Below are 56,688 nucleotides of genomic sequence, written 5' to 3'. Positions count from 1 at the left end.
CTCAAGCGTGAAAAGAAGTAACGAGACACTCTGACTGGACCCCTTTCATCCTGTCCCGGCCGGGTTGAAATGGGCTGGTCAAGTGTGGTGACGTGACGAAACCTCTCGTCGTTGGTGTGTTGATTTCATGCAACACACCATCGACCGAGGCTTCGTTGGTTCCGTATCCTTCCATGCGCGACCGCATACCAGAGCATCCAAATGCTGCTGACCCTGGGACAGGAGAACCTGGTCGGCACCATTCCCCGGCCCACCGTCAACGACCTCAACACCGTTCATATCCGCGCCGCCGACCAGTAGGTCTACATGCACCCTCGGAGCACGAGGCTGGAGACGTTCGCGAGGGAGACAGCGAGACGATGGCGCACAGAACCGCACGGACCGCTGAGCCCCATCCGAGCCCAGAGCCCACCACGCGGGTGATCACGCACGGTGCGTCTGGCACGTGATCGCACCCGGCCCTCCCTCGGTCTCCAACGCCACGCCTTTGTGAAGGTTGTGCAGGCTGATGATCTCGCCGCAGACGATGTAGGTGTTCAACGCGCAGAGGTGTGTTCGAGGACGAGCTGATCGAGGCGGCGTGGCCGATCCTGCGCGCGGCATGCTCCGCGCGGGCACGCTCGCCCGGATCGCGCTGAAGTGGTGCACGGAGCGCGGTCTGCTCTTCTGGATCGACCCCGACAACTACGCCCTGCTGCGCTCCGACCCGGAGGCCCGTGGCGAGATCCTCGTCGGCGTGGTGTTGCGGGCGCTGACCTCGTTCCGGCTCAAGGACCTGGTCGAGGGCGGATGGAACCCCAACTACATGAAGGGGCGGGGAGCCACAGTGCCTGACCACGTGCTTCGTGGGCCAGTGCATCTGGGAGTTCCGCCGGGTGTACACGATGTGGGCGAAGAACCGCCAGGAGTACGGACGTGCACACGCTGTACGACGTTCGGAGGATGCCGCACTCGCGAACCCAACGCTCTTCGGCCCGCTCCTGGAGGCCGGCTACCTCTCCGAGCCCGAGGCCGCCGTCCTCAGCACCAACTTCGAGGACATACCGCCCGAGCAGCCTGACCTCACCCAGGCCGTCATCGGCATGGTCATCGAGGGGTTCGTGGACACCGACATCTCGGACCGGCTGCGCCTGAACCCACGCGGCGGTCCGGATGCGCAAGACCCGCTTCAGCACAGCGCTGTACGACACGGCCCGCGAGGGACGCATCTGGATCCCCGAGCGGCTCCACACCCACCACCGACACCAGCAGCGAGGTGTCGCGTGGCCGTCCAGCAGCTGACGTTGCTGATGCTCTTGCTGGGCATGTGCATCCTCATGACGCTGTGCGTCGCGCTGTGCTGCCGATCCTCGTGCCGATGGTGACGTGACCGGCCCTCATATGCGCGAGCGCGGACGGGCTGCACAGCCGAACTGTGCGGCCGGTCGCTCTCCGGTAGGACGGCCTCGCGTCCCGCGCGCAGGACGTCCTCGCCCTCAGGACACGCGGGTCACCGCACCGGAGGTGAACCACTGCACCAGTGTCGCCGCAGCATGGACGCCAGCACGAGCGACTTCCAGGGTTTCCGGCACGGTGCCGACCGGTCCGCCGTGCCGGGAGGTCTGCCTCTCCCACAGCGCTGCGCATCATCGCCTCGGCCGGGGCAGTCGATCCCGTCCCCAGCGTGGTGGTGAACTTGGGTGCCGCATCGCGGATCACGCCCGGCATGGTGCCGAGCGTCGCCTTGCAGCACAACTCCAAGTAGCCGCCGTTCCCTACACCACAAGCCACCCTCCAAGCGTCAACGCGGTCAGCGGTCGCCCGACCTCGTTTGCAGCAGGGCGGCTCCGAGTGGGGTCAGGGTGTGCAGAACCGTGTTGGCGTGGCGGTGGCTGGTGATCAGGCCGGCGTCGCGCAGTACGGCGGTGTGATGGCTGGCCGTCGTGGGGGTCACGCCGGCCCGGCGGGCGGCCTCGGTGGTGGTGGAGCCGGTCGCGCTGGCTCTCAGGATGGCGGCGCGGGTGGGGCCGAGCAGCACGTTCAGCGGTGGGGAGTCCGCGTGCGGGGTCGTCGTCGGCAGGTGATGGAGGGGGTAGAGGAGAACGGACGGGAGCCCGGGGTCGGCCAGAGCGATAGGCGCCTGCCAGCAGAAGTAGGAAGGAATCAGGAGCAGCCCCCGCCCGTCGAGGTGGACGTCGCGGTGATCCGGGTACGGATCGATTTCCAGGACCGGTGGCCGCCACTGAATCGTGGGGCCCAGTCCGGCGAGCAGGCCTTCGGTCCCCTCGTGGAAAAGGGTGTGGGCGTGCCGGGCCCGTTCGGCGTGCAGACGTTCCTGGATGCACTCCTCGTGCGGGGCGATCGCGGCACGGTGGTAGGCGCGCAGGGTGCCTACGAGTTGCTCGCGCAGGTCCGGCTCGGTGAGCCGGCGTGTCCAGGCCGGGGCTCCGACGGCTCGGTTGAGCGCGTCGACCTCGCGCGCGACCCGCTCGCGCGGCGTCGCCAGAATTGCCTCCAGCCCGGCGTCCAGTCCTTGGGTGCCCTCCGGTGGTGTCAGGAAGTCGGGGAAGTAGCTAGCGCGAGGGAAGAGCGGCAACAGGAAGGTCTTCACCGTCCGTTCGAGCCCGGCCAGGCGCAACGCGTCACGTGCGGTGCGGAACCAGGGCGCGTAGGCCCAGCGGCCTTCGCGGGTCTGGAGCCGGTGCAGACTGACCGCGATCTCCCAGAGCGCGTGCGGTTCGGTCGCCACTCTGACCCTGGTGAGGTCCTCGGACGTGAAGTGAAAGCGGAGCATCCGTTTCCCCGTGGGGTACTGGTGCCGACCTGCGAAGTGTCAGTGGACTCGCATGAGCATGACAGCGACGCGTCGGGCCGGGAAGCATGAATTCCCGCCAGCCGTAGGCCCGTTGGCGCAGTCCACCAGAAAGGCATGAAATGTTCTCGTACGAGCAGGAGCACGACCGAAAGTCCAGCCGCGCCCGCCGTCGGGGCCGCCGGGGTCTCGTCGCCGCGGCGCTCACCCTCGCCACGGCCGCCCTGGGCCTGATCGCACCGAGTTCCGCGAGTGCCACGGCGCAGGCGTGGGAGTGCAACAGCGGCAGCGTGTGCGTCTACAGCGGCAACAACGGCACGGGCAGCCGATGTTCATGGAGCAACGCGGACCCGGACTGGTACAGCGGTGAAGTCCAGTGTTCATGGGCCGACAACCAGGTAGTCAGGTCGATCTACAACCGCGGCACGTCCTCCTCGTACAACTGGGTCGTCCTCTACACCGGCGCCAACTACACCGGCGACCACTACTGCTGGGCGCAGAACGGTGGCTTCGGCTCAGAGTTCAACACCAAGATCCGCTCCCACCGCTGGCGCGCTTCCTGCTCATGACCGGATGACAGGTCGGCGGGCCCCGGAGTGCCGGGACCCGCCGATACGTGGGGCTCGCCTCGTGGCGGGAACCATCGGCGAACAGCCCGCCCTGTCCTACGCACACGTCGCCCGCACCGGCCTCCTGCCCGAGCAGTTCCTCGCCCCACTCGCCGACCGCGTCCGCATGAACGACAACGGCACCCTGAACGTCGACGCCTTCACACCGCACTGAATTCCGACAGCAGTCGTTCACGAGTTTCAGCAGCGCCCCACTGACGGCCTGTTCGATTTCGTCAACCTCGGGCTTCTGGTGTCACTGCGCGGCGGCCCCTCCGACGCGCAACCGGCTGAGCGCGCCCCGATCCCCGCTCGCGTCTGCGGCGTCCAGCCTGCCCTCCCTCCCTCATCCTCAACTCAGCTAGGGCATGGGCGAAAGCGGTCGCGAAGGGGATGTCAGACCCCAGCACGCCTACTCAGCAGTTGGGCAGCGGGTTCGTCTCGCTGGAGATCGTTGTGTCCTTCATCCAGCCCCACTGCGCGTTGTCCGAGAGCCGAACCCGTCGCCCCGATGAAGGACACCCTGCCGCCTGAGAACACCGCGCCGCCAAAAGACTGCCGGGTGCCGGAAGGGATCCACACGCATCGCCATCGCCAACACCGGTGGCCGGCAGTCCTGGAGAACGGTGCCGGCGAGGCGGACCCCTTCGGGCGGGACCGCCTACGGTGTCGCGGCGGGAAGCCGCGTCGGCACCACCGGGAGCATCATGCCGTCACCGAGCGGCGCCGTGTGCGGTACGAGGGCGCCCTCCCTGGCGATCTGGAGCAGGTTCGGCAGTGTGTAGGGTTCGGCCCCCTCGAGGTCGACCTGGTAGCCGAGGTCGCCGAGGCTCGCCGCGGTCATCCGGCTCAGCGGGTTCCCGGCTCCGGAGATGAACGGCGACATGAGTTCGGTGACGAAGACCGCCTCACGCCAGTGGCTGTCCTGGGTACCGGGCCCGCCGAAGTTGGCAACCGGTACCGGCACCGGGTCCTCCTCACCGAGGAGCGCGGCGAACTCGGCCATCGCGCCGGCACCGACGAAGGTGGGGTTCTGGGTGCCGGCGCCCTTGAGGAGGTCGAAGGCCGTCCACAGGGTGCCGACACCCAGGACGTGGCCCATCTCGTGCGTGATCACGTCGACGAGCGTGCCGTCCGTTTCCATCCGGGCGAGATCGGCGGAGTCGAACCGCATCACGCCCTTCGCCGGCAGGAACGCACCGAACTGCGCGGATTCGTCGCGGAAGTCCGTGGGACCGGCCATCCCCAGTACTCGGCCGGGACCGTCGATGGTGACCCCTTCGGCTTCGATGAGCAGGTCGTCGATGACGTCGCCGTTGACGAGCGCGGTGTCCAGGTCCCCGACGATGATCCTCGCCCAGCGGTCGGCCGCCGCGGCGAACGCGTCCTGCTGAGTGGCCGTCAGTCCGCCGAGGAAGCGGATCTCGATGGTGAACGGTGACGTCGTGCGGGCCAGCTCCCTGGCCCGCTCGAAACTGGCGACCGCCCGATACGTCTGGAAGGTGTTGGTGGCGACCTTGCTCATCACGGTTCTCCTCCATGTCGGTCCGGACGAAGAGTCACCCCTCTTCCCACACTAGGCCGACAGGGTGAGGGGATGCGCGTGGACAGCCCGTGCCGACCTCGAGTGATCGAGTTGCCCGCCCTCGAGGGACATCGGACAATTGACAGTGCCGCCGCCTTCCGTCGCGGGTCCTTCCACTCCTCCTGGTCGGGAACTCCCCTGCGAAGGAGTAAGGCAATGACAGACAGGCAACAAGTCCCCACCACTGACGAGTTGGGTCTCGCGGACATGCTCGGCGGGCTACGACGGGAACTGGAAGACGCACAACGGCGAGCCGCGGGGGAAAAGCTGCGATTCGGCATCGCCGATGTCGAGGTGGAGGCCACGGTCCAGATCACCCGGAACGCCACGGGCCGGGCGGGCATCCAGTTCTGGGTGGTCCAGGCCGGTGGCGACTACGCGCACGGCAACGCCACCACGCACCGGATCAAGCTGAACCTCACGCTGCCGGGCACCACGCTCGTCTCCGATGAGGGAGCCGTCGCCGAATGACCGGGCTCGACGCCGAGCGGCTGGTCTCGCTCACCGCGAACGGCAGACGAGGCTCGGGGTATCTGCTGACACCGGAGCTCATCCTCACCGCAGGTCACTGCGTCGGGCCGAAGGGCTCCGCGGTCACTGCCCGCGCCTACGCGCGCCACGAGGGAAGTTACGACCTCTCGGAGGAGCGGTACACCTTCCGGGTGGCGGTCCGGGGAGACGAGGAGCCTGACTACGCGCTGCTGGAATCCAGCGCCGACAATCCGTTCCGGACGGCGCGGGACGGCCCGTCGGGTGAGGTGCGCCTGGGCCGGCTCATCGGCGAGGGCGCCGTCGCCGCCCAGGCGCTGGGCTTTCCGAAGTCAGGGGTGCAGCAGGCCGGGACGAGACAGTTGATGAACCCGGAGGACGTGCGGGGGCGCGTCCTTCCGCTCACCGGGTCGAGGCGCGAGGTGCGTCGTCTGAACCTGCAGATCAGGACAGGCTCGTCGCCGCTCGCCCGGGGCGCGTCGCTCTGGAGCGGCATGTCGGGTGCGGCCCTGTTCAGCGGGGATCACCTCATCGGCGTGATCACGGAGGACCGCGCCACGATCGAGGGACGGCTGATCGCGCTGCCCGTCAGCGCGGTCTTCGGCGACGACGGGCCGGCCGAGGCGAACGCCTGCCTGCTGGCGGCCCGCGGCAGGACGGCACCCGAGGAACGCGTCACGCTGGACCCCGTCTGGGCGGGTGGCGAAATCCTGAAGCCCGCGTACAGCCCCCTGCCGCCACGCGATCAGTGGTCCGAGGCGGACCTGCTCGAATCCCGCCACGGTGTCGTGCCCTTCCGTGGGCGCGCGCAGGAGCTCCGAGCGCTGGTCGACTGGTGTGAGCACGAGGACGACCGGGGCGGCGGACAACGCATACGTCTGCTCACGGGCGGCAGCACGGTCGGCAAGACCCGTCTCGCCCGTGAGCTGTGCCGCACGATGGCCGGGAGGGGGTGGGTCGCCGGTGTCGTCGACCCGCTGCACGTGGACTTCTCCGGTGTCTGCGCCCTGCCCGAGGGCCGGCTGCTCGTCATCGACGACGCCGACGCCCACGCCGGACAGCTGCACGTCCTGCTCGCCGAGGCCACCGAGCGCGGAGGCCACCATCCGCTGCGCGTCCTGGCGGTCGCCCACCGCGGCGGTCCATGGTGGGACGCGGTCAAGCGGCGCTACGAGGCACTGGTCGACGCAGAGGATCCTGCCCCGCTTCCGCCGCTCCCGGAAGCCGACCGTGAGGACGTCTACCGGGCGGCCTACGCCGCGTTCCGAGGCTGGTACGAGGAGAGCGAGAGCAAGGCCGACGCCGCTGTGCGAGCGGGTGCCGTGCCGGAGGGTGAGACCTCGACGGACGTCGCCGCGCCCGCCGGAATGGGCGTCCCGGGCCTCGAGGAGCCCGACTTCGGTAGCTATCTGCTCATCCTCATCCAGGCGCTGGTGGACGCCCGCACCCTGCTGCACAAGACGCACTCGGCCACCGCGGGACCGCCCACACGCTCACGCGCCAACGCCTTGCTTGACTACGCCCTCGACGTGGAACGCCAGCGGTGGCAGGCGTCCGCCGAGCGTCAGAGGTTGCCGCACGACCCGGTCCTGCTCGAACGGATCGTGGCCGTCGCCAGTCTGGCGGTGGCCGACGGCGAGACGGACGGGGAGCGAGAGACCGAGGCGGCGCGCCGGCTGCGGCTCGTGCCCGACCTCGCTGACGAACCGGAGTGGCTCACGCGTGCCTTCGCCCGCTGGCAGCACGCGGAACTTGCCGGAGAGGGCTACCTGCGGTCGCTTCAGCCGCTGAGGCTCGCCGAGCGGCTCGGCGCGAAGGTCATCGCCGCGTTTCCCGACATCGCCCCGCGACTGCTCGACGTCGGCGGTGACGGCCCGGGGATCCCCCAGGCCGCGACGGACCAGGCGCGCCAGATACTGAATGTGCTGCACGTCCTTCAGCTCACCGCCGGTTCCGACGGCTGCCGGGCCGACGGGACGGGTGTGCCATCGGCCCAGCAGCGGGCCCGCGAGGCGCTGGACGCCGCGCTGCGCAGTCACGCCCGCCCCCTCGTCAGGCTGGTCAAACAAGTCGCGGCCACCGATCAGGACCAGTTCGCGAGTGCCATCGGCACCTCGCTGGCCTGCGCGCTGAACTCCACGCTGCGCAAGGACTCGGCGCAGGAAGTCGCCGCCCAGGTCCTCGGGGAACTCGACCTCGCCTGCCCGGACGTCCTGTTGGAGCTGGCGACGGCCGTCGCGGAACACGCGGTGCAGCACTACCGGCAGGGCGGCGGAACGCCCGCCCAGGACAACCGGGGAGAGCTGGCCCGGGCCCTTCAGCGCTGGTCGCTGTACCTGGCCAGTTCGGGGCTCCGCATCCAGGCGCACGAGGTCGCCGGGCAGGCGGTGGACATGTACCACGCGCTGCACCAGCTCAGTCCGTCCGAGGAGCACGAGTTCGCCCTGGCGGAGGCCCTCAAGGACCTGGCCGACCGGCTCGTCGACGTGGGGCGGTTCGAGGACGCGGACCTCTGTGCCCGGGACTCCATACGGCGTCTGGAACCGCTGTTCCAGCGCAACCCCAGCCGCAGGAACGCCTTCGGTCTGGTGAAGTCCCTGTGCACGCTGGCCACGGCCACCCACCGCATCGGCCGCCAGCGCGAGGCCCTGCAGGCGGCGACCGAGGCGTGCGAGCTGATCGAGCGGTTGCCGCAGGCCCAGGAGAGCGACGAGCACGGGCCGGACGAGATCCAGGGCGTGCGGGCGTTCGCGCTGCGCGGTCTGGCGTGGCAGCTCGGTGCGAGCGGACGCGTCGACGATGCGGTGGCCAGGGCCTCGCAGAGCGTCGAGATCTACGAGGAGCTGCGCGAGAGGTGTCCGGGCCTGTGGAAACGGGACATCGCCGAGGCCCTGTCCATCCTGGGCGTCCAGCATGCCGCCCGGCAGGAGTGGGACGAGAGCGTCCACCGGCACACCGAAGCCCTGAACCGTCATTACGACGCCCTGGAGCGGGAGTACCGCGAGGCCGTACGGCCGCAGCACGCTCTGGCGCTGGGCCGGCTGGCGGAGGCGCACCTGGGCAGGGCGCGCGCCCGTCCGGCGGGGAGCCGGCAGGACCTGCTCAAGGCGCTGGAACACGTCGAGCAGGCCCTGGAACAGTACGAGGGGATGCGCAAGGAGGACCGGTGGGCCAATCGCGTCCACGAGGCCTGGACGAGCTGTCTGGAGGCGGAGGTTCTGCTCGCGCTGGACGCGACAGGCCGGCCGCAGCGCGCCGCGCCCGCGATCCGGCAGACCTGCGGACGGGCCGAGGCCGCGGCCCGCCGGGCACTGACGCTGTACGACGAGTTGGACGTACGTGCCTGGCGGCTCAGGTTCAACAGGGCCCGGGCGCAGGCGGTGCTGGCCCAGTCGTACGGAGGCCGGGGCCGCCCCCGGGCCAAGGTGCTGCGCGCGCACGAGCAGGCGCGTAACGCGTTCGCCCGGCTCGACGCGGAGGAACCGGGGCGTGCCGAGGCGGAGTTGCACGCGATCGAGGACACGATCGAGAGCCTGCGGAAAGCCGGTCCGCCCGTCCAGGCGCGTGCGCAGACGGCCGTGAACCCGTCGGGCAAGCGACGCAAGCGGCACCAGCCGAAGCCCCGCCTCCGCGGCCGTCAAGGCCGTCAGGGTGCGGCCGGGCGCAGAAGACACCGGTGACACGGCACCGGTCCGGGTCCCTGAGGTGCGGCCGAGCGGCAGCTCTCATAGCATGGTATTGGGAGTGTTTTGAGGGTATTTGCGCGCCGGTACCGCAGGCGGATTCGGCGCGCACGCCGTCGGCGGCCCTCACCGAACCCGACCCATCGGCCAGGGCGAGCGCTTGACTCAGGCTTCGACTTGCACGCTTCCTCGCTCCTTCGCGCATGGCCGTTGTCCACGAGGTGGTGCGCCGGATTCGTGCAGGACAGGAGCATCGTGATGAGCGAGAGACGACGCGCCGCGCGGCGCCCGACGGCGGGAGACCGTACGTCCCTGCCCTGGCGGGTCGTCACCGGCTGCGCCCGGTACGTCGACCGGCACGCCGAGTGGGACAGGCTGCCCGTCCCGCCGGGTCTGCTGACGCTTCTCGGGCTGCGCGTCAGGCTCCGGCAGGAGAACCTCCACGACACCGGCCGGCTGCCCTCGGCCGAACTCCCCGAGCCGGCGCCCCCGTCCGAGAGCCACAAGGTCAACCGGCCCGCCGACGGCAGCCACTACGACCTCGGCGAGCCCCGGACGGGCATGGCGGGCACCCGCTTCGGCCGCAACATCCCGCGCGAGCGGCTCTACGACGGAGACGTCGAGAAGGTCGACCTCATGGTCGGGCCGTACGCGGAACCACTGCCGGCCGGATTCGCCTTCAGCGACACCGCGTTCCGCATCTTCGTGCCGATGGCCTCGCGCCGGCTGAACAGCGATCGCTTCTGCACCGAGTACTGCACGCCCGAGGTGTACTCCACAGCGGGTATGGCCTGGATCGACGACAACAGCATGATCACGGTGCTGCCGCGCACCACCCGGAACTGCGTACGGCGCTCGCTGGCCTGACCAACGCGTTCGTGCCGTGGCACACCGCCGGAAGGACGGTGAACTGACATGACTGCAACGGACAGGATTTGCGACGAGCGGCAACGCCAGGTGGCGGCGGCCGCCGCGCGGTACGGAGCGACCGGCGACGAACGGCGCGCGGTCGAGCGGCAGCAGAACGCCGGGGTCGCCTTCCCGGACTCCGACGAGGCACTCGCGGCCCGCGCGGCGCGTCTGCTCGAACGGCACGCGGTGCCGCCCGCCATGGTGGTGGAGGCAGTCCGCGCGGAGCCGCTGGCCGCGACCGCGGCGTACGAACGCATCCTCGGGGTCTCCAAGGACCTCCAGGCCTGGAGTTTCCTGCCGCGCGGCAGCCGGGCCGCACGTACCGTCGCCCGCATCTCGATCCGGGAGAACGGCCGTGAACTCCCGCTCGGCACCGGCTTCCTCGTCTCGCCGAGCCTGCTGATGACCAACCATCATGTCCTCACCGACGCGGACGCCTCCCGGCAGTGCTTCGTGGAGTTCGACGCCCAGGTCACCGTCGACAACACACCGCAGACGCCGACCCGGCTGGAGCTCGACCCCGACGCCTTCTTCGCGGCGGACGAACGCCTGGACTTCGCACTGGTCTTCGTCGCCCCCGGCCCGGACGGGCGGCCCCCCGGCGAGACCTTCGGCTGGAACCGGCTCAGCATCCAGACGGGGAAGCTGGTGATCGGCGAGCCCGTCAACGTCATCGGCCACCCGATGGGCCGCCTGAAGGAGATCGCCGTACGGGACAACATGCTGCAGACACGCCTCGACGACTTCCTCCACTACCAGACGGACACCGAGCCCGGAAACTCCGGCTCCCCGGTCTTCAACGACCAATGGGAGGTCGTCGCGCTCCATCACAGCGGGGTACCCAGGACGGACGACCAGGGCCGCGTCCTGCGCCAGGACGGGCAGGTCTGGCGCCCCGGAGACGGCGACGACGCCATCGACTGGGTGGCCAACGAGGGCGTGCGCATCAGCTCGATCCTGAAGCACCTCGCGGCGCTCCCCCGCACCTCCCCGCAGCCGTCACCGCTGGACGACCTCGGCCCCGAGGCGGGCCAGCCCCAGACGGGAGTTGCCGCCGCGCCCGCCCCGGCACCCGTTGCCGTCGCCGCGCCACCACCGGCTCCCGAGCGGGCCGCCGCGCACGCGGGCCTGCGCGCCCGGGACGGCGCGTTCGGCGGCGCCCGGCACCTGGTCTTCCTGCACGGTCGTTCCCAGGAGGGCAAGGACCCCGAGAAACTGCGCCGCGACTGGGCGGCCGGGCTCAACCAGGGGCTCGTGCGGGCCGGGCTTGCTCCCGTCGACCCGGCGGACGTCTGGTTCCCCTACTACGGCGACCGGCTGGCGCAGGCCCTCACCGCGCACGAGGCCGTCCCCCACGCGGTCGAGGCGCCGACCACCTCCGCGGCGGAGGTGGTCGCGCCCTCCGCTGCGTCCGCCCGCGCGGTGTACGAGGAGATCATCGGCGAGGCGGCCCTGAAGTGGAACATGCCGCAGGAGCGGCAGCTGGCCACCGAGGGCCTCGGCCTGGGCGACCTCGTCGGTGCCCTGCAGAAGAGGCTGAGCTGGCTGGCCGCCCGGAGCGACCTCGATGCCTGGGCCATCGCCCTGATCTTCCGCGACGTGGCCGCGTACCTCGACGACGCCCGGCCCGTCCGCGAGGAGCTCCTGGACTGTGTGCTCGAGGCGGTGCCGGACTCGGGCGAGGTGGTCCTCGTCAGTCACAGCCTGGGCACGGTCGTCGCGCTGGACCTCACCACCCGGCTGTCCCCCGGCGTCAGCGTCGTCCATCTGACCACGGCCGGCAGTCCCCTCGGCCTGGACAGTGTGTACAGCAGGCTCCTCGTGGGCGGGCCGAAGCGTCCCGACATGGTCGCGGACTGGTCCAACGTGTGGTGCCCCAACGACGCGGTCGCCATCGGCTGCCCACTGGCCGACGACTGGGCGGACGGCCTGGCCGACCTCGCCGTCATCAACGCCCGCGACCGGGCCCACAGCATCGTGGAGTACCTCTCCCACACTGAGGTCGCGCGGTCGATCGGCAGCCGCCTCGCGCTCTGAACCGGCCCAGAAAACAGCCCTGGTGAAGCCCCGTCAGCCAATCAGCGCCAGCCAGGGCCAGGGACAGACGCAGCGGCAGGCGTAGATCACCCCGAAGTGCTGTCCGACCACGGCCTACCGCATCTCCCACTACACCTGGGACGACGCCGGCAACCAGATCGCCTCGACCACACCGTCCCGCAGCACCACCTCCGCCACCTACAACACGGCGGGCGAGACCACGACGATCACCGATCCGGCCGGCACGACCACATTCGACCACGACGGCCTCGGCCGGCAGACGGAGACGCGGACGCCACAAACCGCCGCACGACTCTCGCCTACGACGCACTCGACAACCTGACCGCGACGACGGACCACGGCACCGGCCCACCGCCCTGCGCACGGACACCGCCGAATTCGATGCGGACGGCAACCAGACAGCCTCGATCTCCGCACAGATCAAGGCCCGCACGACCTACGCCTACGACGCCCTGGGCCGCATGACCACAGATCGAGCCGGTCTCATCCACCGAGGCGATCACCACGTCCTTCGGCTACGACGCAGCAGGCAACCAGACCCGCCTCACCGACGGACGCGGCAACAAGACCACCTACACCTTCAACAGCTGGGGCCTGCCCGAGTCCACGATCGAACCCTCCACCGCCGCCCGCCCAAGCGCCGCCCACCGCACCTGGACCACGGTCTACGACAAGGCCGGGCAAGCAGTCACCGAACTGCCGTCACCACCACCCGCAACACTTACACCTACAACGACCGCGGCGAACTCCTCACCGCGAACGGCCCCGGCGGCGAATCCAACTACAGCTACGACGCCGACGGCAGCATGCCAGGCCGCCGGCGACCGAGCGCAGTTGGAGGGCTGCGGCCTCAACGGAGGGCTGCTCACGGCGGCTCAGGGGCGGACGGCTGAGGAGGAAGCATCACGTCTCCGGTGCGCTTGAGCCGCTGCCAGGGCAGACGGTATCCGTTGATCGCGGTGAGGCACGCCTGGATGAGGACCAGATACATCAACTGGCGGTAGACCACCTGCTGCAGGGGAAGCGCCCACAGAGGTCGCACCCTCTCGCCGTCGAGACGGAACGCGTAGAGGGCGCACAGCGCCTGTACCGCCAGCACGGCAGTCCAGGTCAGCAGCGTGCCGAGCCGGTTTTGGAACACCAGACCGTAGAGGGTCAGGATGTCGATCAGTGGAGCGAGGAGGGGGGTGAAGATCTGGAAGACGGCCAGCAACGCCAGGCCCAGACGGCCGAAGTGTCCCGCATGACCGGACTCGAACAGTGCGTGACGGTGCTTCCACGCGGCCTGCATCGTGCCGTAGCTCCACCGGTAGCGCTGGCGCCACAGCTCCCGCAACGAGCCCGGTGCCTCGGTCCAGGCGTACGCGTCCTGCGCGTAGCCGACCTCCCACCCGGCCCGGTGGAGAGCCATGGTGATGTCGGTGTCCTCCGCGAGGGTGTCGCCGCTCATCATCCCGGCTTCGCGCAGGGCCGTAGCGCGGAAGGCCCCCACGGCGCCGGGAACGGTAGGCAGGCAGCGCAGCAGGTCGTACATGCGGCGATCGAGATTGAAACCCATGACGTACTCGATGTGCTGCCAGCGGCCGAGCAGACGCCGGCGGTTGCCGACCTTGGCGTTCCCGGCGACGGCCCCGATGCGGGGGGCAGCGAACGGCTGGACGAGGCGGCCAACGGTCGAGGAGTCGAAGACCGTGTCGGCGTCCATCATGACGATGAGGTCGTGGGAGGCCAGCAGGATGCCGGTGTTGAGAGCAAACGGCTTGCCGCCGTTGGGCCGGCGGATGACGGTGACGTTTGCGATGGCGAGTGCTTCCGCGATGTCGGCGGTACCGTCCTCGGAACCGTCGTCCACAACGATGATCTCGAGGGGATGGTCGCTCGCGGCGAGGGAGCGGAGTGTCTTGGCGATGCACAGTCTCTCGTTGTAGGCCGGGATGACGACGCTCACCGGTTCGGTGACGGGCCGGCCCGGGACGGTGCGCGGGTGCGAGCGCAGACGCGCGTGGCGATGGGCTAGAACGACGAGCAGCGCGCACCGTGCGAGCACAAGCGATCCGACCACCCACAGCAGCGCGCTGATGACCGGCACCGCCGTCCCGCACACGGCCACGGCCGCCACGAAAACCCGGCCCTTCCACTGGTCCGGGCCGTCGGCGGGGCGGGTGAGGCTGTCGGCGCCGACGACGTCGGCGAGGGTCGTGAAGCGATAGCCCTGCGCGGTGAGACGGGGAATCAGTGTTTCTATGGCTTCGACCGTCTGAGACCTGTCCCCGCCCGCGTCGTGCAGGAGGATGACCGCGCCCCTGCCCGGTGCGTCTGGCATGGCCGCTTTGATGATCGCCCGGGCGCCCGGGCGCTCCCAGTCCCTGGTGTCCTGGTCGATGAAGGCCAGAAGGTACCCCTTGTCTCCCAGGCGCCGCGCCACAGACCATGCCGAGTCGTCCAGGGCGGAGGTGGTCGCGGAGTAGGGCATCCGCATGACCGAGCTGTTGAGGCCGCCCGCTCCGGCGATGGCCAGTTGGGTCAACGCCAGTTCACGGTCGACAGCGCCGGCGGACTGGGTGGCCAGGTCGGGGTGGGAGAAGGTGTGTACGCCGATCTCGTGGCCGGACCTGATCACATCGCGCAGCACGCCAGGGTAGCGGGCCGCGTTCTGCCCGGTGACGAAGAAGGTGGCGGGTATGCCGAAGCGGTCGAGTGTGGCCCTGATGCGAGGCGTCCAGGTGGGATCGGGGCCGTCGTCGAAGGTCAGCACGATGGTCTTCCTCGGCACGCGGAAGGTGCGCAGGTGATCACCGGTGGTGTCGACGATCGGGCCGCCGTCCACGACCTCCCTCGGCACGCGGGTGGCCGGCCGGTCGGCGCGCCCTTGCTGATCACCGGCGAAGCCTCGGGTGGTGTATCCCTCGACCAGAAGCACCGAGAGGAGAAGCATCAGCAGGGCCAGCGGGACGACGATGCGGAAGCGGTGCGGGGACAGCTGGGGAGCTCGGCTGCGCCCCGCGCCGGGCCGAAGCGATGGACGGTCGGCCGACCGTTGACGGCTGCCCCGCATCAGGGGGCCTGTGCCGCCGGTACGCCGGAGGGCGGGACGCTGCTGGAGCCCTCAGGCGGCCCCTCGGACGGCGCTTGGGGGGTGGCCGCCGAAGGCGTGGGCAGCGGCGTTTCCGGCGCGGGCTGGGGCAGCGGCGCACCCGTCGGGGTGCCGGCGTCCGGAGCCGGTGCCGGCGAAGGAGCGTCGGGAGCCGGGGACTGGTCCTGTGGTGGCACAGGGGATTCCGGCGCTTCCGATGCGTCTGGGGCCTGCGGCGCACCTGGCACTTGCGGTGCATGTGGGATACCTGGTCCCTGGGGGGCCGCTGGTCCCGCCGTAGCGGGGGGCATCGCTGCACTGATGAACGGCGATGTTCCGGGCACAGTCGGGAGGAGAACACCGGGCGGGCCGCCGGTCACCGTCGTGAACCCCGGGACCAGCAGCACGCTGGGATCCACCGCAAAGCCCGAGTCGCCGGCCATCCGGCTGCCCACTCCCGGCGCCCCGCTGGACCGTGGCGGCACCTGGCCAAGGGCTCCCGGTCCCGGCACGACGGGCGCGGCAGGCCCACCGGAGACGCCGGGGACTGGCAACAGGACCTCGGGCGCGAACGGCGTCGCTCCCAGCAGGCTCAGCCCCAGCACAACCACATAAGTGGAAGCCAAAGCGGCCAACCCGTATCCGGTGCGCCGAAACAACCGTGCGCGATGACCGGTGGAATCGACGAACACCGGCCTGTCCGCGGTAGCCACCGTACTTCGCATATGCCGTGATATGCGGGCATGAAGGGCCATAAAAGTCAGCGTACGTCGCCGCTGGGCATGACCAGCAAGAGAGCGTGTCTATAACCCTTCCATCGCACCCACTGGCAAGAAGACGAGAGCCACGATGGCATCCTTACGGCCGTCGCCCCACGATCGTCCATCTCACTTCACACGGCACGAACACGGCACGAACACGGCAACCTGAACTGGTGAACCGGGTCCACGTGCGCGCCGCCACCGCGCCCTCTGACCGCCACCCCCACCTGGGCCATCGCGCTCTGCGCACCCTCAGCCGCGCTCGCCGCCCGTGGCCGGCCGGGCCGGCACGGCCGGGTGAACGGCAGGACCCGCACGAGGGCCCAGCGCTGATGACCGTGCTGCCCACCATCGATTCCCGGACCCGGCATTCACCGCAGGACCGCCACCTGAGTGCGGACATCGGCCGCGGCCGTGCGGGTTGCCTGCCCGGCCGCACCGCGTGCAGGTGCAGTCGGCGACGAAGCCGACGCAGGGTCCGCAAAGACCGGCGGTGGCGTCACGCCCGATCAGTGGCTGGACCGTGCCGCGGCGGGGCCACTCGGCTGCGGAACGGAGCACGGCGGTGGAGCAGAACGGGCAGACGCAGTGACGCTCTGGCCTTCACGCTGGCAGCGTGCGCATGCAGGCGGTGCAGGTTCACGTTCGGGATGCCCAACGGCGAACCGATCGTCACCAGGGCCCGCACCTGATGCCCGGGCCGCGCGCACAACGCCTCGTAGGCGACGACCGAATCCAGCGAGTGCGCAACAACGACCCGCGTGTCCGTGTGGATCTGGTCGGTCACCCGGGCCAGGGCCTGCGCACGCAGGCTGGGATCGGTGAGACAGTCACGGACCTGCTTCGGATCGAAGACCATGGCCCGCAGGGCGACTGGATGCGCACCGCCAAGCGCGGCATCCTCAGGCTCAATCCGTGGCTCACGGTGGCCGGCACTTCCGGCGAGCAGGAGAAGTGGCAGAAGCTCCCGAGCGACGCTATTGGATCGGGTGGCAGGGTGTTCAAAGTGGCGATGAGTGCGTCGCACACGGTGCTGAGCCGTAGCCGTCGGGCAGGTGGACCAGCTTCAGGTAACGGGTGCTGCGGTCGACCAGAGTGGCGATCGCGGAGTGCTTCCTGCGCCGAGGATCAGGTCGCCTTCCCAGTGCCCGGGGACAGCTCGGTCGGCTGCCTCGGGCGGTCGTTGGCTGATCATGACCTTGTTTTGACTGCACGGAAGCGCCGGCGGTCGGCCAGTCGGCGAGGGAGTCACCTGGCACGTCCGGTGCGCAGAGCGTGGCAGAGCTGCTCGGGGCTCAAACGCGAGGTCAGTGAGACTGGATGAAGTCGTGCAGTTCCAGGTCATGGCCGCCACTCGGGGGACGGACAGGCCGGGTGGAAGGGACGGGACGTGACATGGACGCTGCCGGAGCCGATGTTGACCACGCCAGTGCCCAGTTCCGATCTGCCGCCGGGTTGGGCGGGAGAGCCGAAGTCATGGATGGGGTTTCGTTCTGTCCGTTGTCCACTGCGGGCATGGCTCAGGGCCCTCCGGCGTAAAGGGCCCTGGACCATTGGTGGCATCGGTTGGAGAGCCGGCAACGAGCGGCGAATCAGGTGCCGAGTGGCCCGTGAACCCCCTTGGGGGCCGCCGCCGCTGAATTTCAGATGGACGGCGGCGTTCAGCGCAGGCTGCTGACCAGGGACCTGCAAACCGTCAACGCCCTGACGGACCCGACGGTCCTCTAGCCGGTGATCGCCGGTGTGACCGCGGGCTCAAAGGGGCGGGCACAGTGTCGCCGGTCGGGCGCCTGTCCATGTGTGAGTGGGGCTGCCGCATGGACAGGCGTGACCGTGGGCCTCAAGCCGCTTCGAGGAAGGGGTAGTCGGTGTAGCCCTCGGCGCCCGGACCGTAGAACAATTCCGGTCGCGGCTCGTTCTCCGGGTGGCCATCCTGCCAGCGCTCGACCAGGTCGGGGTTGGCGATGAGGGCCCGACCCACGACCACGGCGTCGGCGTGGTCAGCCTCTATCTGCTGGAGCGCCTGCTCGCGGGTGGTCTGCCCCCCGAAGGGGCCGCTGTTGACGATCAGCTTGCCGTCGAAGCGCCGCCGCAGCTCCTGTACCAGGTCGCCGCCCGGCTCGGCGTGCAGTACGGAGAGGTAGGCCAGGCCCAGCGGGCGCAGCTGGTCCATCAGGGTGCCATAGGTGGCCAGGACGTCGTCCGGGTCGGTCTCGAAGACGTCCCCGAGGTCGACCTCCGGCGAGATCCGCAGCCCGACCCGCTCGGCACCGACGGCCTGGGCAACCGCCGTGACGACCTCGACGACGAAGCGGGCGCGGTTCTGCGGCGAGCCGCCGTATCCATCGGTGCGCTGGTTGGCCGCCGGGGAGAGGAACTGCTGGAGCAGGTAGCCGTTGGCGCCGTGGATTTCGACGCCGTCCGCTCCCGCCTCGACGGCCCGGCGGGCCGCGGCGACGAAGTCCTCCAGGGCTGCCCGGATCTCTGCGGTGGTCATCGCTTCCGGTACGGGGTAGGGCTGCTCGCCCTTCTCCGTGAACGTCTTGTTGTCGATGGCGATCGCGCTGGGGGCGAGGATGCGGCGGCCGCCGTTGATGTCGGGGTGGGTGCCGCGGCCGGCGTGCATGATCTGCAGGACGATGCGGCCGCCCTCGGCGTGCACCGCCTCGAACACCCGCTGCCAGCCGGCCGCCTGCTCGTCGGTGGCGATGCCCGGCTCACCGACATACCCCTGCGACGCGTGGTCGGGGTAGGTGCCCTCGGTGATGATCATTCCGACGCTCGCCCGCTGCCGGTAGTACTCGACCATGAGGTCCCCGGGGATGCCGGAGGAACCGGCCCGGACCCGGGTCAGCGGTGCCATGACGATGCGGTTGGCGAGCTCGATCTTCCCGAGGGTGACCGGGGAGAAAAGCGACGGAGCGGGCGAAATTTCTGAAATGTTGACAGTCATGGGTTTCTTTCTTTCTGCAATACGGAGGAAACGGGATGGAGGTCTGCGACGCAGGAGGTCCACGCTGTCCGGGCGGAGGCGCGGATGCGGTTCCTCGGGCAGGCGCGGGCCCGCTGCCGGTGACGCGGTTCCAGGACCGCCATCGGGTGTGGATGGTGTTGGCGGCGAACGCAGTGAGAGCCGCATGCCGTCGGCGTCCGTGTCGACGCCGGTCAAGCGCAACTGCCCGCCGGAGTAGTGGCGTTCGCTCCTTGCGCACGATCAGCAGTCAGCCAGGTGACGAAGGCATGGGTGCCGCCGCCGGAGTCGGTACGGATCGGTGTCTGCAGGCCGCGCCGCGGCCGACTCCCTCTAAGCGCCCCCGCGAAGAGGACCGAGACACGGCTTCACCTGGAACGCGCTTTTGGCGGTGGCGGGAACAGCGATCTCAGAGATCCTCACTCCCACTGCCCTGAGGCACTTTCTGCTGTGCCGATCACCAGTCGGACGGCCTGCTCGCGAAGGCGCGAGGCTAGCTGAGCGGTACGTCCGCGACGGCCTTGAGGTGGCTGAACGTCTCGAGGGAGTACCGGCCGTGGTACCGGCCCATGCCGCTTTCTCCGACGCCACCGAACGGCAGGCCGGGCATGAGCAGTTGCATCACCGGCTGGCCCCAGGCGACGCCGCCGGAGGACGTCTCGTTAACGAGGCGCGACTTGGTGGCCTCGGACGTGGTGAAGGCGTAGAGCGCGAGTGGCTTGTCGCGTTCGTTGATGAAGGCGATGGCGGCATCGAGGTATTCGACTTCGACGACGGGGAGGATCGGACCGAAGATCTCCTCCTGCATGACCGGCGATGCGGGGTCGACTTCGGTGAGCACGGTCGGTGCGATGAACAGGTCGTCGCGGTCGTGCCGGCCTCCCACGGCTGCCCGGCCGGAGTCCAGCAGACGGGTGAGCCGGTCGAAGTGCCGCTCGTTGATGATCCGGCCGAAGTCGGCTGCGGTCTGCGGGCTGGTGCCGAACTGGGCTTCGACCGCCGCGCGGAGGGCGGGAACCAGTGCGGCGGCGGTGGCAGGATCGGCCAGTACGTAGTCGGGGGCTATGCACTGCTGCCCCGCGTTGCCGAACTTGGCGCCGACCAGCCGCTGCGCGGTCTCGTCCAGGTCGGCGTCGGGGGCCACGAAGACCGGTGATTTGCCTCCGAGTTCGAGCGTGACCGGGGTGAGGTGCTTGGCTGCTGCGGCCATGACGATCCGGCCGACCGTGCCGTTGCCGGTGTAGAAGATGTGGTCGAAACGCTGTTCCAGGAGGGCCGTCGTCTCCTCGGCTCCCCCCTCGACGACTGTGAGCACGTCGGCGTCGAAGTACTGGCGCAGGAGGCGTGAAGCCAGTGCCGAGGTGTGCACCGACATCTCGCTCGGCTTGGCCACGACGGTGTTCCCGGCGGCCAGTGCGCCGATGAGGGGGTCGATGAGGAGATGCAGCGGGAAGTTCCACGGAGCGATCACGAGAACGACCCCGAGCGGGTCGTACGTGGTGTAGGCCGTTGTCGTGGGACCGAAGTGGGCAGGAACCTCCACCGGGCGGGGCTTGAGCCAGCTCTCGAGATTCGCCAGCGTCTCGTCGATGTCGGCGACGGTGAAGTCGATCTCCTGCATCTTCGCCTCGGCGGCGTTCTTCCTCAGATCCTTCCAGAGCGCTTCGAGCAGCTCCTGCTCGTTTTCCACCAGCAGTGCCCGCAGCCGCCGCAGCTGGTCGACGCGCCAGTCCAGCCCGCGGGTGACGCCGGTGTCGAACGTCGCACGAAGGCGGCCGACCACCTCCGCGGCCGTTTCGGTCCGGTGCGTCCTCGACTCGGTCCCCTGTAGTGCGGTCATGGGGTGTGCTCCGTTCTTGATGCAAGCCACGCCCCGGCTGCCTTCCAGCCGGGCACGGAACCAGCGTGCTGGACGATCCGGTATTCACCCAGGTCACAGCCTTGTGTACATCCGCTGTGCCTACCACTGGCTGGGGCAGGCTGGTGTGCGTCCGACCGGGGATACTCGGAGGCATGGACGAATATCCCGAACCGGTGCACCAGCCCGCCGACGGCGCTCTGGACCCGCGCGCCGAACTCGGCGAGTTCCTGCGCACCCGGCGGGCCCGGCTGAAGCCGGAGGACGTGGGCCTGCGGGACTTCGGGCGGCACCGGCGGGTGCCGGGGCTGCGCCGCGAGGAGTTGGCGCAGCTGGCCGGGGTGTCGGTGGGGTACTACACCCGCCTGGAACAGGGCAACGGGCAGCACGTGTCGACGGAGGTCCTCGACGCCATCGCCCGCGCGCTCCGGCTGAGCGACGCCGAGCACGCCCACCTCACACACCTGGCGAAGCCGAAACAGCAGAAGAAGAAGCCGGCCGGCCGCACCCAGCGGGTGCGGGGCCCCCTGCGGACGCTGCTGGACACCATGGAAGGCGGCCCGGCGATCCTCGTGGGCCGGCGGGGGGACATCCTCGCCTGGAACCGGATGGCCGCGGCGGTCTTCGGCGACTGGGCCGAGCTGCCCGAGCGCGAGCGGAACTGGGCGCGGCTGGTGTTCCTCAGGCCCGAGTACCGCGACCTGTTCGTGGGCTGGCACGGCAAAGCGAACGACGTCGTCGCTCAGCTGCGCATGGACGCCGGCTCCCATCCCGACGACCCCCGGCTTTCCGCGCTGGTGGGCGAACTCTCCGTGAAGAGCGAGGAGTTCAGGCGGCTGTGGGCCGCCCACGACGTCAAGGACAAGTGCCACGGCATCCAGCGCCTGCACCATCCGCTCGTCGGTGAACTCGACCTCCGCCTCGAGTCGTTCCACCTGGCCGACGACCACGAACAGACACTGGCGACGTACCACGCCGAACCGGGATCCCCGTCGGCGGAGGCACTACGACTGCTGGCCAGCTGGGGTACCGACGCGACAAGGACGGGAGCCGGGATGCCGCCGGCACGCATGGCTTGATGAACAGTTGATCATCGGTAGTTGGCTGCGCGCCACGCCCAGCGTGCTTTCGCACGCCGGACGCCTCCGGGGGCGGTGTCGGATTCAGGACGGCGCGGGCGTGCTGCGGGTAGGCAGCGGAAGAACGGTTCCGCCGCTGCGCAGCCCTGGCGCAACACCTCCTTCCGCATGACCCGACAAGGTCAGTCAGGCGCTGCGTGAGCGGCGTGCCGCCGTCTTCGTCATGGTCTTCTTCGCTGTTGTCTTCTTCGCTGTTGTCTTCTTGGCCGGCTGCTTCTTCGCGGTCTTCTTCTTCGGCATCTCGTTGGCGTCGGCGTCCTCGCCGCGGGAGGCCTTGGCCTGCTGGACGGACTCGGTCAGGGCGGCCATGAGATCGAGGACATTGCCCGGCTGCTCGGGCTCCGGGCGTCGGGAAGAGGCTTGTCCTCCCGCTTCTACTCAATCCCGTCGGTGACTTCCAGCATCAGGTCGATAGTGCCCTCCTCCGCCCCGTCGTCGAAGGAGGCGTAGGCGCAGAGGGCAAGCCGTCTGGAGGTGTAGTGGCCCAGTTCGCGCTTCGCACGGCGAGGCCAGAGCACCCACAGGCACCACGCCTGGCGTACCGCCACCAGTGTCCTCGCAGGAGTGCACAGCTTGTCACCCGAGCGGTGGGAGGCGAGGACGTCCGCAAGGGCCAACCGGCTGCGACCGTAAAAAGCGCTGTCCGATCAGCGGAGCACGGTGATAGACATCCGGCGTGGAAAAGAATCTTGAGTTCCCCGACCTGTTGCGACTGATCGAGGAACGGTCGACCGCCTTCCGCGCCGTGGTCGCCGCCGCGCCCCGTCTCGACGCACAGGTGCCGACCTGCCCTGGGTGGACGCTGTTCGATCTGGTGAAGCACCTGGGCGGGGGAGATCGCTTCTGGGCCGCCATCGTCGGCGCGGGGCCCGCCGACGCGCCCCCGGCCGAGGCCGTCGCCGCGCGCGCCGCGCTGGAAGTGCCGCAGGAGCGTGCGGCCCTGCTGGCCTGGCTGGACGCGTCGACGCAGCTTCTGCTGGGCGCCCTGCGCGCGGCGGGACCGGAGAGCGGTTGCTGGACGTGGTGGCCCGCGTCGCAATCACCGCAGACCGCCGGCGGCACCGCCCGGCACCGGGTCCAGGAGACCGCGGTGCACACCTACGACGCCCAGCTCGCCGGGGGCGCCCCGCAGCCGCTGCCGGTCGAGCCGGCACTCGACGGTGTGGAGGAGTTCCTGTTCACCGTCTGCGCAACGCCGAGTGCCTGGCCGCACAAGCCGACGGCCTTCGACTTCCACGCCGCCGAGGGCCGCTCCTGGCGCCTCACCGTCGATGGCGACGGCGCACGCACCACCCGCATCCCCGCGCCCACCGCCGCGCCCGGCGAGGACTCGGACGCAGCCGGCGCCTCCGTCCACGGCACGGCCGGTGAGCTGGTCCTCTACCTGTACGACCGGATCCAGGCCGACTCCTTGCGCGTCGACGGAGACACAGGGCTGCTCGACCTGCTCCGCGCCTGGGAGCCGGAGGAGAAGTAGGACGTAGCGTGGGCGGTTGGCCGCGCCTCGAGCCGGTAGGACACGACTCTTCGCCAGGTTCGTCAGTCGCGGCACCGGGCTCAAACCCGCGAGGCGGCCTCGGGGCGTCACCAAGCCGACCGTCTACCTGGATGGCAGTGCGAATTTGTCCGTCCCAGCGATCACGAGAACCGACGCGACTGCCGTCGTCCCGATCTGGTCGAGGAGTCAGTCGATCGGGTGACTGCGGCGGCTGCCGTGCATGAGAGCAGGTTCTTTTGGTAGCTCGAAGGGCGTCGAAGCCAACGTGCGCTCCAGGAGGCCCTGTTGTCGCATTCCTACGACAACGCGAGAGTGGGGTCCACTTCGGCCACTCTCGCGTGTGACTGTCTGGCTCACAGTTCGGGAACGCCAGAGACCACGGGGCGCGAGCGTCGGTATCCCACCGACATGTCGGACGCCGAGTGGGCGGTGGTCCGGCCACTCCTGCCGGTGCCGGGCTGACAGCGGGGCCGCGGCGGGGCGGGCAACCGGAGGCTTATTGCCACCGCGCGGTGCTGGACGCGATCCACTACCTGGTCGACAACGGCACGAGGGGCGGGCCATGCCTGCCGACTTCCCACCGTGGGACCGGGTCTACGCGTTCTTCCGGCGCTGGCGCAACCAACCGCATACTGCGTTCAGCACTGCGCCGTCGGTTCTTGCTCCTTGTAGGCGTAGGCAAGGTGACGGACAGCGCAGTGCACTTCTGCAGGTGGCCGCGCAGTTCGCCCGCGAAGTCCCGCGCCCTGCCGGACATCTCAGGTGGAGGCGTCCAGGGGGCGGACCTGGTACGGCGAGGGCTCAGGCGTTGGCGGCCGCGGCCAGCAGCCGGGCGAGTTCGGCCGGCCTGGTGATCATCGGCCAGTGACCCGAGTCGATGTCGGCGAAGTCCAGGTGCCTGGTGCGGGTGACCTCGGGAGCGTCACCGGCGTCGATCCACTCCTGGGCCTGGGCGGGGGTGAACTCGGGGCACACGAGCAGCACCGGAACGTCGAACCTGCGCTCGTCCGTCAGCCGCACCGTAGCCTTGGCCACCTGCTCGGGCACGGGTATCGCCGCCGAGGCGATGCGGCTGCGCGTCTTCTCGTCGACGTCGGCGCTGTCCGGTCCCTCGAACGGGCCCCAGCCGGGAAAGGGCATCAGGCCGTCCTTCGTCTCGAAGAAGTCGGCGTACGGCTGCCCGTCGCCGGACGGGAACCCTCCGATGAGGGCCACCTTGGCCACCCGCTCCGGGCGCGCGTCGGCGGCAAGCCAGGCCAGGGTGCAGGCGGCGGAGTGCCCGACCACCATGGGCCTCTCCGGTGCCGCGTCCACCGCGGCGAGCACTGCCGCCACCTGGTCCTGCAGCGTGGCGGACCCGGCCCCGTCACCCTGACCGGGAAGGGTCAGCGCCACGGGGCGGTGGCCGAGTTGTTCGAGGGCGGGCACGACGTCGTCCCATACGGATCCGTCGAGCCACAGGCCGGCGATGAGCAGGATGTCCATGGATCGGCTCTCTTTCCCGTGAAGACCGTGAAGCGTGTGAAGCCTGTGAGATCAGTGCCCTCACGCTACGACCGGTTCCGGACAATCCACTTCCGGTACATCGCGTGACCGCCTAATCTGCTCGGGTGCCGACCGAGCTCAGCCCCACCGCGCGGGCCCTGCGCACCCTGGAGATCCTCCAGTCCCGTCCCGCGGGCGTGACAGCCGACGAGCTGGCCGCCTGCCTGGGGGTCACGGAGCGGGCCGCGCGCCGCTACATCGGGATCCTGCGCGAGGCGGGCATCCCCGTGCACTCGGCCCGGGGACCCTACGGCGGGTACCGGCTGGGGCGCGGGGCGCGGCTGCCGCCGGTCCTGTTCACGCAGCCCGAGGCGCTGGGCCTGGTCATGGCGGTCCTCGACGGTCAGCCGGCGGCCGCCGACCTCGATGCCGACGACCTCGTCGCCACCGCCCTGGGCAAGGTCATCCGGGCGCTGCCCGAGAGCGTCGGCCGGCAGGCGGCCGCCCTGCGCGAGCACGCGTCCGCGGCGCCCGACCCTTATGCGTCCCGTCCGGATCCCGCCCTGACGAGCACGCTCGTCGCGGCGAGCGCGGTGCGGCGCCGCGTGCTGCTCACGTACCGCAGCGAGTCCGGCAACGAGTGGGAGGGCGAGGTCGATCCCTGGGCGGTCGTGGTCCGCTACGGCCGCTGGTACCTCCTGTGCCACTCCCACCACGCGGACGCGATCCGCACCTACCGCATCGACCGCATCCGCGCCGTCCGCGAGAGCGCCCACGGCTTCGAGATGCCCGACGGCCTCGACCCGGTGGCAGTGCTGGAGGAAAACCTGGGCCAGGGATGGGCGTTTGCCACACGAGTCGCATTCGACGCCCCGATGGATGAGGTACTGCCCTCGATCCGCCCGCCCATGGGGCGGCTCGAACCCTCGGGAGACGGCTGCGTGCTCGTCGGCAGCACGAGGAATCCGGCGATGTACGCGCAGGAATGGCTGGCCCAGCTGCCCCTCGCATTCCGTGTCGAGGGCGGGCCAGAACTGCGCGCAGCGGCGCGAGCGCTCGCCACGCGTTTCACTGCCGCCGTCACGGACGCGCCCTGAGCATTGATCGCAAGCGGCCCGGACCAGCAGGCTGCTTCACTTCGCCCTACGTCGCCCCACGTCGTACGAGGACTCCCGTCCGGCGCGCATCGCCCGGCGCATTCGGCAGCGGCCCGGCACCGCGAGTGCGGTGCCGGGCCGCTGAGGTGCTTCGCGGTGGCGTCAGCCTTGGCGGGCCTTGAAGCGGGGGTCCTTCTTGTTGATCACAAAGGTCACGCCACGCCTGCGCACCACCTGCGCGCCGGGCTTGGCCTTCAGCGAGCGCAGGGAATTGCGTACCTTCACAGCGGCCTCCTTGCCGGGTTCTGCTGGGGTCGGACGGCTCACGCCGTCAGGAACGGACAGGAGCGGTACGGCCGTAGCGTCGCTCGAAGCGCTCCACTCGGCCCGCGGTGTCCACGATGCGCGACGTGCCGGTGTAGAACAGGTGACTCGCCGACGAGATGTCCACGTCGACGACCGGGTACGTGGTGCCGTCCTCCCCCTTCACCGTGCCTTGGGCATCGAGGGTGGAGCGGGTGAGCAGTTGGAAACCCGCTGCACGGTCGCGGAAGACGACGGGGCGCAGGACGGGGTGAATGTCGGACCTCATGAGTGGTGCCTCCTTGACGGAACCTCGGCCGAGGGCCAAGGCGGGTGTCATCGTTCCTCGCGGAACAGAACGTGCTGGCCGGCTACCGGGTCGTACTTGCGCACGACCAGCCGGTCGGGGTCGGCCAGACGGTTCTTGCGCGTCACGTAGGTGTAGCCGGTGCCGGCCGTCGACCTGAGCGTGACGACGGGCCGCGTGGTGCTGCGTGCCATGAGGACTCCTTTCACCACCACCGAGTGCTTTGACTCGGTCATGTCATACAGTGGTGTCAACAAAGCGGTCCAGCGCGTCATTCCCGATGGCCGACTGCCGCAGCGCGCAGCCCAGCGAGACGGCTTTCCCGTGCTCCGCTCATCCCTGCGGGCGACCGGCCACGGCTCCGGGGTGATCGGCCGGACCATCCCGCACCAACCCTGCCCAGCCCGCGCCGGACACCAGCCCCGCACCGGCCCCGCAGCGCTTTGCCGGAACCACGGGCCGGGAACCGACAACCGCCCACGCGGCACCGACGTGGGCACGCCGCGATGTACTCCTCGCTGCGACGATGACCATTGCCATCGCCGGTGTGCAGCGGTGCTGCTCGCTCAGCAGCTCCGTCGCAGCCGGGCAAAGCAGCGCCAGGACCTCATCGACCGTGGGCAGGGATCAGGAGCAGGTCTTCGCGCAGCGTTCGGCGAGAGGGGCCGCCCTGAAGCCATCGGTTCGGCCCGGCGGTGGCCGCCCATCTCCCGCAAGGCACCGAAGCGCGGGCCGAGTGGAGGATCAGGGGTGGATCGCCGCGAACAGGCCAGGCTGAACGGCAGCAGGCTCCACATCTCCCCCACGGCGCTCGTCCGGGCTGTCACGAAGGGAACCGTTCCGGGCGGAAGTCCGCCAGCAACGCGTCTCTGCTCCCGCTGACGATCTCCGCGGCAAGCAGCCGGCCGATGACCGGGCCGAGCGTGATGCCGCTGTGGGAAACGGCCTCGTAGTAGCCCGGTACCGACGGCACCGCTCCCACCGAGGGAAATCCGTCGGCTGGGATGGGCCGGTGCGCGATCCGTGTCCCTGCGATGCGCGAATTGCCGAGCTCAGCAACGACATTCCGCGCCGATGCAAGGAGCATTCGCGCGAGTTCTGATGTCTCCTCGCCTTTGTCGATCAATGCGTCGATCTCGCGGCTGTGGAGGACCACCGAGGCGTCCCCGTCAGGACGGATCTCGATATGGGGCGCGTGCAACACCCGGCCGATCGGGACCTGAGCACAATCGATCCGGGTGACGACGCCGGGTTCCCGGCGCATCGGCAGCTGCCGCGCCACGAGCGCGGCGACATCTGCGGAGCTGGGGCCCGCCGCGTTCACGACGACGTCGACGTCGAGACGGGTTCCATCGGACAGAGCAACGGTCCGGACGCTGCCGTCGGAACCGGTGCCGATGTCGCAGACTGCGGTTCCCGACCGGAGCTCGGCGCCGGATGCAACGGCCTGGCCGACCAGGCGGCCGACGAGGCGACGTCCGTGCACCCAGGCTTCGTCGGGGTAGAACACGACCGGAGCCTCACTCGGCATCGTGAGAGCAGGTTCGAGGCGGCGCGCCTCGGCCCCCGTGAACACCTCGACCCGGTAGTCCCAACGTGCCAGCAGCTCAGCCGTTTGCAACAGCTTCATCTCGACCGTGGGATCGTCCGCCCAGCGCAGGTGACCGCTGGGATACCACCACGAGTCCGGCCCGATTGCCGCCGCGAGTTCACGGTGGGCTGCCATACCCGCCACGTTCAGGGCGAAGTACGACCTGCGCACCGTCTTGTTGCTGGCATTGACCCACGCGAAAGACCAGCTGGTGACGCCCTCACCCGGCTGGAGTGCGTCAATGAAGACCACTTCGGCGCCCAGCCGGGACAGATTCCATCCCACGCTGGCCCCGAGAACACCCGCACCGATGACGGCAACCCGCCCAGGCCGCTTGCCGGACCCGATACTCACAAAAGCCCCCTCCAGGTCACCGGCGAACTCCCGGAACGCCTTCTCGGACCGCACCACCCAGTCTCCAAACGTCCACCGACAAGGGGAAGCCTTGGCGCTGAGAGAACTGCCCGGGCGCTCAGCAGATGGCGTCGCCCAGACGCAGGACCTGGCCCGTCGTTGAGCGCAAGGCCGGCGGTGTAGGTGCCGGCTGTGGCGTCACCGGGCAAGCCTGCTCACTCGGATCAGGGTCGGCCCAACGTTCGCGACGAAGTGCCGTAGGACCGCTTCGAACACGCCCACAGCTCGGGGACAGTATTCCCGGGCTTGTGGCCAAGCAGCGCTCCACCCACCCCGAAATGGCACGCAACGCCATGCGGCTGCCGCACCTGGCCTTGACCGGACCTGCTGCCTCCTCGGCCTGGTTCAAGGTTCGTCGCCCAACACCAACTCGCTCACCGGGACTGGCGCATGATCCACTGCCGGATCCCGGGACCGTGTACGCGCTGTGCCAAGTACCCATGTGGGCGCTGGTGGTCGAATCGGCCGGGACGGTCGGGCCCGTCTGGAAGGAGGCACAGTTCACCGTGTCGTCGACCACGACCGAAGGGTACTCAGGGGCCAGGACGTCGCCGGGGCGTCGAAGGTGGATGCTGGAGGTCGTCGATGATCGAACTCACCGCCCTGCTGTTGGTTAGCTCCGTGCCATCGGCCGCGTAACGGGTGCCAGGGACCGTGGTGACCGCGGCCCTCAGGGTCAGCGTGGCCTTCGCCGCGAGGACGGTGCCGCCCGGGGTGTTGTCGCCGACCACCGGACCGCCCTCCCCGGGGGCGCCACCGGTGCCGCCGGAACCGCTCGGGTTCGGGTCTGCGCTGGACCCGGCCGCGTCCGAGGGGGCGCGCCGCCGCCACGCTGCCGGGTCACCCACAGTGCCGCAGCCGTGTCGTCGGCCGAGAGCTCCACCATCGCGTAACGGCCGTCCCTGCCCCGCTCCATGAGGTCTGCCCCGTTCGGCGGCTGACCTACAGCTGCCAGGCGCCAACTACCTGGCGATACCTACGTTGCGCCCACGCCCCTGCCGTCGCACCGGGCGAACTCAGAAGTCATGCTGAGGAGGAATGTCTGATCGCACCAGGCAGACGCGCGCGGCTGGTATGCGGGAGGGCAGATAGACGAAACCGTTGCCGTTGTCGAGGAGCGACCCCTCATCGATGCCGTCCACGGACCAGAGATCGGCCGGCCCACCGGTGTTGTTGATCTGCAGGAAGAAACCCGCTTCTTCCTCGCCCCGAGAAATGAAGATCCCCTCCACCTCGGGGCGGCGGCTGCCGGCGATTCCCCGTGCGGCACCCATGCGGGTCCAGTCCAGGCCATGCTGTGCGATCGACCGCCGATTGAGCACGGACGAGACGTGGAAAAGGTTCGAGGCATCAGACACGACAGGAGTATAGGAGGCTGCCTGGCTTCCAACCTCGGGGGCCTGAACGGGGGCGACCTGCGGCGCCGGATCCCCGCCCCCGCGCCCTGTCCCACCCACGTGCGTAGAGGGGATGTCGGCCTCCCGACCACGGCCCGAACGACGTGGTGCCCTGCGGGTTCGCGGGCGGCGAGGGAGTGGGCTCGGACGATTGCCGGCTCAGATGCCGGAGGGATATGGGCCTGGTCGCCGTCTTCGATCTGTCACAACCCTCTCTCGGCAATGCACACCTGACCGCAAGGGTGTCCATGGGCAGCGAGTTCGTGTGGCCGTCAGATCGGTCCGGTCGTTTGGTTGACCTGCGTTTCGGCTGGTTCTCGGACGTCTTGATACGGCTGCCTGTCGTTGAGTCCAGGACTTCTTCGACATACCGAAGGTCATGGCTGACAGCAGGCTCGGTCTGACAGTCACCCAGGAGGAGCTCCTTCCCCGGCGCTTCCGGTGTCGTCATCGGCATGGGCGAGGGTCGGCACTGACAGGACGGCCCCGGCGAGAGCCAGGGCGGCGAATACGCGCGTGGCGTTGTGCATGCGTGCGCTGCCAACGATCAACAGTGCATAGGGATGCACACGCCGGTCACGGCACACAGTCGCACGCCAGGCCTCGCGCGGGGCACCCTCCCCCGTCGCTGCCCCGCCCGGACGGGCCTCCCCCGGCCGGATCCGCTCAGCGCGCCGGTCCGTGACCGCCGCCCTACGCTCGGGGCATGAGACGCCGCCCGTTGCACATGTCTGACGAGGCCCTGGACACCCTGCGCGCCGCATTGATGGACCTTCGGACGGAGCTGAAGGTCCCCGTCGCCTTCCCCAAACGCGTACTCAATGCGGCCGACAAGGCCGCGGCCGAGCCGAACCTGCCCGACAAGGACGCCAGGCACCTGCCGTTGTTCACGATCGACCCGCCGACCTCGAAGGACCTCGACCAGGCCATGCACCTGGAGCGCCGGCCCGGCGGCGGTTACCGCGTGTACTACGCGATCGCGGACGTGGCGACCTTCGTCAGGCCCGGCAGCCCGCTGGACGTCGAGGCGCACGACCGGATCGAGACGCTGTACTTCCCTGACCTCAAGGTGCCCCTGCACCCACCCGTCCTCTCCGAGGGCGCGGCCAGCCTGCTGCCGAACCAGGACCGCCCCGCCCTGCTGTGGCAGCACGACCTGGACGCTTACGGCAACCTGACCGACTCGTCCGTGAGCCGAGCCATGGTCCGCAGCCGGGCCCAGCTCGACTACGCGGCCGCCCAGCGGGACATCGAGAACGGCACGGCCGAGGAGTCCCTCGCCCTGCTCCGCGAGATCGGCAGGCTGCGGGAGGCCGTCGAGATCGCGCGCGGCGGCATCTCGGTGAACCTGCCGGACCAGGAAGTCACCCTCGAAGACGGTTCGTTCCGGCTGAGCTACGTGGCGACGCTTCCGGTGGAGGGCTGGAACGAGCAGGTCTCCCTCATGACCGGCATGTCCGCGGCCCAGATCATGCTCGACACCGGTACCGGGATCCTGCGGACCCAGAAGGAGCAGGCCGATCAGAACGTGGTCAAACGCCTGCACGACATCGCCAGGGCCCTGGGAATCGTCTGGCGGCCCGGTATCTCGTACGCAACGCTGGTCCGCAAGCTCGATCCCGGCCGGCAGGCCCACATGGCCTTCCTCAGCGAGGCCACCAGCACGATGCTCAAAGCCGAGTACACCGTCTTCCGCGACAACCAGAAACCGGCGTACACGACGCACGCGGCGATCGCGGCCCCGTACACCCATTGCACGGCTCCGCTGCGGCGCCTGGTCGACCGGTACACCGGCGAGCTGTGCGTGGCAGCGTGCTCGGACAAGCCCCCGCCGAACTGGGTGCTCGACGCCCTGTACTGCATCCCGTGCGACACGGCACGGAGCAAGAGCGGCCTGGCGAACAGGCAGACCGTGGACCTGGCCGAGGCAGTGGTGCTCATGCACCGCGTGGGCGAGGTGTTCGACGGCACGGTCATCGACACCGACGCCGAGCGGGGCAAGCCGCACGAGGGCAAGGTGTTGCTGGCCGACCCCGCCGTGCTGGCCAAGGTCGAGTCGACCAATGGCCCGGACCTCCAGCTCGGGTCCAGCGTCAGGGCCACGCTCCGACGGGCGAACCCCTCCACGGACGGAGACAAGGTCCTCTTCACCGTGCCCTAGGCTGCGTCTTCAATGATCTTGAGTGGCGGATCAGGGTCGGGCGATACGTCGACATGAACTGTCGGATGCCGAGTGGGAGTTCGTCCGGCCGCTGTTGCCCGAGTCGTTGCGGGGCGGGAAGCGGTTGGACGACCGCGCCCTTGCTCAACGGGATCGTGTGACAGTTCCGTACGGGACGGCCTGGCGGGACGTGCCCGAGCGGTACGGGCCGTGGGCCACGCTGCATACGCGGTTTCGCCGGTGGGCTCTGGACGGCACGTTCGAGCGGATGCTCCAGGTCGCCCAGGCGAGGGCGGACGCGGCCGACGGCATCGACTGGCTCGTGTCGATTCCAACAGTCGGGTGGTGTTCGACAACGCGCAACACAGTGCGATCGGGAAACGGAACCGATCCGAACATCGATTCCTCTTCCGCTTCGGTGAAATGACGCCGTGCCGGTCGATGCCCCGGGGCCATCAGCCCCGGGGCTCTCCGCGTCGCGTTCCCCGTGCGGCCGACCGTCGGCACCGGGTCGGGCCCGGTGTGGCGTGCGGCTCAGCGGATCACGAACGTCATCGCACTGCGCGCGGGCAGTGTGACCGTGAAGGAGCCGTTGGACATGCCGGTCGTGCCCTGGGACGCGACGGTCCTGGACGCGTCGGTCAGCCACGACGCGACGCTGGATCCGGCGCCGTTCGCCAGGGTGAACTGCTGACTCACCCCGGACGCGGCCTTGTTGACGGCGACCACGACCGTGGAGCCTCCGCCTCGGTACGCCGAGACATAGACGTTCGTCGCTGGATTCGCCGTCGCCCCGATCCGCACGTATCCGGGCCGGACGAACCTGGCGAAATGCGCCATGGCGGCTCCGCGTTTGCTGATCTTCCCGTCCTCGCGCAAGGGGCCGTAGCTGCGCCTGATGTACCACCAGATGTAGGCCTGGAACTCCGCGTCCACCATGGCCCGGTGGATGTGCTCCCCCACATCGAGGGCCTGCGGCCACAGATCGGCCGAGTCCGTGCTGTTGGGGTAGTACACCTCCGTCATCCAGAGCTCCTTGCCCGCCCCCTTCTGCTTGAAGAGGGGGTACGGGAAGTTCGCGAACGACGTGCCGTAGAGGTGGGCTCCGATGATGTCCACGTTGGCGAGCGCCACCGGGTCGTTGAGGATCGGGTCGGACATGTTCTTCAGGTACTGGAACGACTCCGGTGCGATGACCCTGGTGCTGATGGAGCCGGCGTTCTCCCGCAGGAACCGCACCATCTCGGCGGGGGTCCACCAGGTCCAGTCCTGCGCGTAGTCGGGCTCGTTCTGGACCGAGATGCCGTACAGGTTCACCCCGTTGTTCCGCATGTACGTGGTGAAGTCGTTGAGGTGCTGGGCGTAGGCGCCGTACATGCTGTACCTGAGACGTCGCGCGTTGGTCTGGCTGCCGTGGACGAAGGTCTCGACCATGGAGGCGGGCGGGTTCCAGGGCGATGCCATGACGACCGCGCCGAGTTGGACCGCGCGCTGGGCGGTCGCGAGGTCACGGCTCCAGTTGGCCCGGTCCTCGGGCACGGGGATCCGCAGTACGGAGAATCCCAGCTGTCCGTCCGCCGTCCCGAACGCCGTGTCGCGCTGGGCCGCGGTGAGGTCGCCGATCCAGGCCGCGTGGCTCATGCCGCCGAAACCGCGGATCGTCTGCCGGGTGACCGACGGGTCGATGACGGTCGCGGCGGCAGCCGTCACGGGCCCGGTGCCGGACGCTGCGGCCATCGGTGCCGCAGAGGCGAGGACGGGCAAGGCACCCATCGTCGCCAGGACCGTCCTCCGGCTCGGCGAGCTGTGGGCCCCGCTCTCAGGGTCGTTCCGACGTGGTGTCATGTCTCCTCCTCCTGGCTGTCGGGCATTTCCCGAACAGGGTTATGGGAGCGCTCCCATAACCAACCCTGGAATGACCATGCGCGCGCTGTTCCGTCGGGAGGTACCACCGCATGCCGCCCCGCCCACCGATCAGCGGTTCGCCAGGACACCAACGTTGTTCGAAATAATGAACAGTGTCCGAGTGGCGGACCTGACGAAAGTTAACGACGCCGCTCACCACGGTCAAGGCTTTGGACGGCGATGGCCACTTCGCGCCCCTGCCGCAGGCGGACGCGGAACCCCGCCTGTCCCCCCGGGAGTTGGCGCGGTCTTGCCGGCGGCGATGCCCGGCAAGCGCTCGTGATGAAGACACCACCCCTGCGCTCTCCTCCCCCACCCGACTGACCGCGATCCAGCGCCTGGCGGCACCCGCCGGTCGCATCCTGGGCAGCGACGGCCGCGCCGGGAAATCTCGCGGGCCAGGGCCGCACCCAGGCCGCGGGCGGCTCCGGTGCCGCATCCGCCGCCTGCCGGGAGCGTTCCGCAGGTGGTCGGAGAGCCGGGACAGGCCTGTTCCACCAACGCAGACACTGCGTGCCGGGTGGCGGCGCACCCGAACTCAGAGAAGGCGAACCGGCCATGACGAGGTGTGAGGCCGTACTCGAACCGATCCGGACGGCGCTGGCCGACGTACCCGGTGACAAGCGCCCGGACGACGCCCCGGTCCCCCGGACCACCCCACCGACCACGCGGGCCCCGACCCCGTCTCCCTCTTCGCGGAAGGGGTCGCCGACTACCGTGCCACCGTGACACACGTTGCCACGGCCGACGCACCGGCCGCGATCGCCGACGCGCTCACCCGACGAACTGGAACGTGTCGAAGGTGCACACGGGCCACGCACCCTTCACCCGTCGTCCTCGTCGAAGACCGCACGCAGCCCGGCGCTTCGGTGCTCAACGAAGCGTGGGTCACGTGTGAGGACACGTGAACAGGGTGTCGACGTCGCCAAGGAGATCACACGCAGGAAGTGGCATCGCCATCACCGACCCTGGCGCCGGAGTCACTCGCAGGCGTCCCGGAGTGTGCGCAGGATGCGCGCCAAGTGCTCGCGGTCGTCGGCGGGGAGCGCGGCGACGACGTGAGTGCGCAGTTGGTGGACGTGGGCGGTCAACGCGCGGTTGAGAGCCTCCTCGCCCTTGTCGGTCAGCACGGCGAGAGCCGCCCGTCGGTCGCCGGGGTCGGGCGCCCGGCGGATCAGCCCTTCCTTCTCCATACGGTCGGCGAGCCGGGTGAAACCGCCCGAGCTGAAGGACACGGCGTCCGCGAGGTCGGTCATACGCAGCTGGTGACCCGGCGTGCGGCCCAGTCGTAGCAGCACCTCGAACCAGGCGTCGGGAATGCCCAGATCGCGGTGCACCAGGGGCTTGATGCGGGCGTAGGCCTCTACGAACAGACCGTAGAGGGTGACGTCGTCGTCGTTCAGCAGGTGCTCGTTCATCCCATCAGAATGCCAGAAGCTCGACCACGGAAGAATCTGCTCTTGCAGTATCTGCATCGGCAGAGATATGTTCGGTGAGTCGCCTGAACTCAGAGCGTTCCTGGAGGAGTAGTTGTGAAGTCGACCCGCAGCACCTTGGCTGCCACGCTCGTTCTGGGTCTCCTGGCCGCGGGCGGTGCCACCGCCGCGGCTGCCCCTTCGGCTTCCGCCGGACGGGCCGGCTCGAGCGAAGAGGCCCAGTTGCAGGCGTTGTACCGGCAGGCAGTGGCCGAGGGCGGACCCCTCGTCGTCTACGCCGGTGGCGACAAGCCGGGCCAGGCCGACTACCTGAAGCAGGCGTTCGAAAAGAAGTTCCCGAAGATGAAGGTCGACATCGTGGTCGACTTCAGCAAGAACCATGACGCCCGCGTCGACAATCAGATCGCCGAGCACCACGTGGTCGCCGATGTGGTCCACCTGCAGACCGTCGACGACTTCCCGCGCTGGAAGAAGGAGGGGGTCCTGGGGCAGTACAAGCCGGTCGGCTGGAACAAGGTCTACCCGCAGATCAAGGACCAGGACGGCTACTACACCGGCGTGTTCTTCTTCGCCTTCGCCAACGTCACGGCCACCCAGCTGGGCTCGGCCGCTCCGGTCGAGGCGAAGGACTTCCTCAAGCCCGAGTTCAAGAACAAGCTGGTGTTCACCTACCCGAACGACGACGACGCCGTCCTCTACTACTTCAAGCAGCTCACCGACGCCTACGGCTTCGACTACTTGAAGAAGCTGCTCGCGCAGAACCCGAAGTTCGTGCGTGGCACTCAGGACTCCGCCGACCTGGTCGGCACCGGCAACTACGTCGCGAACTTCGGCAGCGGCGGCAGCGCCAGCGGTCTGTCGACGGTCACCCTGCCCCGTAAGTCCCCCTGGGTGGCCTGGCCGCAGACCGCGGCCGTCCTCAAGAACGCCCCGCACAAGGCCGCCGCCAAGCTGTACCTGAGCTGGCTGCTCTCCAAGGACGCCCAGGAACACTCCATCGGCACCTGGAGCGCTCGCACCGACGTCGCCCCGCCCGCCGGCCGCAAGCCCATCTTCGACTACCCCACCATGAACCCGCTCGGCCTCACGAAGTTCATGAGCGACCGCGCCGCCCTCGACCGCTACAAGGCCCGCATCAACCTGTACATCGGTGACGTCCAGGGCGTGAACCCGTCCGACCCGAAGAACGTGCTCGGCCTCTACCCCGTCGACCAGACCGGCACCCAGGGCTGACCTTCTTCGTCAACTGCCCCACACATCACCGCAGTTGGGCGCACCGGCGAACTGCAGACCACCGAACGCAGCAGGCTCCGACCACCGGAAGAAATCTCATGAGCACCCTCGACTTCAAGGTTCTGGACCTGGATTTCCCGGAAGTGCCTGAGAAGAGCGCCAACGACAACTCCAAGTTCAAAGTTCCGCGCCCTTGAAGCGCGCTTGGTCGTGTCGGTGCCGCACAGCATCGGGCGCCGAACCACCGGCGCTTGTCTCTCCCATCAGAAAGAAAGGTCCCCCCACATGACCAGTCTTCCCAGTCGACGTCGTCTGCTCGTCACAGGCGCGGGCGCCGCGCTCGGTCTAGGCGCGACCGCCGCATCCCCCGCTGCGGCATCCGCCGACTCCCGCAGGACAGAAAGCGTCGAGGAAACCCGTACCCTCGACGAGCTCTACCAGGCCGCCCTCGCGGAAGGCGGAAAGCTCGTGATCTACGCGGGCGGTGACGTCTCGACGCAGGCGGACGGCCTCCGCAGCGGCTTCAGGAGCCGCTTCCCCGGAATCGATCTGACGGTGGTCGTCGACTACAGCAAGCACCACGACGCCCGCGTGGACAACCAGCTCGCCACCGACAGCCTGGTGCCCGATGTCGTACAGCTGCAGACCGTCCAGGACTTCGTGCGCTGGAAGGAGCAGGGGCGTCTGCTCTCCTACAAGCCGGCCGGATTCTCCCAGGTCTACGCGCCCTTCAAGGACCCGCACGGTGCCTGGGTCGCCGTGCAGGTGAGCGCCTTCAGCTTCATGTACGGCCCGGCGGCGGTCGGTTCGGACGTGCCCGCGAGCCCGCTCGACTTCGCCGACGCCAAGTGGAAGGGGAAGATAGCCTCCTCCTACCCGCACGACGACGACGCGGTCCTCTATCTCTACACGCTCTATGTGCGGAAGTACGGCTGGGACTGGCTGGCGCGGATGGCCGGCCAGGACCTTCAGTTCGCCCGCGGCAGCTACACCCCCAGGGACGCCGTCGCCAGTGGACAGAAGGCCATCGGCATCGGCAGCTCCGGCGCACCGCTGGCCTCCGGGTCCGTCAAGTGGGTGCTCCCCGACAAGGCGACGCCGTTCATGTCCTGGGGACAGCGGGCCGCCATCCTGAAGCAGGCCAAGAACCCCACCGCGGCCAAGCTCTACCTCAACTGGCGCCTGTCGGCCGGAGAGCAGCAGGCCGCCACCAACGGCTGGTCGGTCCGCACGGATGTCACTCCACCGACAGGCCTCAAGCCCGTCTGGCAGTACCCGAACGGAAACCTCGACGGATTTCCGCGCTTCATGGCCGACCGCGCCGCCATCGAGCGCTGGAAGCAGACCTTCGCGCTCTACTTCGGTGAGGTAAAGGGAGACCCGTCGCCCGGCTGGCTCGGCCTGCACCCGGGAGCCTGACCCCGACCGCGGTCACAAGCGGGCAGGCCGTCCATTCATTTCACGGGCGGCCTGCCCGCGCCGAGCGGCCCTGCTCCCGGCTGACAGGCCGACAAGGCGACAAGGCGACAAGGCGAAGGTCTGCCCTCTGAGGGGACACTGCGGGATAGGCGCTGCCACGGCGTGATCACCGTCGAAGAGCTGCGCTGGGACAGCACACAGCTGACCGTGAGCCTGCGGTCACGCCCCGATCGGACGGTGAAGCTCATTCACCGGGCGCCGAACCTGCGCGAGAGCCTGCTGCTACCCGCGGACAAGGTCCACATGAACGATACCGAGGTCGGCCGGGGTCGCGCCGTACGGCTACGGGATCCGGGAGAGAGCCGGCGCATGCGCAGCAAGCCGCTCGACCACAGGGCGGAGCCACTGCGCACATGCACCGCGACGCTGTCCGGGGGACCTGTGCGATGTAACTCCCCAGCTGGAGGCGGCAGTTGACGGCTGACGGTCCCACGGGGCCGGGCAGGATCGTTCGCACCGCAGCCGGTCAAGAAGCGCCGGCGGCGTCTGAGGAGCGGACGAGATGGTCCTGTCGCTGTCGGCGAAAGGACTCCCCCATCCGCGGTGGCAGCGCTTGATGCGAAGCCTGGGCGGGCCGGGCATCCCGACGCGCCCAGTGGAGCGAGAAGTACGAGAAATATTCGAGGAGGGCAGGCCGGGGATGTCCGCGGAATTCATCGACGGTGGTGATGCCGGGTGGCTCCTCACGTCGCCCGGATCGCGTCCGCCGGGGCCGTGCGCAGGGCCTGGCGGGTGGGGAGTTCGATCGTGAGGAAGGCCGTCGTCACGATCGTCGCCGCGACGGCGGGGAGCAGCCAGACCGGGCCTGCCGGCCAGGGGCGGTCGAGGAAGCCCTGGCCGAGGAGGGCGAGGGGCAGGGCGGAGAGGAGCAGGCCGGAGACGAGCGCCGCCGCGGCGATCACGGCCGCCTCGCGGCGCATCATCGCCCGGATCTGCCGCGGCGTCGTACCGACCAGCCGCAGCGCGGCGATCTCCGTACGGCGCTGGGCCGTTGCCGCGACCAGCTTGTTGGCGATGCTCAGGAGAAGGTAGCCGAGGAGTACGACGATCGTCGCGAGGTTGATCCACACCTCCGGTGGGGTGTCCTGCTTGCCTCCGGAGGCCGTTCCGGACGTGTCCTCCAGGGCCAGGCCCGGGCGGGACGCCGTCAGATCGGCCAGTGCGCGTGCCGCCGTCGCCGTGCCGTCCGTGCGCACGAGGAGGCTCTGGGTGAGGCCGGAGGTGGTGTGGCCGGCCATGAGGTCACCGGAGACGATCAATGAGCCGAAGCCGAGGCCCCGGTCGTACACCGCCGACACCCGCGCCTCGGTCCGTGTGCCGTCGCCGAGGACCAGCCGGATCCGCCGACCGAGTCCGGCGTCCCGCGAACCGGCTACCTCGCTGCTCACGGCGACCGTGGCGCCGGTCAGGTCGGCCAGCCCGCCCTCCCGCACGCCGGGGTCGAGGACCCCGGCCGCGTCCGGTGTGGCGATCAGCGCCGGTACCGACTCCACATCGGGTTCGCCGAACATCTCGTACGGCCAGACGACGGTCGTCGAGCCGACGGGTGCGGCGGACCGCACGCCGGGCAGCTTCCGTACGGCGTCCCGTGTCCCGGCCGGCAGGCCGCCGAGGGCCGGTGCGCTCAGCCGGTACTGGGCAAGCGTGCCGGTGCGGGTGTCCTGCGCGGTCGCCGCGAGGACGGTGGTCGGCGCGAGGGTGTAGGTCAAGACGAACACGACCGCCATCGCCAGCGGGCTGACCACTGCGGCGACCCGCAGCGGGTACGCCCGTACGTTGGCGAGGGCGAGCCAGGTCGGCGCGGGCGTCCCGGGCCGCAACCGACGTACGGCGGCCGCCGCGGCCGTGCGGACCAGGGCCGGGCCGCACAGGGCCAGGCCGATCGCGGCGAGGATCCCGGCGATGGAGGTGGCCGACGCGCCGATCACCGTACGGGTCAGCAGCGGGGTGACGGACAGCGCGCACGCGGCGACGATCAGCAGAAAGCCGGTGAGGGTACGGCCCTTCGACGTCTTGCGCGGTTCGCTGCGGGACTCGGCCACGGCCTCCGTCGCGGGCATCCGGGAGGTGCGCCAGGCCGCGCCCCGGGCGGAGATCTGCACGGTCAGTGCGAGCAGGAGGAGGGTGGCGAGGGCGGGCAACGGGCTGACGGTCACCGGGAGTTCGGGGGGCAGGACGCTGCGGTCGGCGAGCATGTCGTGGAAGCGGCCCGCCAGGAGGTAGCCGAGGGCCACTCCGGGGGCCAGGGCCACGGCGGCCACCACGGAGGACTGCGCGGCGGCCAGCCGGCGGATCTGCCGCGGACTCGCCCCGACCGCCCGCATCAGCGCCAGGTCGCGGCGCTGCCCGGCGATCGATACACCCAGCGCGCCCGCCGTGACGAACCCGGTGATCAGCAGCACGATCCCGCCGAGCGAACCGGCGAGCAGGATCAGCAGCGAGCGGGCCGTGCCGACGCCCGGCGCCACGGTCTCGCCGATGTCCGCGCCGGTGCGGACGGTCAGCCCGGTACCGGCCACCCGTTCGCGCACCGCGTCGGCGATCCCCTCGTCGGTTCCGGGCGCGGTGCGCAGGCCGATCAGGTCGTAGCGGTGCGCGCCGTCGCGGCCCGCGAGGCGTACGGCTGTGGCGTCGGCGAAATACACGCCCGCGCCCGGTGCGTCGACCACCGCGGCGACGCGATAGCGCACAGCGGGACGGCCGCCCGCCACGACCTGGACGCGGTCCCCGGTGCGCAGACCGGTCGCGGCGGGGACGGCGATCTCGTCCGCCCCGGCCGGCGCGCGGCCGGTGACGCGCGGGCGGGCCAGCAGTCTGGTGGAGGACCAGCCGTGTCCGGCCGCAGCGGGGTCGTCGGCGGTCGGTACGACCCCTCCCCGGGCGTCGACCAGAGCGGCAGGGAAGCCGAGGTCGCCGACCACGGCCGTCACCCCGGGCAGGCCCGAGAGCCGGTCGATCAGCGACGACGGGATGCGGGCGCGCTCGGGGAGGGCGAGCGGCAGGTCGCCGTCCGGGTGGTACTCCTGGTCGGCCGCGACGACGATGTCCGCGCCGCCGAGCCGGCCCGGCGGCAGCTGCGAGCGCAGCCCGGACTCGGCCAGCACACCGGTGCCGGTGATCAGGGCGGCCCCGCCGAGTATCGCGCACACCACGGCGAGCAGCGCGGTGATCCGGTGCGCGGCCATCCGCAGGGCGATCGGGAAGAGGGGGAGGTGGGAAGGGGTGCGGAAGTGCTCGGACATGGGTCAGCCCTCTCCCAACGCGACGAGCCGCTCGGCCAGTTGGGGCGCGGTGGGGTGGTCGAGGGCCTCGACGACCCGGCCGTCGGCCATCACCAGCGCCTTGTGGGCGCGGGCCGCGGCGGCCGGGTCGTGGGTCACCATCACGACCGTCTGGCCCAGTTCGTCGACCAGGGCGCGCAGCAGCTCCAGCACCTCGTGCGCGCTGCGCAGATCCAGCGCTCCGGTCGGCTCGTCGGCGAACACGACGGCCGGACGGGCCGCCAACGCCCGTACCACAGCAGCGCGTTGCTGCTGTCCGCCGGAGAGTTCGGCGGGGCGTCGGCCGAGTCGGCCGGCCAGGCCGACGCGCTCCACCAGCGCCGCGATCCACTCTCGGTCCGGGGCTCGGCCGGCGAGCCGCAGCGGCAACGTGATGTTGTCCTCGACAGTGAGGGACGGGATCAGGTTGTAGGCCTGGAACACGAACCCGACGCGCTCGCGCCGCAGTTCGGTACGGCGGGTCTCGTTCAGGCCGGCGATCTCGTGGCCGTCGATGCGGACGCTGCCCGAGGTCGGCGAGTCCAGCCCGGCCGCGCAGTGCATCAGCGTGCTCTTGCCGGAGCCCGAGGGGCCCATCACGGCGAGGAAGGTGCCGGGCCGGACAGTCAGAGACACCTCGTCGAGGGCCTTCACATCGCCCGGGTAGGTCTTGGTGAGGCGCTCCAGCGCGATGGCGGGGGCGGGCGCGGTGGCCCGTACGACGGTCGTCGCGAGGTTCACCGGCGGCCGCCCTTCAGACGGCGTACGACGAGGGCGGTGGCCGCGAGTGCGGTGACCGAGCCGCTGGCGAGGTTCACGGCGACACCGACGGCGGCGTAGGAGGCGACCATGTTGGCGACCGCGCTGATCACCAGGATCAGCCAGAGGAGGACGCGGGTGACCTCGCCGCGGGTGACGGCCGGGGCGGGGGCGTCTTGGTGCGCGTCGCGGTGCGCGTCGTGGACGCTCAGTCGGTAGGGGTCGGGGGTCGCCATCGCGGGCTCCTTCGGCGGGGACTGGGCTGCTGTCTCGGCCGGCGTCCCGGCTGACGTCTCCGACGCTACGGACCGCGACCCCCCTCGGCCGATCCCGCCAACCGCCCGATCGGTAGTACAGCCTGCTGTACTACACGGCGAAGAGGGCCTGCCCTGAGGCCATTGGAGGACATCAGGAGCGGAGCGAGCATGACGACAACCGACCCCACCGGCACCGTGAACCCCACGGACACCGCCCCCACCGCCGAGCGTCCGCGGGAGATCGCCGTCCAGGCCCCACGGGCCTCCGGTGCCGCGCTCGGACAGCTCGTCGGTGGGCTCGGGACGGGGGCGATGGAGCTGGACGTGCTGGTGCTGGCGGCCGTCGCCGCAGTGACCGCGCCGACTGGGGCGGGCCTGCTTGGGAGCTCCGCCTGCACCACTAGACCCACGGCGCGGTCGACGTGACCAAGCACCCCCGCTACGGCGGCCGCCGGCACGCGACCGCGCAGGCCTGGCTGGACGCGCAGGTGTGAGAGGAGTGCGCGTTGGAGCAAGTTCGCAGCCTTCTTCGGCGACCGCCACGAGTACTTCAGCAGCCACACCTGGCAGAAGCTGGGCAGCCGACACCGGGCCCTGGGCGATACACGGGCCGTCGTCAGGCGGTTTCTCGCCGGTGAGGGCGGGCTCCGCCCACTGGCCGTGTTGATCACTCCGGGCCAGTGGGCCGCCCCGCAGTTCATCCCGGTCATGGAACGAACGCATCCGCGTCGGCCCGCTGGGCAGCGGGCGCAGGAACGAAGTTGAGCGAACGATCAACGCCCTCAAGAACTCCCGGGCCGTGCCGACGAGGTTCGACAAGCACGCCTACATCTTCCACGGCACCGTCACTCTCGCCTCAATCCGACTCCGGCTCCGCCGATGACCCGCCGGACACACCCCTAGGCATGGTCGAGTTGGTCGGCCAGGCCGGCCAGATCGTCGGCGTGCACGTCGAACCCGTCCGAGGAGGTGGGCGGGTCCCCGACGGGGCGAGCGATGTACGCGGTGCGCAGGCCGAGGCCCTGTGCTCCACGCAGGTCCCAGGCGTGGGCGGCGACCATCAGGAGCCGCTCCGGCGGTCGTCCGGAGACGGTGACGGCCAGCTGGTAGACCGCGGGGTCCGGCTTGTAGGTCCGGGCGTCTTCGGCGGACAGGGCCTGGTGCCAGCGCAGTCCGGCGTGGGCGTTGAGTCCCAGCAGCGCCGTCCGGCTCGCGTTGGAGAGTCCGATCAGCGGGAACCGTTCGGCGAGTCGGGCGAGCCCTGCCACGGTGTCAGGCCACGGCGGGAGCCTGCGACCTGCCAGGGCCAGCGCCGCTACGGCGGCCGGGTCGTCGACTCCGGCGGCATCGGCGACGAGCCGGGCGGCTTCCAGGTCGAGGACGTCGCTGGTGAGGTAGGGCCGGACGCCGTCGAGGATGCGACGCTGCTCGCGGTCGATGTGCTGCTGCCACAGCGACAAAAGCTGCTCGACCCCGGGATCGTCGATCGACGGGTCGAGTTCACGAATGCCGGCGCGGATGCCGGCGGGTTCGTCGACGAGCGTGCCGAGCACGTCGAACACGACGGCATCGATCTCCAGCTCTGACATGGGAGAGGTCTCCTGGGCGTAGGAGGGGCGTAGGAGGGGCTGTTAGCCGAACGCAGCGGGAAGCCACCCTGATTCCCGCACCGCACGGCTTGTGCAGCAACCGCATCAACGTCGCCCCACCACCGGCGCCCAAAAAGCCAGAACGCACGATCGGCGCACCCACCTCCGCGTAACCCACGGAGCGAGCGACCGGCAGCCAAGAGACGCGGCGTGGCTCCGTCCATGATCCGCCGACCAGGCCCTGGCCGCCGCGACCCGGCGCGGACAGCCGTCCGCGGTGGCGCGAAGTGCGGGGCGGCCCGCTCCTCAGAGCTCGCCTGTGGCACGAGTTCTTCGATCGACTCGCCAAGATATTGGCGCGACGCCGCAGGCTGCGGGGAGGGCCACAGCCGCGCGGGCCTGCCTGACCCTCACAGCTCAAGAACCCGCGCGGCCGTCGTGAGGGCACGGCCTGCCCGAGAGGCTGTCAGACCCGGTCAAGGGGGCGGTGCGGACCCCTGGGAAGTTCCCATTCGATTGTGTCGCCGGGGCGCACCATGCCGCCTTCCTTCACGATGCTCATGATTCCGGCTTTGCGCACGATGTTCCCCGCCTCATCGCGGCCGACGACCTGCTTCAGCAGCCCGTCCTGGAAGTTGTCGATCTGCAGGCAGGGATTGCGCAGCCCGGTGACTTCCAGGACCGCGGAGTCGCCGATGCGCAGCAATGTGCCGACCGGCAGACCGAGCAGATCGATGCCGCGCGTGGTGATGTTCTCGCCGAGGTCGCCGGGCGTCACCTTGAAGCCTTCTTCGCCGACCTCGGCGAAGAGCTCTTCGTGAATGAGGTGGACCTGGCGCAGGTTCGGTTGGGTGGGATCCTGCGCTACGCGCGAGCGGTGCTTGACCGTCACGCCAGCGTGCACGTCCCCCTCCACACCGAGCCCCGCAAGCAACCTGACGCTGTCCCGGCTCGGTTTGGTGAACGAGTACTCCCCGTTGCTGCTGACCGCCGTCACTCTCCCGCTCATACCTCGACCCCCTTCGTCGGTAACTATGATCCGTCACGAGCCTAGCCCTGGGAGCCTTTGGGGGCCTTTTGCGGCCACGACCTAACCCGATTCCGGAGGAACCCGCATGAGTGACGGAATCGCCTGGATCGGCGTACACAGCACGACAGGCAGTTCAGCCGCCCTGCCCGGCATGCTCGGAGGGATATCGCTCACCTGCGCCCGCGGCCTCGACGCGGACGAGTTCCTCATCGCGCTGGGCGCCGACCTCGACGAGCTCGCCGACCGTACCCCCTGCAAGGACCTCGTCGTGCCGGCGAGGCGACGAGGTGACCCGTCGCCTCACGTGAATCGCGCCATGTACGGGACGTGCGGCGACTGGGTCTACGTGCTGGAGGACTGGGGCATGGCAACGTGGGCCACCGGCTACCGAGCGGTGGAGTCGATGCGGCCCGCACCGGACGAGGAGATCGTCTGCGTGACGATGAACTCATGGAGCCCGCCGCAGAGGATCATCCATGCTGCGGGAGACGGGCGCGCCTGGCAGGCCGAGTTCGGGCAGGACACCGGGCAGGACTCGGCCCTGGACGCGGCGCTCCACGCGACCGGCGCGGTGTTCCCGTCCATCGGGGAGGTGGGTGAGGCCGCCGTGGTGGCGTACTACGAGGAGCACGCGCCCGGGCTGCCCGTAGCGGTGTTCACAGCCATCGGCAACTACTGCGGTCTGTCCATCGATCAGGAAGCCGTTCAGGCGGGTGATCTTCCCGCGGTCCTGATTCCCATGGTCTGACCGCCGGCAACGGCGCCGGCCCCGTGCCGTTCTCGGTGTGGGGCCAACGTCGTTGCGGGGCGGCTGCTACTGGGCGGTCAGCTTGCAGATGACGGGCTCACCGTTGCCGGGCGTCCCGTACAGGCAGGTGTTCGCCGCGCTCATGCGCGTGTCCAGCCAGTAAGCGTCCTTGTCCATGATGCGCATGTCGCGCATGAACGTCGCGAAGTGGTTGCCCATGGACTCCTGGTTGTGCATGCCGGAGATCGCGGAGCGGCCGCACACTTCCTTGAACGTCGGGTCGGTACCGTTCAGGCTGAACAGGTGCACCGCAGTGCCGTGCGTCTTGGCGTAGGTGCCGATGCACGCCGCGCCGGTGTCGCAGGACACTAAGCACCAAGTAAGGTTCCGGTAAAGCCGATTACGGCACCGGCTGCCTGACACGCGGCGGACCGTGCAGGACCCCGGGCATGGGCAGGCCATAAACACGAGACAGACCACAGCGCACGCGCACGGCGGGGATGCGGGCCCGGACGACGACGGAGTTGTCGATTCGTGCGCGTGGTCGGGCCTTGGTGGTCGGCCCTCTGGTCGGGGCGGGCGCTGGCCTGTTCGGGGCGTTCCACGGTGATTGTGGCCGGATTTCGTCACCGGTGGGTCACAGGTCGCAGTGCGGGAGAACTGCCGACTGCACGGTTCTGTCTGGTTCGACGGGGGCGGCAAGGAGCCGTGCCCCGGACAACTCGGAGTCGGGGGACAGCATGCAGTACATGAAGGCAATGCGCGGTTCGGCGGTGACGGCCGTCGTGGCTTCGGCGGCGCTGGCAGTGGCGGGATGTCAGCCCGGCGGGGGCGGTGCGGACACCGCAGACGGCGGCGTCACTCCGTCCGGGGCCGTCAGCTCAGCGACCTCCTCCTCCACGCCCGGCGCCCCGAAGCCCGCCGGCTCCGCCTCCGGTCCCTCCACGCCCTCCGGTCCCTCGACGCCCTCCTCCTCCCGGCTCACGCCCGCCGCCTCCGCACCTGCGTCGTCCGCACCCGCTCCGGGGGCCTCGGCAGCGTCCTGTTCCGCGGGCAGTGTGAAGGCGACCGCCCGTCAGGCCGCCGTGCGGCCGGACGGTACGGGTACCGGGGCGGCCGTCGTCGAGTTCACCAACGTGTCCGGACAGACGTGCGTCCTCACGGGGCACCCCACTGTGGCCGGCGCCGCGAACGGCTCTCCCGAGATGAACGTCCCGCTCACCGTGAAGCCAACCGGAACCGCGGCGTCAGTGAAGGTGGCCCCCGGCGGCAAGGCGTGGGTGAAGTTGACCTTCGTGCAGGTACAGGGAGAGGCCGACGGGTACTGCGTGTCCGGTTCGGCCCCCGTGGTGTATCCCACGATGGTCGTCCGGCTGCCGGGGTCCGGGGCGCACCAAGTGGCCCTGGACGACGGACAGTTCGCCGAGTGCGACGACACCGTCACCGTCACCTCCGTATCGGCAGCCATGCCTTCCTGACCGATTCGTCGGTGGAAGGGCGCCTCGGGCCACCTGCTTGCCACGGCGGAGGGAGACGCGGCCGTAGGCAGCCTGGACGTCCGCCATCGCCTTCTCGTACGTCTTACTCGGGGTGTCGATCGTCAGCTGAACGCCCTCCCCCTCACATGCTCCCCTCGAAGGGGCACCGCCGATCGTTGTCGTACGCCTTCGATCTACAACCCGTAGAAGGAAGCCTGAGCCGTGCCGGAGGAGGAGAGTGTTCTGCGCTCTCCGAATCCGGGGGAGGCGGGCGTGTACCGGTGGGCGAAGCGGCGCAGGTGGTAGGCCATCCGGTCGCGGAGAACGTCGGTGCCGGTGACGCGGCCTGCACCACTGCGAACGCCCACTCGTAGGCGCCGGCCTGCGCGTCGATCGTCAGCTGCACACCCGGCCCGGCCTCCGTCCTCGAGCCGGCTCCCCTTCCCGCTGTCGAAGGTGCTCAAGACCTAAGCGCCTGCGGCAGAAAGCGGTAGCAGCAGCAGCCACACGTATTGCGCGCGTCCCGCTCCGTCCAGAACCCTGTCGGGCCTGTCCGGAACACAGTCCGCCATTCGCGGTGATCGTATGAAGAACTGCCTGCCTGCCTGCACCGGCGAACCTGGCCTGGGGCTTAGCGCGCCGTGAGAATGGCAGCCAGCCATAGCGGACTTCCGTGACCGATCGAGGAGTTCAGGTGCATCTGCGCAAGCGTGCGATTGCCGCCGTGTTCGTGACCACCGCAGCCTTCACCGCCATCGCCCCGCAGGCCATGGCCGCCCCCATGCCCTGGGAGACCAGCAAGACCCCCGCAGCCGCCACTCACGACACCAGCTCCACAGCGACCAGCGAGAGCGGCACCGTCACCGTGCTGTGCGTCGGCGGCTGCTACCAGTAGGCGCCCTCGTCGGGGACATGAAGACCACAGGGTCCGGGGAGGCTCCGAATCCGCTCAGGCCGCTGGCGCGCGGTCAACGCACCTCATCTCGTGGCGCTGGTGCGGGCCGGCGCCCGTTTCGAACGCGGCCGTCTGGTCGAGTGCCCCGAGGAGGCCGCCGCGTGAACAGATCAACAGCGCCGATGATCGTTTCAATTCGAGGCCCAACTACGCGATCATGCGGGCCGCGCCCCGCGCGTCCAGTGGTGCTTCATCCCGACCTACGCTTCCTGGGCCACACGATCGAGGCCCACTTCGACCTCCTGCGGCAGTTCACCCTGGCCAACTCCCACCACCGCAGCCACCCGGCGCAAACTCGGGCACTGCACCGCTACCCACGCCGGCGCAACGCCAACGCCCGCCACCCCGACACTCGTCGCCCAACGCAAAGAACGTGGGGCATCCGCAGCGAAAAGGGCATCCGCTGGGGCCCGCAGCCTGAGACCACGCGGTGGCCTGTGACTCAAAAGCCCCGCAACACGCCGTCGTCGTCGACGGCATCGGTGAAATCCTCGAAGTCCATGTTCGCGCCCGAGAGGTTGTTCTCGATGCTCCACAACTCGGCCGCAACGACGCGGACACAACGCGGACGCTCTGACCGCAAGTCCACCACGAGGAGCGGCCGTTCAGTCGAGGCGACAGCTACGGAGTCCGCCAGAACCAGAAGTGGATGCTGGTACTCCGCGGGGATCAGGTCGAGGGTCTGGTCGGGTGTCAAGCCCTCGTACCTCCGGTCATCCACGAGTGCGACGTTGGCCAGGAAGCCGTCCTTGCTGGGCGAGAACAGCGCCTCCCGCAGTTCCTCCCAAGCACCGTCTGCCGAGAAGTCGGTGCGCACAACGAGGGCTTCGGAAGTGCCGGGGAGCTGATTCATGCGCGGACAGTACCGCCAACCCGGTGAACCGATCCGGCCACAGCACTGGCCAGCCTCCTCTCCGGCACAACCAGTCCGCCGCAGGCGGCAGCACTCGCGCCACCTCCATCGCCTACCGCGCCCGTAGGCCCGGCTGCGTGGTGTCAACCTTCTCGGTACGGGGCGTGACGAGGGCGGGGGCACCACATGGCGACGGTTGGATGCCGGGGCGGCGTGGGTGCGAGCACAGTGCCAGCCGCGGCGCCGTGCGCACCGCCGTCGCCGATCTTCTGCCCGAGCATGTCGCCGGCGACGTTGCCCCGGTGCCGGACCTGCTCGTCGCCCTCGGCATGCCCGGCAAGGTCGCAGGCTTCCTCCGCACCGGCGAGCGGGACGACGCCGAGCGGGCCGCAAGGCTGTCCTTGATCGGAGTGTTGCACGTGAGTGAGGCCGAGCACTCACGAAGAAATCGCATAAAAAGGTGTTAATCCACCATATGAAGTCACTCGAGTGTAGGCAGGGCTCCGTGAGAGCCGTGAGCCGACATCCTGAGGAGAGCTGCTGATGAGTGAGTCCGTACATGACGGGGGCGGAGGACTGCGGCAGGCCGCGGAGACAGTCAAACAGGAGACGTCAGCAACGACGGATCAAGCCAGGCAGGCTGCGGGCGAGGTGACGACTACGGCTGCCGAGCAGGCGAGAGCGGTCGCGGAAGAGGCGCGTCGGCAGACAGGCGCAGCGGTCCAGGATCTGCGCAGCCGGGCCATGGAAGAGGCCGAGGGACAGACCCGGCGGGCGGCCGGAGTGCTGCGGCAGTGGGCACAGGACCTGTCCGAACTCGCCGAGAAGGCGGACGGCGACTCGCCCGCGCGCAGCCTGGTGGCCCAAGTAGCCGACCGGGGACATCAGACGGCTGACTACGTGGACAAACAAGGTGTCGAAGGCATCACCGACGACCTGCAGAGGTTCGCCCGTCGGCGCCCTGGGCTTTTTCTGGGCGGAGCGCTGCTGGCCGGGCTGGCTGTCGGGCGTCTGGGCAAGGTCGCGGGCAAGGCCGCGCAGTCCAACGACGGCGGTCAGGCGCAGTCCACGGCCGCGGGGCCGTCCCCGTACTCGGTCGAGCCCGACACACCGGCCTCGCCGTCGGGTGCGGGCCAGTGGACACCCCCGCAGCCGGTATCCCCGCCGACCGTGCCCTCGCCCCCGCCGCCCTTGCCGCCCACCTCTGGCGATATGCCGGCGCCGCCGCATCCGGGGGTGTGAGGTGTCTTCCTCGATCCAACCGAACCGGGACGGCCGCTACGGTGAGGAGCGGTCCGTGGGTGAGCTGCTGTCCCTGGTGACCTCGGACGTCCAGACCCTCCTGCGCCAGGAGGTCGAACTGGCCAAGACGGAGATCCGACAGGAAGCGACCAAGGTGGGCAAGGCGGCCGGCATGTACGGCGGCGCGGGGTTCGCCGGCTACATGGTCCTGCTGTTCCTGTCACTGGCCGCCGTATTCGGCCTGGCCAATGTGATGGACGCCGGCTGGGCCGCGCTGATCGTCACCGCCGTATGGGCCGTGGTGGCAGCCGTGTTGTACTCGCGGGGACGTGCCCGGATGCGCACCGTGTCCCCCAAGCCGGAGCAGACCCTCGAAACGATGAAGGAGAACACCCAATGGGCACGTCACCCGACCAGCTGAGGGCGGACATCGACGTCACCCGCGACCGCTTGTCCGCTGATGTCAACCGTCTCGTCGACCGGGCCAGTCCCCGGCAGATGGTGCGTCGTCGTACCGGCAAGGCGCGCGGCACACTCACCGGGCTTCGGGAGCGGATCATGGGCTCCGCCTCCGAGACGGGGCACAGCATGGCCGGCAGCGCCCGGTCGGCGGCTGACTCCCTGCAGGAGGGCACCGGACAGGCAACCGACACCGCTCTCGGCGCCGCTCAACAGGCAGGTGAGGCTGTCAAGCAAGCGCCCGAGCAGGCCATGCGCCAAACGCAGGGCCATCCCTTTGCCGCCGGCTTGATCGCTTTCGGCACCGGCGTGCTGGCCTCGTCCCTCCTTCCGGCGTCCCAGACCGAGCAGCAGGCCGCCTCGGACATGATGCAACAGGGCCAGGAAGCCCTCGAGCCGGTGAAACAGGCGGCACTCGAATCCGCGCAGAACCTCAAGGAAGGCGCCCAGGAGGCAGCACGCAGCGCGGCGCAGGAAGTGAAGGACACCGCCGACGAGGCCGTCCGTACCACTCAGGACACCGCCCGCGATCAGGCTGACACCATGGCCGACCAGGCCCGCGGTAGCGCGTCCCATGTCGCCGACCAAAGTCGACAACAGTGAGCCGCTCCGCCCGATCAGGACCAGCGCTCCCTCCGGCGCCTCTCACCAGTAATGACCACGCCCCGCTGACATTCGCACTGGCACGGGCGGTGGTGTGCTGGTGGTGGGAGCAGGAGAAGTTCTGGGCCCCGGCGCCAGTGCGCCGGGGCCTGCGTGTGCGTCGTGGCTCAGCGGACCGTGCGGCTCACCCGGTGTGGATCTCCAAGGCGGCACGCACGGCGGACTCCACGGCTCCCTCGATCCACGCCGGCTTGACGGACGTGTGGTCCCCGGCGAAGTGCAACGGCCCTTCGCGCACGGGGATAGCGGGCAGCAACTCCGTGTGCTGTCCGGGCAGGAGCACCGACGCCTCCCCATAGGCGTAGGGGTCGCGCAGCCAGCTCTGAGTGCGGCCCCCGCCGGTGTAGAAAACCTCGACGCGCTGGCCGTACACCTGCTGGAGGCCGCACAGAGCGTGTGGGTACCGTGCCTCGTCGTCCAGCGAGTCCCAGCGCAGCGCGTCGTCCGCCCAACTGTAGGAGGCCAGGACCACTCCCCCAGAGCTGCCCGGGACCGGATGGGAGGGGTGGAACATGAACCGGTTGGCGTTGTCCGACAACGAGCCGCCTCCCACGACGTCGACCGCCTCCGGCTGGTCGCGCGCGATCGCGCGGTTGGCGGCGTAGTGGGTGCGCTGCCCCGCTGTGATGTGCCCGGCGGGCACGGAGGGATGGGCGCCGAGCAGGCTGCCGTCCGTGGCGGCGCGGCCGGTGCGGTAGGCGTCGTACAGGCCTGGGTCGACGGCGTTCAGCTCGCGCTTCCAGTCGGCCTCGTCGAACTCCCACCAGCGGCGGCTGAACTCCAGCAGCACCTTGGTCGCGCTGTCGTAGTGCAGTTCGCAGACCGCGCGGCGCTTGCCGTACGACATGGGCGGGGCGATCTGTACGTGTCGCAGTCCGGAGAACGGCACCGTGACCACGGCGACGTCCGCGGTGAACTGCTCGCGTACGACGGGACCGTCGCGCCCCTCGGACACGGTGTCCACCCATACGTGCGGGCCCTTGATCCGGACGTTCTCGGTGTCCGGCGAAGGGCGGTCGGGGTGGTGGTACTCGATGCGCGTGACACGACGGTCGAACCGCACGTCCTTGCGCACGCGTTCCAGGAGGGCATCCGGCAGCACGGCCGTGCCGCCCTCCAACTCGTAGAAGGGCGTGTCGGGGCTGATGAGGGAGGAGCCGATGAAGCTGTGGATGAAGGACAGAGGAAGGCGTGAGGTGAGGTTCTCCAGGGTGCCGATCAGATCGATGGTCCGCTCGTCGAAGCCGGCGTGCTCGGTCAGGAAGCGGAACATCGACCAGTCACCGAACCGCTGCACCACGCGGGCCCAGCCCCGCACCCGCTCAGGGAGTGGCTTGTCGACCCGCTTGCCGTCGCCGTTGACGTAACTGAACTCGTCGCGCACCGGGTCCAGAGCGGTGCGCAGGATGGCGGCGGCAGGGGTGTCCCAGTGGGCCCGGGGTACGCCGAAGGACCGGTTGATGCGCCGGGGCGCGCGGGCGTAGTCGGCGCGCCGCATGCGGATCCCGTTCACGTGGATCCAGGTGCGGTTGGCGGGACGTCCCTCGTTGTCGACGTCCACATAGTGGAAACGCCGCTTCTTCAGACCGAACTGGTCGATCAGCTCCATCACCAGCGGATGGCTGCCAGGGATACGCATAGCCCCCGCTTCGGCGTACTGGAGCGGATCGGTGAAGGGCTGCTTCGCTTGTTCGTGGCCGCCGTTGCGGAAGGTCTTGATGCGTCCGCCCACGCGGTTGCCGTTGGCCTCCAGCACCGTCACATGGTGACCTGCCTTCTTCAGCAGCCAGGCACACACCAGCCCGGCCGGACCGGCTCCGATGACCAGAACGTCCTTCGGGCGGGTCCGCCGCTGAGCCGGCAGCCCCTGCTTGAGAACGCGCTGGTAGCGCGGGGCGAGAGGGCGGTTGTCGGAGTCCAGGACGAGCAGTGCGCGAGCGACGGCCAGGCACCGGTCGAAGTCGGCGCCCCGGCCGGCGGTCGGAGCGGTCGGCGCGGGCAGGGCCGCGGCGACACCGCCGGACAGGGCCGTCGCCACCGTGGCCGTGCCGGCCACCGCCGCGAAGCTCCGCCGGGAGAAACCGCCGCCTGAGTGCACCACCGCGTGATCTTCAGTCATGCGGCCTTTGTACCGGTGCCGTGACCAGACGATGGCCCTCCGCTCAGGCGTTGACTCGAAGGAGCGAAGACGGCGACAAACCCTGACGTCGAGCAGGTCCGTCGGCGTGGACGGCTCGGGAACCCCGAAGGGATGAATGCGGAGCAAACCCCGTCTACCGCTTCGACCGGTCCCCCACACTGCCACATGCGTATTCGCATCCGTGCTCTTCGGCGGGCATGCGGTCGTGTCAGGAAGGCGACGCGCCGCGCAGGCCTCGCGAGAGTGCCGGTTGGTGGAGGGGGAAGGGTGGCGCAGCGGCGCACTCCGTTCGGTGACAGAGCCCATTACTGGTTCGACAGCACGCTGGCCCGCGGTGCCCCCGCTCTCGTCGGCTGGATGGCGTTGTTGTGTCTGGCCATTGTCGTCCCGGCCAGTGCGGTGCTGGTGTGGACCGACCCTGACGCACCGGCGCCCCTGGCGGACCGGCTGGCGCAGGTATGGCGCCTCACCGGGGAGACACTGCGGCTGGGCGGTGCCACGGGGGCGCCGGTGCGCGTGGTGATGTCGGTGCTGCTCGCACTGGTCGCTCTGCTGTACGTCTCGACGCTCGTCGGCCTCATCACGACGGCGCTCACCGAGCGGCTCACTCAGTTGCGACGAGGCCGTTCCACCGTGCTCGAACAAGGGCACGCCGTGGTCCTGGGGTGGTCGGAACAGGTCTTCACCGTGGTGAGCGAGCTGGTGGCCGCCAACGCCAACCAGCGACGCGCGGCGGTGGCCGTCCTGGCCGACCGGGACAAGACCGCCATGGAGGAGGCCCTGAGCACGAAGGCCGGTCCCGCCGGCGGTACGCGGCTGATCTGCCGCAGTGGTCCCACTACCGACCCGACCGTGCTCACCCTGACCAGCCCGGCCACGGCCGGTGTCGTGCTGGTCCTGCCCCAAGACGAGCCGGACGCCGACGCTGAGGTGGTCAAGACGCTGCTGGCGCTCCGGGCAGCCCTGACCGGGGAGGGGACTCATCCGCCTGTCGTCGCCGCCGTCCGGGACGACCGCTACCGCCTGGCCGCCTGTCTCGCCGCCGGACCGGGCGGCATCGTCCTGGAGAGCGACACCGTCACGGCCCGGCTCATCGTCCAGGCTTCCCGTCGGCGTGGGCTCTCCCTCGTCCACCAGGAACTGCTGGACTTCGCCGGCGATGAGTTCTACCTGGTCGCCGAGCCGACCTTGACAGGCCGGCCGTTCGGCGACGCGCTGCTGTCCTATCAGACATCGAGCGTCGTCGGGATGATGCGAGAAGGCACCCCCCTGCTCAACCCGCCACCGCAGACGCCCCTGGCCCCGGACGACGTGCTCATCGTCATCTCCCGTGACGACGACACGGCCTGGCCGCACGACTGCGCGGAGTTGGTCGAGAAGGCGGCGATGGCATCCGGCCCTCCGACGCCCGCGCGACCGGAGCGAGTTCTCCTGCTGGGCTGGAATCGCCGGGCGCCGCTCATCGTCGACCAGTTGCGCCGCCGCGCCCGGCCTGGATCAGTCCTCGACGTGGTGGCGGACGATCGCGAAGTGACTGTACGGCAGGTGAGCGAGGCCGACACGCACAGCGGTAGCGACCTGACCCTGACGCTGCACCACGCGGACATCACCCGTCCCGAAACCCTGAAACGTCTGGACGTGCATTCCTACGACAGCGTGATCCTGCTCGGCCAGGACCCCGCTCCCGGACAGCCACAGGACGACCCCGACAACCGCACGCTCGTCACCCTGCTGCTGCTGCGCCAACTGGAGGAAGCCACCGGGCGCGAACTGCCGGTGGTCACCGAAATGATCGACGACCGCAACAGGGCGCTGGCCCCCATCAGCCCCGGAGCCGACGTGATCATCAGTGGCAAGCTCATCGGTCTGCTCATGGCACAGATCTCCCAGAACCGGCATCTGGCAGCGGTGTTCGAGGAACTGTTCTCCGCCGACGGCACCGGGGTTCACCTGCGGCCTGCCACCGACTACGTGCTGCCAGGGCGTGAGACCTCCTTCGCCACGGTCGTGGCTGCTGCACGCCATCGCGGCGAATGCGCCATCGGTTACCGAAGCCATGACGACTCGTCGACGGGTCCCGGCTACGGCGTGCGGATCAACCCGCCTAAAGCCGAGCGGCGCCGCTGGTCGGTCCAGGACGCGGTGGTCGTCGTCGGGAAGACATGATCCGGTGCCGGGAGTGGCAAACGGGTGTACGGCCGGGGGCCACCGCGGCTGGGGCGCTGTGGTGCGGAAGCGCTGGACGGTGACGCCGGAATCGGCCGGCACACCGTGAGAGAGAAACCGCACGATGGAACAGTCTGAGCTGGAGAGCAAGATCCAGAAGCTGGAGACGGCTCTGGCCACGCAGGAGGCGACCCTGGCGGGGCGCAGGCCACACAGGCGGCGGCGCAGGCGGGGATGACGTCGCCGTTCACCGCGACGCAGACCGGGACGTGGGCGGTGATGGCCACCGGCAGTGTCGCGCTGCTGGTGAAGATCTTCCTCGGCATGGCCATCGCCAGGGACTGACGGCTGGCCGCCTACACCAAGGGCTCAGGGGTCGCCCGTCTGGCTTTGCGCCGCCTCCTGCCTCATCCGAGGGTGGGGCACGAGGTGGCGCTGCTGCGCTGCGGCGGTGGCGTGGTGCCGGTCGACGCCCACAGCGGGCGCTGCGGCTTGGCGCCCTGCGCCTCCAGTGCGCACCACGGGTCGGAGGAGAAGACCTCCTCGTATGCCTGGTAGGCCAGCTGACGCTGATGCCCCGTGCAATGGACGTGGTGATCGCAGCGAGGCCTTCCTGTGTCGCCGGGATCTTGATGAACAGGTCGGGCCGGTCGACCAGCCACCACAGGTGAGCCGCCTCCGCGGCGGTGGCGGCTGTGATGGTCCGCAGCGCCTCTCCAACGCTGACCTCGCGGATGGCCATCGCGTGCACCTGGTCGTCCTAGGTCCTGTCTGATAATGATCTTGTGGTGGGTCGTGGTGAGTTGACGGATGCGGCGTGGGAGCGGATAGCGCCGCTGTTGCCGGGTGTTGACG

Annotated in this window: 50 protein-coding genes and 6 pseudogenes; 28 read left to right on the top strand and 28 right to left on the bottom strand. The window is 69.7% G+C overall.

The annotated features are described in order from the left end of the window. Positions 1-845 precede the first annotated feature (845 nt). Entirely contained in the window at positions 846-1,364 is a 519-nt protein-coding gene (locus tag ABZT02_RS35080; protein ID WP_356024955.1) for a hypothetical protein, read from the top strand. Positions 1,365-1,789: 425 nt separating this feature from the next. On the opposite strand, the gene ABZT02_RS35075 is transcribed toward ABZT02_RS35080, so the two are convergent. Next, entirely contained in the window at positions 1,790-2,773 is a 984-nt protein-coding gene (locus ABZT02_RS35075; protein WP_356024953.1) for a DUF5937 family protein, read from the bottom strand. A 140-nt stretch (positions 2,774-2,913) separates the two neighbouring features. Between ABZT02_RS35075 and ABZT02_RS35070 the strand changes: the two genes are divergently transcribed. Both ABZT02_RS35070 and ABZT02_RS35065 read left to right on the top strand, forming a co-directional pair. Beyond that, the gene (locus ABZT02_RS35070; RefSeq protein WP_356024950.1) at positions 2,914-3,360 is read left to right on the top strand and encodes a peptidase inhibitor family I36 protein; all 447 of its coding nucleotides are present in this window, start codon (positions 2,914-2,916) and stop codon (positions 3,358-3,360) included. A 61-nt stretch (positions 3,361-3,421) separates the two neighbouring features. Continuing rightward, positions 3,422-3,574, top strand: coding sequence for a hypothetical protein (locus ABZT02_RS35065; RefSeq protein WP_356024948.1), 153 nt, complete (start codon positions 3,422-3,424; stop codon positions 3,572-3,574). Positions 3,575-4,060: 486 nt separating this feature from the next. Here the strand turns inward: ABZT02_RS35065 and ABZT02_RS35060 are convergent, their stop codons facing one another. Further along, positions 4,061-4,924, bottom strand: a complete 864-nt coding sequence (locus tag ABZT02_RS35060; RefSeq protein ID WP_356024945.1) for a leishmanolysin-related zinc metalloendopeptidase — start codon at positions 4,922-4,924, stop codon at positions 4,061-4,063. Positions 4,925-5,140: 216 nt separating this feature from the next. On the opposite strand from ABZT02_RS35060, the gene ABZT02_RS35055 reads away from it, so the two are divergent. The 7 genes and pseudogenes from ABZT02_RS35055 to ABZT02_RS35025 all read left to right on the top strand — a co-directional run bounded on the left by ABZT02_RS35055 (position 5,141) and on the right by ABZT02_RS35025 (position 13,050). Beyond that, the gene (locus ABZT02_RS35055) at positions 5,141-5,455 is read left to right on the top strand and encodes a trypco2 family protein (protein WP_356024943.1); all 315 of its coding nucleotides are present in this window, start codon (positions 5,141-5,143) and stop codon (positions 5,453-5,455) included. After that, entirely contained in the window at positions 5,452-9,153 is a 3,702-nt protein-coding gene (locus tag ABZT02_RS35050; protein WP_356024941.1) for a serine protease, read from the top strand. Before ABZT02_RS35055 ends, ABZT02_RS35050 begins: the two co-directional genes overlap by 4 nt. 261 nt (positions 9,154-9,414) lie before the next feature. Further along, positions 9,415-10,023, top strand: coding sequence for a peroxidase family protein (locus ABZT02_RS35045; RefSeq protein WP_356024938.1), 609 nt, complete (start codon positions 9,415-9,417; stop codon positions 10,021-10,023). A gap of 48 nt (positions 10,024-10,071) precedes the next feature. After that, positions 10,072-12,105: a serine protease gene (locus tag ABZT02_RS35040; protein ID WP_356024936.1), complete on the top strand. Its 2,034-nt coding sequence runs from the start codon at positions 10,072-10,074 to the stop codon at positions 12,103-12,105. An 85-nt stretch (positions 12,106-12,190) separates the two neighbouring features. Next, the gene (locus ABZT02_RS35035) at positions 12,191-12,448 is read left to right on the top strand and encodes a hypothetical protein (RefSeq protein ID WP_356025154.1); all 258 of its coding nucleotides are present in this window, start codon (positions 12,191-12,193) and stop codon (positions 12,446-12,448) included. After that, a pseudogene (locus tag ABZT02_RS35030) lies at positions 12,339-12,560 on the top strand (hypothetical protein); the annotation flags it as partial. The gene ABZT02_RS35035 and the pseudogene ABZT02_RS35030, both read left to right, overlap by 110 nt. A gap of 37 nt (positions 12,561-12,597) precedes the next feature. Next, positions 12,598-13,050: an RHS repeat domain-containing protein gene (locus ABZT02_RS35025; protein ID WP_356025152.1), complete on the top strand. Its 453-nt coding sequence runs from the start codon at positions 12,598-12,600 to the stop codon at positions 13,048-13,050. On the opposite strand, the gene ABZT02_RS35020 is transcribed toward ABZT02_RS35025, so the two are convergent. From ABZT02_RS35020 to ABZT02_RS35000, 5 genes and pseudogenes are all read right to left on the bottom strand, one after another. After that, positions 12,992-15,181 carry a bifunctional polysaccharide deacetylase/glycosyltransferase family 2 protein gene (locus ABZT02_RS35020; RefSeq protein ID WP_356024933.1) on the bottom strand — a complete coding sequence of 730 codons (2,190 nt, stop codon included), beginning with the start codon at positions 15,179-15,181 and terminating at the stop codon, positions 12,992-12,994. The two genes, ABZT02_RS35025 and ABZT02_RS35020, sit on opposite strands and share 59 nt — an antisense overlap. A gap of 1,278 nt (positions 15,182-16,459) precedes the next feature. Further along, positions 16,460-16,819: a hypothetical protein gene (locus ABZT02_RS35015; RefSeq protein ID WP_356024931.1), complete on the bottom strand. Its 360-nt coding sequence runs from the start codon at positions 16,817-16,819 to the stop codon at positions 16,460-16,462. Between the two features lie 178 nt (positions 16,820-16,997). Next, positions 16,998-17,161: pseudogene (locus tag ABZT02_RS35010) on the bottom strand (IS30 family transposase); the annotation flags it as partial. A gap of 639 nt (positions 17,162-17,800) precedes the next feature. Continuing rightward, complete coding sequence (locus ABZT02_RS35005) at positions 17,801-18,913, bottom strand: alkene reductase (RefSeq protein ID WP_356024929.1); 1,113 nt, start codon at positions 18,911-18,913, stop codon at positions 17,801-17,803. A 511-nt stretch (positions 18,914-19,424) separates the two neighbouring features. Further along, positions 19,425-20,771: an aldehyde dehydrogenase family protein gene (locus ABZT02_RS35000; protein ID WP_356024927.1), complete on the bottom strand. Its 1,347-nt coding sequence runs from the start codon at positions 20,769-20,771 to the stop codon at positions 19,425-19,427. A 173-nt stretch (positions 20,772-20,944) separates the two neighbouring features. On the opposite strand from ABZT02_RS35000, the gene ABZT02_RS34995 reads away from it, so the two are divergent. Continuing rightward, positions 20,945-21,868 (top strand): helix-turn-helix transcriptional regulator, encoded by a 924-nt coding sequence (locus ABZT02_RS34995; RefSeq protein WP_356024925.1) that lies wholly within the window; start codon positions 20,945-20,947, stop codon positions 21,866-21,868. 186 nt (positions 21,869-22,054) lie between these two features. Here the strand turns inward: ABZT02_RS34995 and ABZT02_RS34990 are convergent, their stop codons facing one another. Then, positions 22,055-22,237, bottom strand: coding sequence for a hypothetical protein (locus ABZT02_RS34990; RefSeq protein ID WP_356024922.1), 183 nt, complete (start codon positions 22,235-22,237; stop codon positions 22,055-22,057). A 65-nt stretch (positions 22,238-22,302) separates the two neighbouring features. Next, positions 22,303-22,545 carry a hypothetical protein gene (locus ABZT02_RS34985; protein ID WP_356024920.1) on the bottom strand — a complete coding sequence of 81 codons (243 nt, stop codon included), beginning with the start codon at positions 22,543-22,545 and terminating at the stop codon, positions 22,303-22,305. 59 nt (positions 22,546-22,604) lie between these two features. Here ABZT02_RS34985 and ABZT02_RS34980 point away from each other — a divergent pair, with 59 nt between their 5' ends. Next, positions 22,605-23,405 (top strand): maleylpyruvate isomerase family mycothiol-dependent enzyme, encoded by an 801-nt coding sequence (locus tag ABZT02_RS34980; protein WP_356024918.1) that lies wholly within the window; start codon positions 22,605-22,607, stop codon positions 23,403-23,405. A gap of 822 nt (positions 23,406-24,227) precedes the next feature. Here ABZT02_RS34980 and ABZT02_RS34975 read toward each other — a convergent pair. Beyond that, positions 24,228-24,911: an alpha/beta hydrolase gene (locus tag ABZT02_RS34975; RefSeq protein WP_356024915.1), complete on the bottom strand. Its 684-nt coding sequence runs from the start codon at positions 24,909-24,911 to the stop codon at positions 24,228-24,230. Positions 24,912-25,036: 125 nt separating this feature from the next. Here ABZT02_RS34975 and ABZT02_RS34970 point away from each other — a divergent pair, with 125 nt between their 5' ends. Continuing rightward, positions 25,037-26,008, top strand: coding sequence for a WYL domain-containing protein (locus ABZT02_RS34970; RefSeq protein ID WP_356024913.1), 972 nt, complete (start codon positions 25,037-25,039; stop codon positions 26,006-26,008). A gap of 162 nt (positions 26,009-26,170) precedes the next feature. Here the strand turns inward: ABZT02_RS34970 and ykgO are convergent, their stop codons facing one another. The 6 genes from ykgO to ABZT02_RS34940 all read right to left on the bottom strand — a co-directional run bounded on the left by ykgO (position 26,171) and on the right by ABZT02_RS34940 (position 29,981). Continuing rightward, a complete protein-coding gene (gene ykgO, locus ABZT02_RS34965; protein WP_014669332.1) occupies positions 26,171-26,293 on the bottom strand; it encodes a type B 50S ribosomal protein L36 in 123 nt (40 codons plus the stop codon). A 46-nt stretch (positions 26,294-26,339) separates the two neighbouring features. Continuing rightward, positions 26,340-26,600: a type B 50S ribosomal protein L31 gene (locus ABZT02_RS34960; protein ID WP_356024911.1), complete on the bottom strand. Its 261-nt coding sequence runs from the start codon at positions 26,598-26,600 to the stop codon at positions 26,340-26,342. 47 nt (positions 26,601-26,647) lie between these two features. Further along, a complete protein-coding gene (rpmG, locus tag ABZT02_RS34955) occupies positions 26,648-26,812 on the bottom strand; it encodes a 50S ribosomal protein L33 (protein ID WP_356024909.1) in 165 nt (54 codons plus the stop codon). A 629-nt stretch (positions 26,813-27,441) separates the two neighbouring features. Beyond that, positions 27,442-28,617: an FAD-dependent oxidoreductase gene (locus ABZT02_RS34950; RefSeq protein WP_356024907.1), complete on the bottom strand. Its 1,176-nt coding sequence runs from the start codon at positions 28,615-28,617 to the stop codon at positions 27,442-27,444. A 539-nt stretch (positions 28,618-29,156) separates the two neighbouring features. Next, positions 29,157-29,471, bottom strand: coding sequence for a hypothetical protein (locus ABZT02_RS34945; protein ID WP_356024904.1), 315 nt, complete (start codon positions 29,469-29,471; stop codon positions 29,157-29,159). Positions 29,472-29,639: 168 nt separating this feature from the next. Continuing rightward, complete coding sequence (locus ABZT02_RS34940) at positions 29,640-29,981, bottom strand: hypothetical protein (RefSeq protein ID WP_356024902.1); 342 nt, start codon at positions 29,979-29,981, stop codon at positions 29,640-29,642. Between the two features lie 745 nt (positions 29,982-30,726). Here ABZT02_RS34940 and ABZT02_RS34935 point away from each other — a divergent pair. Both ABZT02_RS34935 and ABZT02_RS34930 read left to right on the top strand, forming a co-directional pair. Next, the gene (locus ABZT02_RS34935) at positions 30,727-32,181 is read left to right on the top strand and encodes an RNB domain-containing ribonuclease (protein WP_356024899.1); all 1,455 of its coding nucleotides are present in this window, start codon (positions 30,727-30,729) and stop codon (positions 32,179-32,181) included. A 22-nt stretch (positions 32,182-32,203) separates the two neighbouring features. Beyond that, a complete protein-coding gene (locus ABZT02_RS34930) occupies positions 32,204-32,608 on the top strand; it encodes a transposase (protein ID WP_356024897.1) in 405 nt (134 codons plus the stop codon). Between the two features lie 107 nt (positions 32,609-32,715). Here the strand turns inward: ABZT02_RS34930 and ABZT02_RS34925 are convergent, their stop codons facing one another. Together ABZT02_RS34925 and ABZT02_RS34920 are read right to left on the bottom strand one after the other, a co-directional pair. Continuing rightward, positions 32,716-34,026 (bottom strand): glycoside hydrolase family 30 beta sandwich domain-containing protein, encoded by a 1,311-nt coding sequence (locus ABZT02_RS34925; RefSeq protein ID WP_356024895.1) that lies wholly within the window; start codon positions 34,024-34,026, stop codon positions 32,716-32,718. 1,040 nt (positions 34,027-35,066) lie between these two features. Then, positions 35,067-35,504 (bottom strand): MarR family transcriptional regulator, encoded by a 438-nt coding sequence (locus ABZT02_RS34920; protein ID WP_356024893.1) that lies wholly within the window; start codon positions 35,502-35,504, stop codon positions 35,067-35,069. A 114-nt stretch (positions 35,505-35,618) separates the two neighbouring features. Between ABZT02_RS34920 and ABZT02_RS34915 the strand changes: the two genes are divergently transcribed. Both ABZT02_RS34915 and ABZT02_RS34910 read left to right on the top strand, forming a co-directional pair. Beyond that, a complete protein-coding gene (locus tag ABZT02_RS34915; protein WP_356024890.1) occupies positions 35,619-36,755 on the top strand; it encodes an extracellular solute-binding protein in 1,137 nt (378 codons plus the stop codon). A gap of 285 nt (positions 36,756-37,040) precedes the next feature. Further along, entirely contained in the window at positions 37,041-38,174 is a 1,134-nt protein-coding gene (locus tag ABZT02_RS34910; protein ID WP_356024888.1) for an ABC transporter substrate-binding protein, read from the top strand. 743 nt (positions 38,175-38,917) lie between these two features. Here ABZT02_RS34910 and ABZT02_RS34905 read toward each other — a convergent pair. The 3 genes from ABZT02_RS34905 to ABZT02_RS34895 are packed head-to-tail and all read right to left on the bottom strand — an operon-like array spanning position 38,918 to position 42,489. After that, positions 38,918-41,476 carry an FtsX-like permease family protein gene (locus ABZT02_RS34905; protein ID WP_356024886.1) on the bottom strand — a complete coding sequence of 853 codons (2,559 nt, stop codon included), beginning with the start codon at positions 41,474-41,476 and terminating at the stop codon, positions 38,918-38,920. A gap of 3 nt (positions 41,477-41,479) precedes the next feature. Continuing rightward, positions 41,480-42,235 (bottom strand): ABC transporter ATP-binding protein, encoded by a 756-nt coding sequence (locus ABZT02_RS34900; protein ID WP_356024884.1) that lies wholly within the window; start codon positions 42,233-42,235, stop codon positions 41,480-41,482. Beyond that, complete coding sequence (locus tag ABZT02_RS34895) at positions 42,232-42,489, bottom strand: hypothetical protein (protein WP_356024881.1); 258 nt, start codon at positions 42,487-42,489, stop codon at positions 42,232-42,234. The genes ABZT02_RS34900 and ABZT02_RS34895 overlap by 4 nt, the downstream gene beginning before the upstream one ends. Positions 42,490-42,678: 189 nt before the next feature. Here ABZT02_RS34895 and ABZT02_RS34890 point away from each other — a divergent pair, with 189 nt between their 5' ends. Together ABZT02_RS34890 and ABZT02_RS34885 are read left to right on the top strand one after the other, a co-directional pair. Then, on the top strand, positions 42,679-42,936 hold the full coding sequence (locus tag ABZT02_RS34890; protein WP_356024879.1) for a hypothetical protein: 258 nt from the start codon (positions 42,679-42,681) through the stop codon (positions 42,934-42,936). 201 nt (positions 42,937-43,137) lie between these two features. After that, positions 43,138-43,393: pseudogene (locus ABZT02_RS34885) on the top strand (IS5/IS1182 family transposase); the annotation flags it as partial. Between the two features lie 16 nt (positions 43,394-43,409). Here the strand turns inward: ABZT02_RS34885 and ABZT02_RS34880 are convergent. Both ABZT02_RS34880 and ABZT02_RS34875 read right to left on the bottom strand, forming a co-directional pair. Beyond that, complete coding sequence (locus ABZT02_RS34880) at positions 43,410-44,099, bottom strand: haloacid dehalogenase type II (protein ID WP_356024875.1); 690 nt, start codon at positions 44,097-44,099, stop codon at positions 43,410-43,412. A 466-nt stretch (positions 44,100-44,565) separates the two neighbouring features. Then, on the bottom strand, positions 44,566-45,108 hold the full coding sequence (locus ABZT02_RS34875) for an MOSC domain-containing protein (protein ID WP_356024873.1): 543 nt from the start codon (positions 45,106-45,108) through the stop codon (positions 44,566-44,568). 106 nt (positions 45,109-45,214) lie between these two features. Between ABZT02_RS34875 and ABZT02_RS34870 the strand changes: the two genes are divergently transcribed. After that, complete coding sequence (locus ABZT02_RS34870; protein WP_356024870.1) at positions 45,215-45,877, top strand: hypothetical protein; 663 nt, start codon at positions 45,215-45,217, stop codon at positions 45,875-45,877. A gap of 66 nt (positions 45,878-45,943) precedes the next feature. Here ABZT02_RS34870 and ABZT02_RS34865 read toward each other — a convergent pair whose 3' ends face one another. Then, complete coding sequence (locus ABZT02_RS34865) at positions 45,944-46,246, bottom strand: hypothetical protein (RefSeq protein WP_356024867.1); 303 nt, start codon at positions 46,244-46,246, stop codon at positions 45,944-45,946. A gap of 448 nt (positions 46,247-46,694) precedes the next feature. Then, on the bottom strand, positions 46,695-46,862 hold the full coding sequence (locus tag ABZT02_RS34860) for a hypothetical protein (RefSeq protein ID WP_356025168.1): 168 nt from the start codon (positions 46,860-46,862) through the stop codon (positions 46,695-46,697). A gap of 70 nt (positions 46,863-46,932) precedes the next feature. Between ABZT02_RS34860 and ABZT02_RS34855 the strand changes: the two are divergent. From ABZT02_RS34855 to ABZT02_RS34845, 3 genes and pseudogenes are all read left to right on the top strand, one after another. Beyond that, positions 46,933-47,355, top strand: a pseudogene (locus tag ABZT02_RS34855) (DUF4232 domain-containing protein); the annotation flags it as partial. A gap of 694 nt (positions 47,356-48,049) precedes the next feature. Beyond that, complete coding sequence (locus ABZT02_RS34850; protein WP_356024865.1) at positions 48,050-48,250, top strand: hypothetical protein; 201 nt, start codon at positions 48,050-48,052, stop codon at positions 48,248-48,250. A gap of 234 nt (positions 48,251-48,484) precedes the next feature. Next, a pseudogene (locus ABZT02_RS34845) lies at positions 48,485-48,729 on the top strand (IS630 family transposase); the annotation flags it as partial. 23 nt (positions 48,730-48,752) lie between these two features. On the opposite strand, the gene ABZT02_RS34840 reads toward ABZT02_RS34845, so the two are convergent. After that, positions 48,753-49,163: a hypothetical protein gene (locus ABZT02_RS34840; protein WP_356024862.1), complete on the bottom strand. Its 411-nt coding sequence runs from the start codon at positions 49,161-49,163 to the stop codon at positions 48,753-48,755. Between the two features lie 245 nt (positions 49,164-49,408). On the opposite strand from ABZT02_RS34840, the gene ABZT02_RS34835 reads away from it, so the two are divergent. The 4 genes from ABZT02_RS34835 (at position 49,409) to ABZT02_RS34820 (ending at position 51,467) form a co-directional block, all read left to right on the top strand. Then, positions 49,409-49,630 carry a hypothetical protein gene (locus ABZT02_RS34835; RefSeq protein ID WP_356024860.1) on the top strand — a complete coding sequence of 74 codons (222 nt, stop codon included), beginning with the start codon at positions 49,409-49,411 and terminating at the stop codon, positions 49,628-49,630. A 76-nt stretch (positions 49,631-49,706) separates the two neighbouring features. After that, on the top strand, positions 49,707-50,405 hold the full coding sequence (locus ABZT02_RS34830; protein WP_356024857.1) for a hypothetical protein: 699 nt from the start codon (positions 49,707-49,709) through the stop codon (positions 50,403-50,405). Between the two features lie 55 nt (positions 50,406-50,460). Beyond that, positions 50,461-50,826, top strand: a complete 366-nt coding sequence (locus ABZT02_RS34825) for a phage holin family protein (protein ID WP_356024854.1) — start codon at positions 50,461-50,463, stop codon at positions 50,824-50,826. Continuing rightward, on the top strand, positions 50,802-51,467 hold the full coding sequence (locus ABZT02_RS34820; protein ID WP_356024852.1) for a DUF3618 domain-containing protein: 666 nt from the start codon (positions 50,802-50,804) through the stop codon (positions 51,465-51,467). Before ABZT02_RS34825 ends, ABZT02_RS34820 begins: the two co-directional genes overlap by 25 nt. 184 nt (positions 51,468-51,651) lie before the next feature. Here the strand turns inward: ABZT02_RS34820 and ABZT02_RS34815 are convergent, their stop codons facing one another. Then, positions 51,652-53,646, bottom strand: a complete 1,995-nt coding sequence (locus ABZT02_RS34815) for an FAD-dependent oxidoreductase (protein ID WP_356024849.1) — start codon at positions 53,644-53,646, stop codon at positions 51,652-51,654. Between the two features lie 288 nt (positions 53,647-53,934). On the opposite strand from ABZT02_RS34815, the gene ABZT02_RS34810 reads away from it, so the two are divergent. Continuing rightward, a complete protein-coding gene (locus ABZT02_RS34810) occupies positions 53,935-55,833 on the top strand; it encodes an NAD-binding lipoprotein (protein WP_356024847.1) in 1,899 nt (632 codons plus the stop codon). Between the two features lie 461 nt (positions 55,834-56,294). On the opposite strand, the pseudogene ABZT02_RS34805 reads toward ABZT02_RS34810, so the two are convergent. After that, positions 56,295-56,617 (bottom strand): annotated as a pseudogene (locus ABZT02_RS34805) (transaldolase family protein); the annotation flags it as partial. Positions 56,618-56,688: the final 71 nt, after the last annotated feature.

Origin of the sequence: Streptomyces sp. NPDC005402, assembly GCF_040606575.1 — a bacterium.
Lineage (GTDB): Bacteria > Actinomycetota > Actinomycetes > Streptomycetales > Streptomycetaceae > Streptomyces.
This window is presented reverse-complemented; position numbering and strand designations above follow the sequence as displayed.

What these genes read in the sequence shown, in the direction of transcription:
- ABZT02_RS34820 (WP_356024852.1), top strand. Translation starts at nt 50,802, where the DNA reads ATGGGCACGTCACCCGACCAGCTGAGGGCGGACATCGACGTCACCCGC.
- ABZT02_RS35055 (WP_356024943.1), top strand. Translation starts at nt 5,141, where the DNA reads ATGACAGACAGGCAACAAGTCCCCACCACTGACGAGTTGGGTCTCGCG.
- ABZT02_RS34830 (WP_356024857.1), top strand. Translation starts at nt 49,707, where the DNA reads ATGAGTGAGTCCGTACATGACGGGGGCGGAGGACTGCGGCAGGCCGCG.
- ABZT02_RS34990 (WP_356024922.1), bottom strand. Translation starts at nt 22,237, where the DNA reads ATGGCCGCCCTGACCGAGTCCGTCCAGCAGGCCAAGGCCTCCCGCGGC.
- ABZT02_RS34905 (WP_356024886.1), bottom strand. Translation starts at nt 41,476, where the DNA reads ATGTCCGAGCACTTCCGCACCCCTTCCCACCTCCCCCTCTTCCCGATC.
- ABZT02_RS35075 (WP_356024953.1), bottom strand. Translation starts at nt 2,773, where the DNA reads ATGCTCCGCTTTCACTTCACGTCCGAGGACCTCACCAGGGTCAGAGTG.
- ABZT02_RS34925 (WP_356024895.1), bottom strand. Translation starts at nt 34,026, where the DNA reads ATGACACCACGTCGGAACGACCCTGAGAGCGGGGCCCACAGCTCGCCG.
- ABZT02_RS34880 (WP_356024875.1), bottom strand. Translation starts at nt 44,099, where the DNA reads ATGTCAGAGCTGGAGATCGATGCCGTCGTGTTCGACGTGCTCGGCACG.
- rpmG (WP_356024909.1), bottom strand. Translation starts at nt 26,812, where the DNA reads ATGGCACGCAGCACCACGCGGCCCGTCGTCACGCTCAGGTCGACGGCC.
- ABZT02_RS34910 (WP_356024888.1), top strand. Translation starts at nt 37,041, where the DNA reads ATGACCAGTCTTCCCAGTCGACGTCGTCTGCTCGTCACAGGCGCGGGC.
- ABZT02_RS35015 (WP_356024931.1), bottom strand. Translation starts at nt 16,819, where the DNA reads ATGGTCTTCGATCCGAAGCAGGTCCGTGACTGTCTCACCGATCCCAGC.
- ABZT02_RS35005 (WP_356024929.1), bottom strand. Translation starts at nt 18,913, where the DNA reads ATGACTGTCAACATTTCAGAAATTTCGCCCGCTCCGTCGCTTTTCTCC.
- ABZT02_RS34875 (WP_356024873.1), bottom strand. Translation starts at nt 45,108, where the DNA reads ATGAGCGGGAGAGTGACGGCGGTCAGCAGCAACGGGGAGTACTCGTTC.
- ABZT02_RS35040 (WP_356024936.1), top strand. Translation starts at nt 10,072, where the DNA reads ATGACTGCAACGGACAGGATTTGCGACGAGCGGCAACGCCAGGTGGCG.
- ABZT02_RS34975 (WP_356024915.1), bottom strand. Translation starts at nt 24,911, where the DNA reads ATGGACATCCTGCTCATCGCCGGCCTGTGGCTCGACGGATCCGTATGG.
- ABZT02_RS34870 (WP_356024870.1), top strand. Translation starts at nt 45,215, where the DNA reads ATGAGTGACGGAATCGCCTGGATCGGCGTACACAGCACGACAGGCAGT.
- ABZT02_RS35000 (WP_356024927.1), bottom strand. Translation starts at nt 20,771, where the DNA reads ATGACCGCACTACAGGGGACCGAGTCGAGGACGCACCGGACCGAAACG.
- ABZT02_RS34895 (WP_356024881.1), bottom strand. Translation starts at nt 42,489, where the DNA reads ATGGCGACCCCCGACCCCTACCGACTGAGCGTCCACGACGCGCACCGC.
- ABZT02_RS35020 (WP_356024933.1), bottom strand. Translation starts at nt 15,181, where the DNA reads ATGCGGGGCAGCCGTCAACGGTCGGCCGACCGTCCATCGCTTCGGCCC.
- ABZT02_RS34960 (WP_356024911.1), bottom strand. Translation starts at nt 26,600, where the DNA reads ATGAGGTCCGACATTCACCCCGTCCTGCGCCCCGTCGTCTTCCGCGAC.
- ABZT02_RS34935 (WP_356024899.1), top strand. Translation starts at nt 30,727, where the DNA reads ATGAGACGCCGCCCGTTGCACATGTCTGACGAGGCCCTGGACACCCTG.
- ABZT02_RS34995 (WP_356024925.1), top strand. Translation starts at nt 20,945, where the DNA reads ATGGACGAATATCCCGAACCGGTGCACCAGCCCGCCGACGGCGCTCTG.
- ABZT02_RS34920 (WP_356024893.1), bottom strand. Translation starts at nt 35,504, where the DNA reads ATGAACGAGCACCTGCTGAACGACGACGACGTCACCCTCTACGGTCTG.
- ABZT02_RS35050 (WP_356024941.1), top strand. Translation starts at nt 5,452, where the DNA reads ATGACCGGGCTCGACGCCGAGCGGCTGGTCTCGCTCACCGCGAACGGC.
- ABZT02_RS35045 (WP_356024938.1), top strand. Translation starts at nt 9,415, where the DNA reads ATGAGCGAGAGACGACGCGCCGCGCGGCGCCCGACGGCGGGAGACCGT.
- ABZT02_RS35070 (WP_356024950.1), top strand. Translation starts at nt 2,914, where the DNA reads ATGTTCTCGTACGAGCAGGAGCACGACCGAAAGTCCAGCCGCGCCCGC.
- ABZT02_RS34840 (WP_356024862.1), bottom strand. Translation starts at nt 49,163, where the DNA reads ATGAATCAGCTCCCCGGCACTTCCGAAGCCCTCGTTGTGCGCACCGAC.
- ABZT02_RS34815 (WP_356024849.1), bottom strand. Translation starts at nt 53,646, where the DNA reads ATGACTGAAGATCACGCGGTGGTGCACTCAGGCGGCGGTTTCTCCCGG.
- ABZT02_RS35060 (WP_356024945.1), bottom strand. Translation starts at nt 4,924, where the DNA reads ATGAGCAAGGTCGCCACCAACACCTTCCAGACGTATCGGGCGGTCGCC.
- ABZT02_RS34890 (WP_356024879.1), top strand. Translation starts at nt 42,679, where the DNA reads ATGACGACAACCGACCCCACCGGCACCGTGAACCCCACGGACACCGCC.